Origin of the sequence: Actinophytocola sp., assembly GCF_009379765.1 — a bacterium.
Taxonomy (GTDB): domain Bacteria; phylum Actinomycetota; class Actinomycetes; order Mycobacteriales; family Pseudonocardiaceae; genus Actinophytocola.
In genome coordinates this window covers 55,465-113,135 of sequence record NZ_WHTD01000003.1, presented here as the reverse complement: position 1 = coordinate 113,135, position 57,671 = coordinate 55,465, and the positions used below count along the sequence as shown (strand labels likewise).

Sequence of the window (57,671 nt, the reverse complement as noted above, 5' to 3'; positions counted from 1 at the left end):
TGGCGGATGATCTTCCTCGACTCGCCGAGCGACCCGGCGGTCGCCGAGGCACACCGGCAGCGCCAGGAACGGGCCACCGAGGTGCTCGCCGAGCAGTTCGGCCGGGTCTCCGGACTCCGGCTTTCCGTTGCGCTGGAACGGGATCGCGCGGACCGGTTTCTCGCCGACGCTGCCAAGTGGACGGTCAACGCGATCGCCGCGTGGTGGTGGGCCAACCGCGACCTGTCCCGCGAGCAGGTCGTTGAGCTGACCGCGGACCTGCTGTGGCGGGGCCTCGCCGAGGTCACCGCCGACGAGTGAGAGGAGCGGTCATGGACGCGATCGACCGGTTCCGCGAGGCCGGGGAGACCCACGACATCGACCTCGCGATGACGGTCTGCGCCGACGACGTGGTGGTGCACTCACCGCTCACCGACCGGGCGACGTTCCGCGGGCGAGCCGAGGTGCGCGGGCTGTTCGAGGTCGTTTACGAGCAGCTCAGCGAGCTGCGCTACTCCGACGTCCTCGGGGACGGCCGCCGCTGGGCGCTGTTCGGCTCGGCAACCGTTGGCGGGCAACGGATCGAGGAGACACTGCGGCTGACCCTCGACGACGCCGGGCAGATCGTGGAGGTGACCCTCTACATCAGACCGCTGCCCGGCCTCGCCGCGGTGATGGCCGCGCTCGGCCCACCGCTCGCCCGCCGCTACGGCCGGTCCCGCCTCACCGCGGCGGTGCTGCGCGCGATGGTGGCGCCACTGGTGTTCCTCACCCGAGCCGGCGACCGCGCCGGGATCCCGTTGGCACTGCCCGAAAGCGGCCGCCCGGCGTAGGCGTCAGCCGGCGTGGGTGTCGAGGAAGTCGTCGATGTGGCGCCACGTCGTCGCGCGGGCGCCGCGGCCGGCCAGGACGCCGAGGTGGCCACCCGGGGCGGTCTCGAAGCGGACCTCGGCGGCGTTGTCCAGCACGTCGACGAGCTTGTGGACCGCGCGCTGTGGCGCGATGCCGTCGCCGGTGCCGGCCACCACCAGGACCGGCGCCTTGACCTCACGAAGAGATATCCGCCGGCCGCCGAAGTCGACCTCGCCCTCGGCCAGGTCGTTGGCGCGGAAGAAGCGGTGGTACATCTGGCCGAACGTGCGGCCCGGGTAGGCGACCATGTTGTCGGTGAAGCGATCCACGGCCTCCAGCTGCGCCAGGAAGTCCCGGTCGTCCAGGTGCGACGCGATCGCGTACGGCTTGGTGACCATCTTGTCGAACGCGGACAGCTGGAACGCGCGCTTGACCAGCGCCCGCGGCGCGCCGCCGAGCAGCCGGTAGACCGGGGTGAGAATCCAGCCGTTGGTGAGGTCGGCGAGCGGCTTGATCGGTGCGATGAGCGGGATCGCGGTCATGTCGATGGGCGCGGCGACCGTCGCGATCGAGGCGATCGGCAGGTCCGCCTGGTCCGCGTGGGTGAGCAGGGACAGGATCCCGCCGAGGCACCAGGCGACGACGTGCACCGGCGCGCCGCCCGCGTCCTTGCTGACCGCGCGGACCGTGCGCGGCAGCACCTCGTCGATCCAGTGCTCGAGGCCGAGGCGCCGGTCGGAGAAGCGCACCGTGCCGTAGTCGACGAGGTAGAGCCGGCGGCCGTCGTCGACCAGGTGCTCGGCCAGGCTGCAGCCGCGGCGCAGGTCGAAGCACAGCGCGGGCGCGGCGAGCGGTGGCACCAGCAGCACGGGCTCACCGCGGGGATCACCACCGACGAACCGGTACACCGACCGGTTGGGGCCTTTGTCGATCAACGTGCGCGGCATCGGCCGCAGGTCGGCGACGCCGCCGCGCAGCACCTTGTCCAGCACGTTCCCTGTCGCGTCCGACACCCGACTCACGACATCACCTCGCCAGGCTCGGCGACGCCGCTCGCGGTCGCCCTGTGATGATGACTCGCTCGCAAGCTCGCTCATGGCGAAGTCCCTCCCCCGTTCGGCCGACCATGACATCCTCCGCCGCGCTGGTCCGGTCCTCAACCGCGGGCCACACCACCCGATCGGATGGTTACGATGCCGGACATGGCGTCTACGGAGCGACCCAACTGGGCACCGGAGTCGATCGACCTGGATCGGCCCAACGCCGCTCGCATCTACGACTACCTGCTCGGCGGCGCGGCCAACTTCGCGCAGGACCGGGTGTTCGCCGACAAGCTCCTCGAGGTGATGCCCGAGGCCGGCCCGGCCGCGCGGCTGAACAGGGCGTTTCTGCGCCGGGCGGTGCGGTTCTGCGTCGAGTCGGGGATCCGGCAGTTCATCGACATCGGCTCGGGCATCCCGACCGCGGGCAACGTGCACGAGATCGCGCAGCGGATGGACCCCTCGTGCCGGGTGCTGTACGTCGACAGCGAGCCGGTCGCGGTGACGCACAGCGAGCTGATGCTGCGCGGCAACGACCGGGCCGGGACGCTGCGCGCCGACCTGGTCGAGCCCGACGCCATCCTGCGGTCCGACGAGGCCCTGCGGCTGATCGACTTCGCCGAGCCGGTCGCCGTGCTGATGGTGGCCGTCCTGCACTTCATCCCCGACTCGTCGGCGCCGCATGCCGCGGTGACCGAGTACGTGTCGACCATGGCCCCCGGTTCCTACCTCGTCCTGTCACACGGGGTCGAGCCGCCGTCCTCGGACCGGGCCGAGGAGGTCGAACAGCTCTACCAGCGCAGCGCCAACCCCGGAGTGCGCCGCTCACCGGACGACATCGCCCGGTTCTTCACCGGCCTGGACCTGGTGGAGCCCGGGTTGGTGTGGACGCCGCAGTGGCGACCCGAGCTCCCCGACGACGTCGGCGAGCACCCCGAGGCGTCGTTGGTCTACGCCGGGGTGGCGCGAAAGCTCTGACTCGCGGGTCCTGAGCGTTGGACTCGCGGGTTACCAGGTGGGGCGTAGAGGCATGTGGGACTCGGTGCCCTCCAACCGGACGCCGAGCATCTGGTGCAGCTGCACGCTGTTGCGCTCGAAGCCCAGCCGCGAGCCGGCCATGTAGAGCCGCCACACCCGGGCCCGGTCCATGCCGACCTCCCGGACCGCGTCGTCCCAGTGCTCGTCCAGGTTCGCGCACCAGGTCTCGAGGGTCTTCGCGTAGTGCTCGCGAATGTTCTCCCCGTGCCGGACCTCGAAGCCGTTGTCGTGCATGGCCGACATCAGGACGCCCGGGCTCTCCAGCTCACCGTCCGGGAACACGTACCGGTTGAGGAAGCCGCCCACCGTGGCCGGCTGCGCGTCGTCCGGCCGGGTGATGCAGTGGTTGAGCAGCCTCCCGCCGGGGCGCAGCTTGTCGTGCAGCGACCGGAAGTACTCGCCCAGCTGGGCCTTGCCGATGTGCTCGGTGAGGCCGATCGAGCTGACCGCGTCGAACCCGTTCTCCTCGACGTCGCGGTAGTCCAGGTGGCGGATCTCGGCGAGCTCGGTGAGCCCCGCCTCGGCGATCGCCTTCTGACCCCACTCGGCCTGCTTGCGCGACAGCGTCACGCCCAGCGCCCGCACGCCGTAGTGCCTGGCGGCGTGCATCACCATGCCGCCCCAGCCGCAGCCGACGTCGAGCAGCCGCATGCCGGACTCCAGGCCCAGCTTGCGCGCGACGAGGTCGTGCTTGGTCCACTGCGCCTCCTCGAGCGAGGAGTCGGTGTCCGGGTAGACCGCGCACGTGTAAGCCATCGACGGCCCGAGGATCCACGCGTAGAACCGGTTGGACACGTCGTAGTGGTGCGAGATCGCGTCCCGGTCGCGGGCCCTGGAGTGCTTGCGGCCGTGCAGCCGCGACTCCGCCGCCGGGCGCCTGGTGGGCCACCACAGCCGGTACGCGCCGAGCCGCATGGCCATCTCCAGCCGCAGCTTGGCCGGGATGCCTTCCAAGGTCGCGGCCGACATGCTGGCCAGCGCCGTGTACATGTCGCCGTCGATGTCCAGGGTGCCACTCACATAGGCCCGCGCGAGACCGAGCTCGCCGGGGGCGGACGCGAGGTGCGACATCGCCAGCGGCGAGCGCACCACCACCCGTACCGGCGAGTCCGGGTCGCCCGCCCTGCTTCCGTCGAACACCCGGAACTCAAGTGGAGCGTCGCGCCCGATCGCGCGCTCGAAGATTTCCGCCAGCCGCATGGTCGCTCCTTCCCGTTCTACTGGTTGCCAACGCACTTCGCGTACAGGTCGGGAAGCCGCCCCCGCGGGTCGTAGATCTTCTTCAGCTCCCGGTAGGTCTCCCCGTCGTACCGCGGCCAGAACTCATCCTCGGTGAAGTACGAATCGGAGTACAGCGACTTATGGCCACCCAGTTCGGTGACCTTGCTCTCGATCAGGCGGTTGTGGGTGCCGTCCGGCTGGCCCGGTCGCAACGGGACCGTGGCCCAGAACCCGACGTTGACGAACAACCGCCCGGGCGCCATGGGGTAGAGCGGCCAGCCGGTCGACTCACGCAGCTGGACCGGGCACAACCACACCGGCCGGATGCCGATCTCGCGGTCGAAGAAGTCGAGGAACTCGGCCAGCCGCTCGACCGGCACCTCGATGTCCTGGATGACCGCCTCGCGCGCGGGGTGGCCGAGGAACCGGTCGACCCGCGCGGACAGCCCGCGCCGCCGGTCCATGGCGACGATCCTGCGGTAGACGTCCGAGCGCAGGTACCGGCGCGGCCACAGCCTGCGGACCACCGGGTTCTGCACGCCGAGTGCCTTCGAGCACCAGAACCAGTCGGTGTCCCAGCGCCAGATGTAGTCACGCACGGTGAGAGTGTCCGTCACTCGGTCGCGGATCGACTGGTAGAAGATCCGCTGCCCGGTGTAGTCGGACACCTCGGTCGCGTGGTCGGTGAAGGTGCCGAGCGTCAGGTACATCTCGTCGCCGGAGAACACCGTGCCGTCGACGAACTCCAGCGTCTCGTCGGCGCAGTGCTCCTCGATGCCGGCGGCGCACGCCTTCGCGTCCGGATAGCGGACGTGCCGCAGTGCGACGTACGGCTTGGTCTGCTGGAGCTCGATGCGCAGCCGCAGCGCGTAGCCGAGCGTGCCGTAGGAGTTGGGGAACCCGGCGAACAGGTCGCGGTGCTCGTTGTCGCGGGTGGCCAGCACGACGTCGCCGTCCGGGGTGAGGATCTCCATCTCCAGCACCGACTCGTGCGGCATGCCGTTGCGGAACGAGCTGGACTCGATGCCGAGGCCGGCGACCGCGCCGCCGAGCGTGATGGTCTTGAGCTGCGGGACGACGTGCGGCATCAGGCCGTGCGGCAGGGTGGCGTCGACCAGGTGCTCGTAGGTGGTCATGCCGCCGACGTCGGCGGTGCGCGCCACCGGGTCGACCTCCAGGACGCCGGCGAACGCGCTGACGTCGAGGGCCTGGCGGCCGGGTGGCTCGCGGAAGCGGAAAAGGTTGGAGGTTGGCTTGGCGAGCCGGATGGGCACACCGGGCGGTTGTGCGACGAGCTGGGCCCGTAGCGCGTCCACCGCGCCGTCGTGGGCGATCCGTGCAGGTGAGCGGGTCACCCCACGATGCTAACCCCGATCACCGACAAGTTCGCGTCGCTAACGAGCCTGGTACTCGTCGAACAGCTCTGTGACATAGGCGAGGAAGAGGCCTGCCGCGCCGAGGACGCCCGCGATCGGGTGCAGCTGGGCGAAGCCGTAGGCCATCTCGCAGCCCTTGATCGACGGCGCCGACTCGCGGACGTCGGTGAACCAGTCGTAGAACGGCACCCGCGCCCCGGCGAGGTCCGGATGGATCAGCCAGCCGTACACGGCCAGCAGGTCCAGCGCGAACGGGCGGTTGCGCAGCGCCCACCGGTAGGTCTCGGAGAACTGGTAGAAGCGCTGCTCGACGCCGGTGGCGTACTGCCCGTGGCTCTCCGCGACGGCGACGCCGTGCTCGGTGGAGGCCTGCTCGGCCTCGCTCCAGGCCCGGTCGTGCGCGCCGCGGGTGGCCCAGGTGCCCTCGGCCACCCCGGTGATGTAGGTCGCCCACGTCGCCGAGCCCGGGTTGCCGAACCCGTCGTCGGACCGGCCGAGCGCGATCGCGATGCCCCGCTCGATGCCCTCCACGATGCCCGCGTCCACGTAGGACACCCAGGTGCCGGGCGCGCCGAGCCGGTGGTCGCGGAAGAACGTGATGACGCCCTCGATGTTGCGCCAGCGGTCGGTGACGCCGAGCTGCGCGCCGGGCCCTTCCTGCATGGCCCGCACGAACTCCAGGCGCTCGGCCATGGTCATGAGGTCGATGTCGGCCGCGGTGCAGTCGAGGGTGGCCGCGCACTCGGCCGGGGTGCGGCGCGTGTCGGCACCCGCGGGCGCGGCGAGGACCGACGCGAGGATGCCGAGCAGGGACAGGACCATCAGGGCACGCCGGCGCAGGGACATCGGCACTCCTCCACGTTGGGTGAGCATGATCTTACTGACGGGTAATGCGCTTGCCCATGGGTTCGGGTCGACCGGCTGACCTACGGCTCACCGACAGCACCCGTTACGGCGGCCGTGGCCGTGCTCCCCGAAGGCCCTACCCGGTCGCGACCACCGGCTGGGCGGGGACGAACCGCTGCCCCGCGACGCCGGCGACCACCCTGCTCAGCACGCGCCCGCCGAACCCGGAGACCCATCGCGGCCGGCGCGGGGATGTCTACTGATCAGGCGAGCGGTGTTCGTCGAGGAGACGGAGCTGGGTGATCACCTCGTGCGCGGCGTGGAACACCGGTGACAAGACGCTGCGGTGATAGCCAAGATCGTCCTCGGCGGCTTCGAAGATCATCGGCCCGTCGTAGGTCAGGGCGCGAAGCACAACGCGTCCTTCGGCGGGAAGTGACTCGTCGGTGTCCGGTCGCATGCTGGTCGCGTGAGCCGTCAGCTCCGCGAGGAAGGCTTCGTTCGCGCTGACGACCGCGGCGTGAGCTCCGCCTCCGATGATGCCGCCGCCCGTGCTCGTGTACAGGCTGGTGGTGCCGTTCCGAAGGCAGACCAAGCTGGCCGTGCCGTTCGGGTGGGCCGTTTCCATCATGCCGCCCCAGACCAGAGAGGAGCTCGGTGTTCGAGCCATTCCGTCAGCCGCTGGATCAAGGTGCAGAACCTGTCCGCGGAGGCCGTCGAAGACCCCGCCGCGTGCGGATCTCGCCGGCTGTGGATCTCGTTGCTTGCGCCGCTTGAACACTGCTGGAACCTACCTCCCCTGCGGGAGCTGGCAACGGCGCCAACTCCCGCAGGCAGCTCGACCAACTGTGTGGACCAGTCGGCCCGGCCGGGACGACCGCTACGTGAGGACCCGCGTCCCGCCCACGATGGGCAGGGACACGGTGCTCTTCGCCGGGTTGACGGTCAGCTCCGTGCCCGGCAGCGGGCGCAGGGTGTAGTGCATGTCCGTGGACACGACCACCAGGCCGATCCGGTGGCCCGCCGGGAACATGTAGTCGTCCGGCTCCAGCGGCCAGGTGAACGTGTACTCCTGACCCTGCTGGATGGGCGTGCTCTTCGAGACCGACTTGCGGTTCTGCACGTCCATCCAGCCGCGGGTGACCATCACCGGCGCGTCGGCGCTGCCGACCGGGCCGTAGTCGACCACGACCGCGGTCAGGTTGGCGGCGTACCGGTTGTCCACCGACGCCCGCAGCGACACCGACGGCGTCCCACTGAGGTGCGCGGCCGAGGACAGCGGCGGCGACACGTAGACGAGGCGGTTCGGGTTCGCGGTCTCCGGGTTCGGCAGCAGCGCCACGTCGGTGTCGAGCTCACGGCCGCGGTCCACGAAGGACTGGCGCGGCTTGGGACCCGACGGCGGGCGGACCGACAGCGTGCCCGGCTCGGTCGCCGACGTGGCGCCCAACCGGAGCGTGGTGGCGCGAGCGCCCGGCACCGGCCAGTCGGCGTACTTCTCGTACGTCCCGTCCGGACGCTGCACGTCGGCCGTCGGCTCGGCCATGATGCCGTTGTCCACGCCGAACAGCCAGTAGTCCATCCACCGGTTCAGCGTGCGCTGGTAGTCCGAGGTCCCGCGCGGGCCGCCGTGGCCGTCCTTGTGCAGCCAGATCTTGCGCGGCACGTCGTAGCGCTCCAGCTGCGACCACCAGGACGCGAACGCGCGCGGCATCACGTTGTAGTCCTCGAGCCCGTGCACCACGAACACGCTCGCCTTGACGTTCTTGGCCCGGTGCAGGTAGTCGCGCTGGTCCCAGTAGTCGTTGTAGTCACCGGTGGTCCGGTCCGCGTACTGCAGCAAGGCGTCGGTGAGGAACCGGCACTTCTCCAACCGCGGCCCCTCGATGAAGAACGCCAGCACGTCGAGGTCCTCGCCCTGGAAGCCGTTCTCGCCGACGCCGGACCGGTTCGAGTGCGGCGCGCGCACCATGCCGTTGGCCCGGTAGTAGTCGTACCAGCTGGAGATCGCCGACACCGGCACGATCGTCCGCAGGCCCTCGACGCCGGTGGTGGCCACCTGGTTGGGCAGCGTGCCGTTGTAGGACACGCCGGTCATGCCGACGTCGCCGGTGGTCCAGTCCGCGCTGACCGGCTCGCCGGCCTCGTTCCACGCGGGCGCGCGACCGTTCAGCCAGTCGATGATCGCCTTGGTGCCCAACGTCTCCTTCATGTCGCCGACCGTGGGGCAGCCGTCGGAGAACCCGGTGCCGATGCTCTCGCCGAGCACCACCGCGTAGCCGCGCGGCACCCAGTAGTCGTCCAGCGACCCGGGCAGGTCCGGTGCCGGCCCGCGCGTCGTGGCGGCCGCCGTACGACCCGACGACGAACCGTGGTCGCCGCCACGCGGTTGGATGCCTTCCTGCGGCAGCACGGAGAAGTCGACGTTGTGGTTCTCGGCGTCGCCGAGGTTGTAGCGGTACGGGCTGTGCTCGAAGATCACCGGAACCTTGATGCCCTGCGACTCGGTCTCCCCGGGTCTGGACAGCTGCAGCCGTACGCGGTCCTTCTTGCCGTCCAGGTCGCTGTCGACCTCGGTCTGCACGAACAGCGTCTCCTCGACCGCGTTCGCGAGGTCGAACTGCGGCTGGCTGACGCCGTCCTCGACCTTCAGCCACGACGGCGGCGTCGGCCGGTCGTCACCACGCGGCCCGGCCGCGGCGGGGGCGGCCGTGACCACCGTGACCAGCGGCACAAGGACCGCCATGAGCAGGGCCAACCGACGGGACATCCGCATGTGAGCCTCCGAACGACCGCAGGGCGAAGGATGGTCATCCTACGTCTAGGAAGGCCTTTCCGGGCAGCGTCGATGTCAGTGAGTTTCGACCGGGCTGTTGGTCTCGACGAGGTCGGTGGTCTACCATTGCCATCGCAAACCCTTCTTCGGATGACGTTTGCGACTGGCCTCGGCGGCCGCCACCGCCGGGGCCCTCTTCGTTTGGTTGGATCTCCACGTGACGATCGCCGTCGGCATCTTCGACCTATTCGCCTACTCGGTCCCGGGCGCGCTGTACCTGGGCCTGCTCTCCTACCTCGCCGTGCGGACCGGCGCCGTGGAGCCGGCCACCCTCAACGGGGTCAACAGCTTCGTGGTCGTGGCGGCCGCGGTGCTGCTGGCCTACCTGCTCGGCTTCGTCGCCTACCCGATGGGCGCGCTCATGGAACGCGTCGTGCCGCGGTTCGGGCGACGCGACGCGCGCGAGGAGTTCCTGCGCCGGACCCCGGTGGCACGCGACCGCGCGTACCCGAAGGCGGACACGTTCCTGCTGTTCGCCGGCCTGCAGCTGCACGCCCTGGAGGCGTCGGCGGACGTGTCCCGGCTGCGCGCGTCCGGCCTGATGCTGCGCAACTCCGCGCCGCCACTGCTGTTCGCGGCGGTGGCGGCGGTCGTCGAGATGGTCGCGGGCGACCGCCCGGTGCTCGCCGTGACGTGCGCGGTCGGGCTCGTCGCGACGGCACTGCTGCTGGTCGGCCAGGCCCGCAAGCTGTCCCGCTGGGCGACGATAAAGACCCTCGAGCTCAGCTTCTGGGTTCCCGACGTCGACGAGCGGTTCCGCGGCGAACCGGGCGGGTCAGCGTAGGCCGAGCTCGCGCGCGATCAGCATGCGCTGCACCTCGCTGGTGCCCTCGCCGATCTCCAAGATCTTGGCGTCCCGGTAGAAGCGGCCGACCGGGAACTCGTTCATGAACCCGTAGCCGCCGAAGATCTGCGTCGCGTCCCTGGCGTTGTCCATGGCGGCCTCGGACGCGACCAGCTTGGCGATCGCGGCCTCCTTCTTGAACGGCTCGGACCGCTCCATCTTCGCGAGCGCGGCGTAGTAGGCCAGCCGGGCGGTGTGCGCCCGCGCCTCCATGTCCGCGATCTTGAACTGGATCGCCTGGTACTCCCCGATCTTGTGGCCGAACGCCTCCCGCTCGCCGGCGTAGCGCAGGCTCTCGTCCACGCAACCCTGGGCGAGGCCGACCGACACCGCGGCGATCGCGATCCGGCCCTCGTCCAGGATGGACAGGAACTGGGCGTAGCCGCGGCCCCGGGTGCCGAGCAGGTTCGCCTCCGGCACCCGACAGTCCACAAAGGACAGACCGCGGGTGTCCGACGCGTTCCAGCCGACCTTCGAGTACTTCTTGGAGACGCTGAACCCCGGCGTGCCGGACGGCACGATGATCGCGGAGATCTCCTTGCGACCGTCCTTCATGCCGGTGACGGCGGTGACCGTGACCAGGCCGGTGATGTCGGTGCCGGAGTTGGTGATGAACTCCTTCGAGCCGTTGACGACCCACTGGCCGTTCTCGAGCCGCGCGGTGGTGGCGGTGGCGCCTGCGTCCGAGCCGCCGCCCGGCTCGGTGAGCCCGAACCCGCCGAGCATCTCCCCGGTGCACAGCCGGGGGAGCCACTCCCGCCTCTGCTCCTCGGTGCCGAACCGGAACACCGGCATCGCGCCGAGCGACACACCCGCCTCGAGCGTGATGGCGACCGACGAGTCGACCCTGGCCAGCTCCTCCAGCGTGACGCACAGCGCGGTGAAGTCGCCGCCCATACCGCCGTAGGCCTCCGGGAACGGCAGCCCGAACAACCCCATCCGGCCCATCTTCGCGACGATGTCGTACGGGAACGCCTCGCGCTCGTAGAAGTCGCCGATGACCGGCGCGACCTCCTCGTGCGCGAACTCCTCGACGGTCTTGCGCAATGCGTCGTGCTCGTCGTCCAGCCGAAAGTCGATCATGGCTGCGCCTCCTCCGGTGGGGTCACCACGGCAAGGGGTTGGTTCAGCGCGACCTGTTGGCCCGCCTGCACGTTCAGCTCGGTGAGCACGCCGTCCACCGGTGCGGTGACGGTGTGCTCCATCTTCATCGCCTCGACGACGACCAGCGGTGCGCCGGCCGCGACGTGGTCGCCGACCGCGGCCTTGACGACCAGCACGGTGCCTGGCATGGGGCTCGTGACCGGCCCGCCCGCGGCCGCCGACGCGGACTCGCCCGCCAGGAGCGAGTGCTCGGCCACCGCCCAGGTCGTGCCCCCCGCGGCGAGCCACAGCGTGTCGGCTGCCTCGTCGAGTGCGCGGTGGAACGAGGTGACCCGCCCGCCGAAGCTCACCTCGAGCCGGGCGCCGTCGCGCCGTGCCGCCGCCCGGACCGGCGCGCCGCCGTCGACGGTGACCTCCGCGGCGTCGGGCAGGCCGCGGACCCGCACGGTGACCTGCCGGTCGCCGCAGGCCAGCAGGAACGGGGTGCCGGTCGCGCCGCCGAGCCGCCAGCCGCCCGGCACGTCCCACGGGTCGGTCACGTCGCCGGCCGGCCGCAGGGCGATGAGCTCGTCGAGCGCCGCCGCGGCGAACACCGCGTCGGGCACGTCGGCCTTGGTGAGCCCGTCGAGCTTTCGTTCGACGAGCCCGGTGTCCAGCCGCCCGGCCCGCACGTCGTCGTCGGCGAGCAGCGCCCGCAGGAAGGCCACGTTGGTGCCGACGCCGAGCACCGCGGTCTCGCCGAGCCCGGCGGACAGCTTGCGCAGGGCCGACTCGCGGTCCGGTCCCCACGCGACGACCTTGGCGAGCATCGGGTCGTAGCTCGAGCCGACGACGGTTCCCTCGCGCAGCGCGGAGTCGACGCGCAAGCCCGCCGGCTCGGCCAGCGCGAGCACGGTGCCGCCGGTAGGGAGGAACCCGTGCGCAGGGTCCTCCGCGTAGACCCGGGCCTCGACCGCGTGCCCCCGGATGTCCACATCGGACTGACCGACGGCGAGCGGCCGCCCGGCGGCGACCAGGATCTGCTGCTCCACCAGGTCGATTCCGGTGACCAGCTCGGTGACCGGGTGCTCCACCTGCAGCCGGGTGTTCATCTCCATGAAGAAGAACTCGTCCGGGCGGTCGGTGGAGACGATGAACTCGACCGTGCCCGCGCCCTGGTAGCCGACCGAGCGCGCGGCGTCGGCCGCGGCCTCCCCCATGCGTGCCCGGTCCGCCGGGGACAGCAGCGGCGACGGCGCCTCCTCGACGATCTTCTGGTGCCGCCGCTGCAGGCTGCACTCGCGCTCGCCGAGATGGATGACGGTGCCGTGCGCGTCGGCGAGCACCTGGATCTCGATGTGCCGAGGGTTGGTGACGAACCGCTCGACCAGCAGCGTGTCGTCGCCGAACGCGCCCCGGGCCGCGCGCCGCGCGGACTCCAGCGCCGGGCGCAGGTCCCGCTCCCGGTCGACCCGGCGCATGCCCTTGCCGCCACCCCCCGCGGACGGCTTGACCAGCACCGGGAAGCCGACCTCGGCGGCGGCTCCGACCAGGTCGTCGTCGGACATGCCGGCGAGGTTGCGGCCGGGCACCACGGGCACGCCGGCCGCGCCGACGGTCTGCTTGGCGCGGATCTTGTCGCCCATCGCCTCGATGGCGGCCGGCGGCGGGCCGACGAACACCAGGCCCGCGTCCGCGCAGGCACGCGCGAAGTCGGCGTTCTCGGCGAGGAAGCCGTAGCCGGGGTGCACCGCCTCGGCGCCGGTCTCCCGTGCGGCCGCGACGACCGCCTCGATCGAGAGGTAGCTGTCCACGCGCACCGCCTCGTCGGCATCGCGCACGTGCCGGGCACCGACGTCGGCGTCGGTGTAGACCGCGACCGAGCGGATGCCCATGCGGGAGAGCGTGCGGTGGACGCGCACCGCGATCTCGCCGCGGTTGGCGATCAGAACCGTCGAGAACATCGGGCTCACATCCTGAAGACGCCGTAGCGGACGGGTTCCAGGGCCGCGTTGCCGGCGACCGACAGCGCGAGCCCGAGCACCTGCCGGGTGTCGGCCGGGTCGATCACACCGTCGTCCCACAGCCGCGCGGTGGAGTAGTACGGGTTGCCCTCGTCCTCGTACTGGTGCCGGATCGGGTCCTTGAACGCTTCCTCGTCCTCGACCGCCCACTCGCCGCCGCGTGTCTCGATCTGGTCGCGGCGCACGGTGGCGAGCACCGAGGCCGCCTGCTCGCCGCCCATCACCGAGATCCGCGCGTTGGGCCACATCCACAGGAACCGCGGCGCGTACGCCCGGCCGCACATCGAGTAGTTGCCGGCGCCGAACGAGCCACCGATGATCACGGTGAGCTTGGGCACCCTGGCGCAGGCCACCGCGGTGACCATCTTGGCGCCGTGCTTGGCGATGCCGCTGACCTCGTAGTCGCGGCCGACCATGAACCCGGTGATGTTCTGCAGGAACACGAGCGGGATCGAGCGCTGGTCGCACAGCTCGATGAAGTGCGCGCCCTTGACCGCGGACTCGCCGAACAGTACGCCGTTGTTGGCGACGACGCCGACCGGGTGGCCGTGGATCCGGGCGAACCCGGTGACGAGCGTGGCGCCGTACTCCTTCTTGAACTCGCGGAACCGGCTGCCGTCGACGACCCGGGCGATCACCTCGCGCACGTCGTACGGGGTGCGCGAGTCGGTCGGGACGACGCCGTAGAGCTCGCCGGGGTCGACCCGGGGCTCCTCGGTGGCCGCGGTCTCCCACGGTCGCCGGATCCGCGGTCCCAGCGTGCTGACGATCGAGCGGACGATCCGCAACGCGTGCGCGTCGTCCTCGGCCAGGTGGTCGGTGACACCGGACCGGCGGGCGTGCACGTCGCCGCCGCCCAGGTCCTCCGCGCTGACGACCTCGCCGGTGGCGGCCTTCACGAGCGGCGGGCCGCCGAGGAAGATCGTGCCCTGGTTGCGGACGATGACCGCCTCGTCGCTCATCGCCGGCACGTACGCGCCGCCGGCCGTGCACGACCCGAGCACGGCGGCGATCTGCGGGATGCCGCGGGCGGACATGGTGGCCTGGTTGAAGAAGATGCGCCCGAAGTGCTCGCGGTCGGGGAAGACCTCGTCCTGGCGGGGCAGGAACGCGCCGCCGGAGTCGACGAGGTAGAGGCACGGGAGGTTGTTGTGCAGCGCCACCTCCTGCGCGCGCAGGTGCTTCTTGACCGTCATCGGGTAGTAGGTGCCGCCCTTGACCGTGGCGTCGTTGGCGACGATCACACACTCGCGGCCGGACACCCGGCCGACCCCGGTGATGATGCCGGCGGCGGGCGCCTCGCCGTCGTACATCCCGGTGGCGGCGAGCGGCGAGAGCTCGAGGAACGGCGACCCGGGGTCGACGAGCGACTCGACCCGGTCGCGAGGCAGCAGCTTGCCGCGGTCGACGTGGCGCTGCCGGGCCTTCTCCCCACCGCCGAGCGCGGCCTGGGGGACCGCGCGCGCAGGTCGTCGACCAGGGCGGTGTGCTCCTTGGCGTACCGCTGGAAGGCGGCGTCGCCCGGGTCGGCCTCGCTCCGCAGGACGGGCGCGTCCATCTCGCTCCGCTCAAAAGTTAGTCATCGTTAACCTACGACCGCGATGTTAGCCGTCGCTAACGGGCCCGTCCACTCGGCTACAGGCGAAGGCGAGCGGGCCCCGGCACAGTGCCGAGGCCCGCTCGAGGGTGTTGGGCGAGGGGTCAGCCGGTCACGCCGACCAGCGCCGCGTAGTAGCCGCCGGAGTGGCCGGCCGCGGTCGGGTGGTAGGACTCGTCGATCGGCCAGGTGATGCTGTGCAGCCACCAGTCGTCGCCGGGCGCGCAGATCTCGTGGCCTGCGAAGGCCGAGCGGGCGTCGACGAAGTCGTAGCCGAACGCGCCCGCCCGGCCGGACACGACCTCGGCCAGCACGTCGGCGGACTGGTTGATCGCCGCGCGCTTGGTCTCGGACAGGCCGACCGCGCAGTCGCCGTTCAGGGTGTAGATGTGCGGGTAGCCGAGGACGACCACGCGCGCGCTCGGCGCCCGGTTGCGGATCTCGGTGTACACGCCGTCCAACCGGCCCGGCAGCTCGGTCCTGGCGAAGTTCTGGGCCTCCTGGTTGCGGCTCACGCAGGTCGAGTCCGAGCCGAGGTTGCAGTCGGTCATGACGTCGGCGAACCCGGCGTCGTTGCCACCGATGGAGATCGTGACCAGCTCGGTGTCCGGGGTGATCGCGCCGACCTGGTTGGCGAGCACGTCCGAGGTGACCGCACCCGAGCAGGCGACGAAGGAGAACGCCGCCGGGGCGTGCGAGTTCGCCCAGAGCTGGGCATAGGCGTTGGCGCTGCGTTTGCAGCCACCGCTGTCGCCGTAATCCCCCGCACCCGTTCCGGATGCGTAGGAATCACCGAGAGCGACGTATTTTCCGGCCGCGACGGAGGGATCGGCCGTCGCCGGCGCGGCAATTCCGATGAGGGAAAGGCACGCGAAGGCGGCGATGACGAGAGGGCGGGCAATGGGGCGAGCGAGGCGCATTTCTTTAACCTCCAGGGGAGGGGTTCCCGACGCCCAACATCATTACCGGAACCTAACCCGATGAGGAATCGCTTCGTTAGTCGTTAACCGTTGCCAGTAGTGCGACGAACGGCCCAACGCGCGCGGCGGAAGGGCCCGGCCGCGTGGCCGGGCCCTCCCAGGCGGGTGGCTCAGGCGACGCTCTCCAGCGGGTTGTAGTAGCCACCCCGCTGACCGGAGGAGTTGGGGTGGTAGGACTCGTCGATCGGCCAGGTGATGCTGTTCAGCCAGCGGGTGCCCGAGGCGCAGATCTCGTGGCCCGCGAAGGTGTTCCGCGCGTCGATGTAGGTGAACCCGTACGCGTCCGCGCGGCCGGAGATCACCGACGCGAGCACGTCCGACGACTGGTTGATCGCGGCACGCTTGGTCTCGCTCAGCCCGATCCAGCAGGTCCCGCCGAGCTGGTAGATGTGCGGGTACCCGAGCACCACGACCCGCGCGCTCGGCGCCCGGTTGCGAATCTGGGTGTACACGTTGTCCAGCCGGCCGGGCAGCGTGGTGCGGGCGAAGTTCTGCGCCTCCTGGTTGCGGCTCACGCAGGTCGCGTCCGAGCCGAGGTTGCAGTCGGTCATGACGTCGGCGAACCCGGCGTCGTTGCCGCCGATGGAGATGGTCACCAGCGCGGTGTCGGCGGTGACCGCGCCGACCTGGTTGTTGAGCACGTCGCCGGTCACCGCGCCGGAGCAGGCGACGAACGAGAACGTCGACGGCGCGTTGGCGTTGGCCCAGAGCTGCGGGTAGGAGTTGGCGCTGCGCTTGCAGCTGCCGCTGTCGCCGTAGCTGCCGGCGCCGGTGCCGGAGGAGTAGGAGTCACCGAGCGCGGCGTACTTGCCGGCCGCGGCGGAGGCCGGCGTGGCCAGCCCGACGACGGTCAGGGCCGCGAGGACCGCGGCGGCGAGGGTGTGAGTGATGGGACGGGTGAGGCGCATAGTTACCTCCGGGGCAGGGGTTCCCGATGTGCTCGATGATCGGTCGTGCCGCGCCGGCCGGGAATCGCCTCGTCAGTCCTTACCGTTGCCAGATTCCGAGGCGAACGGCCCAGTCCGGCGCGCCCCGGCACGGGCCTGGTTAGCGCCCGCTAACCGGCCGGTTACGATGACCGGGTGCCGACCCGCAGGGAGCAGATCCTCGCCGCCGCCGCGGAACTCTTTGCCCGGCACGGGTTTCACGGGGTGGGCATCGACGAGATCGGGGCGGCCGTCGGCGTCTCCGGCCCCGCCCTCTACCGGCACTTCCGCAGCAAGGACGCGATGTTGGGCGAGATGCTCACCTCGATCAGCGAGGTCTTGTTGACGGGCGGCCAAGAACGCCGGGACGCGAGCGAGCCGGCCGGGGTGCTGGGCGAGCTGGTCCGCTTCCACGTCGACTTCGCGCTCGACAACCCCTCGCTGATCACCGTGCAGGAGCGCAACCTCGGCAACCTGACCGAGCCGGACCGGCGCAGGGTGCGGGCCCTGCAACGGCGCTACGTCGAGGTGTGGGTACAGGCCATCCGGGACACCGCACCGGCCGTCGGCGAGCCCACCGCACGTGCCGCCGCGCACGCGGTTTTCGGCCTCATCAACTCCACACCGCACAGCCGGCACCTCGGTCGCGACGGAATGGCGACCATGCTGCGCGAAATGGCGCTCGGCGCCTTGGCCAGGACTCAGGTCGGCGAGCCATCCGACCTTTCACCCGCCGGCTGAAACCGCTTACAAATTCGTTCGTCCATCCGGGTGACCCGCCCCCGAGTGGCCCAGTTCGGTTAGTAGTGTTTCGGTCACGGATCCGAAACGGAGAGGTGAACGGTGTCGCAGCAGACCAACTGGGTTCCTACCTCGGTCGACCTCGAGAAACCCAGCGCGGCAAGGGCTTATGACTACCTGCTCGGCGGGAACCACAACTTTGCCGTGGATCGCGAGTTCGTCGACAAGTTGCTGCTCGTGCAACCGGAAGTCAAACGATTCGCGCTGATGAACCGGGCGTTCATGCGCAGGGCCGTCCTGTTCATGATCGAGCGGGGCATCCGGCAGTTCCTCGACCTGGGCTCCGGCATCCCGACGGTGGGCAACGTCCACGAGATCGCGCAGGCCGTCGATCCGGCCTCGCGCGTGGTCTACGTGGACAACGAGCACGTGGCCGTCGCGCACAGCCAGCTGATCCTCGAGAACAACGAGAACGCGGCGATGGTGCACGCGGACATCACCAAGCCCGGCCTCGTGCTCAACGACCAGGTGACCGGCCGGCTGCTCGACCTCACCGAGCCCGTCGGGATCCTCGCCATCACCATCGGCCACTACATCCTCGACGAGCACGACCCGGCCGGGGTGTTCGCGGCCTACCGCGACGCCGTCCCGTCCGGCAGCTACCTCACGCTCACCCACCTCACCGACGACTTCGCCGAGCAGAGCGTCCTGACCGAGGCGATGAAGAGCTCCCAGAACCAGGTCGTCGCCCGGACCAAGGCGCAGGTACTCGGTCTCGTCGGCGAGTACGAGCTGGTCGAGCCCGGGCTGGTGACCACCTCGCAATGGCGTCCCGAACGCGCGGACGAGGCACACCCGGAGTCCGAGGACGGCCTCTACGCCGGCGTTGCCCGGAAGGGCTGACCGGGCGACGGCACACCCGGCGGCTGGCGTCGCTGAGTATCGTCGTGACCACAGAATCATGGACAGGATTCCCGTGCCCGCCACGCCTCCCCCGATAGCCCGTCGGGAGGAGCTGGCGCGCGCATGGACCGCGAGCACCACCTCGTCGGCCTACATCCCGCGCGCCGTCGTGGAGGTCGAGGAGCTGCTGCTCGAGCTCGTCGACCAGCTGCTCGAGTCGCTCGCCGGTGACGATGCCGCGGCGGCCGGCACGCGGATCGGCGCACGGCTGGTGGACGAGGGCCTCGTCGACCCGAACGCGTTGCAGGCCACCATCGACGTGCTCACCGAGGGTCTGCTCGGCGATCTCCGGCAGACGCCGGACACCGAGTTCGCCAAGCGGACGGTGGCCATGCTCGGCGCGCTGTCCGCGGGCTACGCGGACGGGCTGCGCAACTACACCCTCACCCAGCAGGAACAGGTCAAGCAGGCGCTGTTCAACGCCATGGTGCGGGCCGAGCACAACCTGCGCGCCACCGAGAACCGGTTCCGCGAGGTGTTCGAGTCCTCCGCGGTCGGCATCGCGATCACCGACCTCGACGGCATGTGCATCGAGTCGAACCCGTCGCTGAGCCAGATCCTGGCCTGCCCGCCGGGCCGGCTCGCCGGCCGGATGCTGCACGACTTCTTCCTGACCAACGACGAGCTCACTGGTGCGCGTGGCACACCGGGCGACGTGCGGGCAGGCTACCGGCGGGTGCTGGACGGCGAGGCCGAGCGGGTGCACGAGCACCGCAGGCTGCGCAAGGAGGACGGCGACACCGCGTGGGTGTTCCTCGCGATCTCGTTGCTGCACGACGGGGCGGGCGCACCGGCGTACTTCGTGACGATGGTGCAGGACATCAGTGAGCTGCAGCTGCTGCAGGACCGGCTCGGTCACCAGCTGCTCTACGACGCGCTCACCGGCCTGCCCAACCGCCAGCACTTCGAGTCCCAGCTCGAGAGCACGCTCGGCCGGGCCGAGTCGGTGACGCTGTGCTTCGTGAACCTGGACGGGTTCGCCACGATCAACAACAGCCTCGGCCACCCGTTCGGCGACCGTCTACTCAGGACAGTCGCGCAGCGGCTGGGGAACGTCGTGGCGCGCGAGCGGGCACTCGTGGCGCGGATCGGCGCCGACGAGTTCGCCGTGCTCATCGAGGACCGGCCGGACACGCCCGACCTCAACCACGTGATCGACACGATCAACGCCGAGCTGGCCGAGCCGGAGTACATCGACGAGCGCGGTGTCGGGGTCGGCGCCAGCATCGGCGCGGTCCGCTGCCGCGCAGGCGAGATGTCCGCGACGGAGCTCTTCCGGGCGGCGGACACCGCGCTGCGGAAGGCGAAGGCCACCGGCAGGCGGCAGTGGGCCGGCTACCACGCCCGCGACGACGAGGAGGCCCGGCAGCGCGACGCGCTGGCCGCGGAGCTGCCGGCGGCGTGGGAGAACGGCCAGCTGAGCGTGCACTACGAGCCGGTGGTGCGACTCGGTGCCGAGCGCACGGTCGCCGCGCGGCCGGTGCTGCGCTGGGAACGTGCCGAGCCGCTGGCGCACCGGGACTGCCTCGAGCTCGCCGAGCGCACCGGCCTGTCCGTCCAGTTGGGACCGTCGATGCTGCGGGAGGTGTGCGCCCGGCTGTCCGAGCTGCGCACCGTCTTCCCGCAGGAGAGCGGCGCGCTGGTCCGGTTCCAGCTGACCAGGCTGCAGACCGGCGACGCGGACCTGGTGCGGGCCGTGCACCGGGCGATCAAGGACACCGACGCGCCGGCGAACCTGCTGGAGATCGGGCTCGACACCGCCGCGGTGCTGGACGACTACGGCGACGCGCGGGACAACCTGGAGGTCCTGGCCGAGATCGGCGTGTCGACCGGTCTGTGCGGGTTCCAGGGCGGGCCGCGCGAGCTGGACCTGCTGGCCGACACATCCGTCCGGACGGTCACGCTGGCCGCGGACGGCGCGGGCGCGGCGGGTCGGGACACGGCCGGCCCGGTGCTGCGCGAGGAGACAGAGCGGCTCGTGCGGGCCATCGTGGCCGGCGGCCGGGAGTGCTCGGTGCTGGACGTGCGCACCGAGGCCGAGGCCCACTGGTGGGCCGCGGCCGGCGCGACGAGCGCCCAGGGCGGCGTGTTCGGCCTGCCCGTCACGGCGGACAACCTGGCCACTCTTCCGGATCCGACCAGACCGGTCGCCGCCGGTTGAGCCCGGCTCGACCGACACTGATGGAAGATGTGGCCGTGGACCCGCATACCGACCCCGAACGGAACCGACGACTGGTGGACGCCGCGAGCACGGCGCTCGCGGCGATGAACGCCGGCGCCGAGGAGGACGCGACAGAACGGGTCATGGCGACGTTCCGGGCCAACCCGACCAGTGTCGAGGACGCGCAGGAGCTGATGCTGCTGCTGTTCCACGAGTGCAGCGCGATGGTCTCCGCGCTGGGGTCCGGCGGCACCGCGCCGGTGAAGATGCAGGTCTACGACAACGACGGCCAGGAAGTGCCGATCGACGAGGCCGACCCGCCGGTCCGCACCGCCGTGCGCACCCTGCTGGCCGAGGTCCACGGGGACACCGAGGCGGCCAAGACCCACATCGAGATCGCCCTGGCCAACGCAGCGCCGGAGGAGATGGTGACGCTGATGGTCCAGGCGCTGCGCTGGACGATCCGCCTGTCGCACGAGTGCAGCAGCCGGGACCTCCCGGTGGCCGACTGGATCACTCGCGCTCTGTCCTAAGCGTCGGTGCCCCAACGCTGACCGAGGGCGTAGCGGGTGCCGTCCGGGTCCTCGAACATCGACCACCAGCCGAAGAACCGCTTCGACGGCGGCTCCGGGAACGTCACGCCCTTCGCGGACAGCTCGCGGTAGGTGGCCGCCACATCGTCGGCGTAGAAGAACACCGGGGAGTTCGGCACGCCGTCCCGCTCGGCGCCCGAGGACCAGCCCGGCCGGCGCTTGCTCAGCACGAGCTTGGTGTTGCCGCCCGGCGTGCGCACCGCGAGCCAGCGCTCCTCCCCGTACGGCGAGTCCTCGGCCAGGTCGAAGCCCATCGTGTCGACCCAGAACTGCTGGGCCCGCTCCTGGTCGCCGACGTCCTGGTCGAGGAGGTCGCCGGCGCGGGACAGCGACGAGCCGCACGACGCGCGCCGCCGCTACTACCGGCTGACGCCGCTGGGCCGCGAGGCCGCCTCGCGGGAGACCGCGCTGCTGGCCCGCCTGGTCGACGTGGCCGCGGCGGCCGGCCTGCTGGGCAACCGCGAGTCGGCATGAGGAGCCGGGCCCGCGCGCTCACGCCGCACCTGTTCGTCCGGGACGTGACCGCCGCGATCGCCTTCTACCGCACGGCGTTCGGCGCGGTGGAGCTGTTCCGCAACGTGCTGCCGGACGGCACCGTCCTGTCCATCGAGCTCGCGGTCGGCGACGCGCGGCTGCTCGTCAGCGAGGAGGTGCCGCGGCTGAACGCTGGCCCCACCCAGCGTCGGCGGCAGCCCGGTCCTGCTCCTGCTCGAGGTCGACGACGTGGACGAGATCATCCGCCACACCCCACCGACGCCTGACCCTTGACTACCTGACCTACTCGGTCGGTCCCGGGCCGTTCCCCCAGTTCGTGCCGATGTTCGGCAACGTGCAGTACCCCGGCCTGATCGGGTGGTACTGGATGCTCACGATCGTGGTCGGGATGACGCTCACCGGCTGGTGGTACCGGCGCCGCGCGCTGCGGCTCGGCGTGGAGACCGACACACGCATCCCGTTCATCGCGGCCGGCGCGGTGCTCGCCGGGTTCCTGCTCTGGCAGCCGGTTCTGGAGACGATCGCGGCACATGTCGGCCGCGGGATCAACCTGTACTCGGCGCCGTGGCTCAACCTCCCGATCCTGTTCGCCTCCGCGGCGCTCGCCACCGTGGTGCTCGGGTGGACCTTCCATCCGCGGCGAACCGACCGGCAGCGCTCGGTCGGCGTGTTCGTCGGCGTCCTGCTCGGATCGCTGACGTTCGCGACGGTGGGGGTGTACATGATCAAGGGCTACTCGGCGTTGCCGGCCATCGCGGTCGCGCTGCTGGTCCTCGCCCGGTGGGAACGCAGCACGCTGCTCGCGATCGTGGGCACGGTGTTCGCCGTGGCCTCGATCCCGGCCAACCACTGGCTGTGGAGCTGGGACCTGCGCGACGCCTACCTGCGGATGGGCTGGACCGCGGACTGGTACGACGGGCAGACCTCCGCCGTGCAGCACCTGTTGCTCCCCGGCCTGGTCCTGATCGTCGGTGGTTCGGTGGCGGCGCTCACCAAGCACCGGGCGAAGCGGTGACCGCGCACCCGACCAACGGGCTCGACGACGTCGTGCACCAGAAGCACCGGCTGGGGATCCTCACGATCGCGGGTCCAAGCGGGTCGAGTTCGGCTACCTCAAGGAGGCGCTGGAGCTCACCGGCGGGAACCTGTCGCGGCACCTGACCGTGCTGGTCGACGCGGGCCTGCTGGACATGGAGAAGGGCTACGACGGCAAGCGGCCCAAGACGTGGGTGAGCATCACCCGCGCCGGCCGCAAGGCGTTCGCCGACGAGATCGCCGCGTTGCGCGCGCTCGTCGACCGGCATGGTGTTTAGCCTCGGCGGCCCGTTGGGGGCACGATCACCCCAAGCGGACGGAGGTGCGGATGATCACCGTGCAGGGCGTGGTGGACCGGGTCGGTCCCACCCTCCTGCACGTCCGGCTCGGCGGCGCGGCCACGCACGTCAGCGACGTCGTCATCGCGGAGCCGGGACGCAAGGACCAGGTCGGCGACGGCGACCTGGTCCTCGGCGTCTCCGTGCACACCGCCAAGGACGCGGTCGAGCTCATCCGGCACTGCGGGGCGCAGGGCGCGGCCGCGGTCCTCCTCAAGCCGCCGCTGCCCGCCCGCAGCGCCGTGCGGTCCGCGGCGGAGGCCGCCGGGGTCGCGATCGTCGAGGTGCACGGCGCGGCCGCCTGGGCGCAGGTCGTGTGGCTGTTGCGCTCCGTGCTCGACGCGGCGGCCGACGAGCTCGAGGCCGGCCGGATGGGTGACACCCGGGCGAGTGGCCTCGGCGACCTCTTCCGGCTCGCGGACGCGGCCGCGGCGGTCGTCGACGCGCCGGTGACGATCGAGGACGCCAACTCGCGGGTGCTCGCCTACTCCGCGCGGCAGGACCGCACCGACTCCGCCCGCGTGTCGACGATCATGGGCCGCCGGGTGCCCGACGACGTGCTCGCCCGGTTCCGCTCGCGTGGCGTGTTCCGCGAGCTGTCCCGCGGCCGGACGACGATCTTCGTGCCGGCGCAGCAGGACGGCACGCTGCCCCGGCTGATCGTGCCCATCCGGATGGGCGGTGAGCTGCTCGGCTCGATGTGGGCGGTGGTCACCGGGCCGGTGGCCGACGAGCGGGCGGCCGCGTTCGCCGACACCGCGCCGGTGGTCGCGCTGCACCTGTTGCGCAGGCGGGCCACCGAGGACGCCGAGCGCCGCCGGTCGGCCGAGCTCGTGAAGGCCGTGCTCGAGGGCCGGGGCAGCATCCGGCTGGCGGCGGCCGAGCTGAACCTCGACGACGAGCCGCACCGGGTCGTCGCGATCGCGACGCGGGCCGACGACCCGCTCGGCGCCGAGGGCATGCGGCTCGCGCTGTGGGAACGGATCACCGCGGGGGTCGGGCGCGGGCCGGCCGTGGCGGAGCTGCACGACGCGCTCTACGCCGTGGTGCCGGACCGGGACGGCGAGGGCGGCTGGCCGGCACTGCGGGCGGCGTTGACCGGGGACCGCACGCCGCCGCTGGTCGCGGCCGGGCCCGCGGTGCGCCTCGCCGACCTCGCCAACTCGATGGCACTGGCCGAGGAGACGCTGTCGCTGCTGCGGGCCGGGCTCCTCGACGGTCCGGTGACCAGCCACGAGCAGGCCTGGCCGGTGCTGGTGCTGCACCGCGCGGCGGTGGCCGCGGCGAACGCGGGGGTCACCGAGTTCGGGCCGCTGTCGGTGCTGCGCGCGCAGGACGAGAGCTCCGGCACCTCGTACGCGGACACCCTGTACGAGTGGCTGCGGCACCCCGGCGATCCGCGGGCGGCGAGCCGGTCGCTGCGGATCCACCCCAACACCCTGCGGTACCGGATGACGAGGCTCGCCGAGCTGGCCGGCGTCGATCTGGACGATCCGGACGTGCGGTTGGCCCTGCTCATCCAGCTGACGGCGTTGCGGTGGCGTTGAGCCAAGCTCCAGCGTTCTTGTGCCCCGGGCACGAGCGATTGGCGTCATTCTGGTGCCCGGAGGACGATGACTATCACGCATCGTTACTTCACTGTGGTCCATAACACCCATCTGGCCTAGTCGGGAGGAAGTCGTGAAGGTCGCCGTTCCCCGTGAGATCAAGAACCACGAATATCGCGTGGCGCTGACACCCGCGGGGGTGCACGAGCTGACGACGCACGGGCACGACGTGTTCGTGGAGGCTGACGCCGGGGCGGGCTCGTCGATCCCGGACGAGGAGTTCCTCGCGGCCGGCGCGAAGGTGCTGGCCTCGGCGGATGACGTGTGGGCCGAGGGCGACCTCGTGCTCAAGGTGAAGGAGCCGATCGAGGAGGAGTACCCGCGGCTTCGGTCGGACCAGGTGCTGTTCACCTACCTGCACCTGGCGGCGGACGAGGCGCTGACGAAGGCGCTGATGGCGGCCGGCACGACGGCGGTCGCCTACGAGACGGTGCAGACGCCGTCCGGGGCGCTGCCGCTGCTGGCGCCGATGTCGGAGGTGGCCGGCCGGCTCGCGCCGCAGGTCGGGGCGTACTCGCTGATGCGTCCGTCGGGAGGCCGAGGGGTCCTCCCGGGCGGCGTACCGGGTGTCGCGCCGGCGCGGGTCGTGGTCATCGGCGGCGGTGTGGCCGGGCTCAACGCGGCGACGATCGCGCTGGGCATGGGCGCGAGCGTCCAGGTTCTGGATACCAACGTGGACCGGCTGCGCCAGATCGACCACCAGTTCCGCGGCCAGATCCGCACGGTCACGTCGAACAAGTACGCGGTGGAGCAGGCGGCTCGCGATGCCGACCTGGTGATCGGCGCGGTGCTGGTGCCGGGCGCGCGGGCGCCGAAGCTGGTCAGCAACGAGCTGGTGGCCCGGATGAAGCCGGGCTCGGTGCTGGTGGACATCGCGATCGACCAGGGCGGCTGCTTCGCGGACTCGAAGCCCACGACGCATGCCGACCCGACCTACCTGGTCCACGACTCGGTCTTCTACTGCGTTGCCAACATGCCGGGCGCGGTGCCGAGGACGTCGACCTACGCGCTCACGAACGTGACGCTGCCGTATGCGGTGGCGCTGGCGAACCAGGGCTGGCACGACGCCCTGACGGCGGATGCCGCCTTGGCCCTGGGCCTGAACACCCACGCGGGCGCCCTGACGAACGCCCCCGTAGCAGAGGCCCACAACCTCCCCCACACGGCGTTGACCGAATTCCTCAACTAATCAACATCGCCTTAGCGGAGAACAAAGAACGAAAAAGCCGCTGGTCACAACGAAAAGCGACCGGTGGCTTATCGCAAGCCGCCTGCATCGAGTGGTAGAACCCACCGAGCCGGCATGCGCCGACCCGCCACTGACCTAAACGTTTCAACGACACCGGCGCCGGCTCGGCCGGGTCCGCCGGCCCGAGCGTGAGACGCCCGCCCACCCGAACGAGCCGAGGCCCGGACCGGGTGAGCATCCACCCCGAGCCCGGCGATCGAGGCCCGAGCGAAGCAAAGCAGCCCCGGGTCACGAAGCACACCTGGTGGGAGCGAAGCGGACCCGCGAGCGAAGCGAAGAGCAGCCCGGTGAAACGCGGAGCGAGCGCACGCGGTAGGAGCGAAGCGAACCACAAGCTGGTCACCACACCACCCGACCAGCCCCGGCTCACGACAAGCACACGGTGGAAGCGAAGCAAACCACAAGCTGGTCAATGCCCAACCCGACCAGCCCCGGGCCACGACAAGCACACGGTGGGAGCGAAGCGAACCACAAGCTGGTCAATGCCCAACCCGACCAGCGCCGGGTCGAGAGGAGCACGCACCGTGGGGGTCTGGGGGGTCGCCCCCCAGAGACGTGGAAGAGGGAAGGTGCCCGGAGGCCACCGAACAAGGGCTTGCGGCGGCCCGCTCAACCAGCCTGGGGGTCACTGGGAGCGGGCCGCCAACTGAAGGATATGCCGTATGTGTCGACAGCGCTGCAACCGGGGGCCGCGATTTGGCTTTCGTACATAACGACATGGCCTCTTCATTGCCTCTTCGCTACGAAGATCGTCCATAGCACTACTGGCCGCGACCGCTACTCACACCTTCACTCTTCGGGGACCGAAGCCACGATGGAGTGGGATTCCGAGCAATGGAGTGAAGCCCACGATTACCACTTTGGTCGGGCGTTTCGCGGGCCGATGTCGTTACGGTGACTGAACCTCGCTGGTCCGTTCGCTGCAACGATCCGTTCGGCCGGGACCGCGCGTTGATGGTGTTGGTCGAGGACGGGAGAGTCGTCCTGGTCCCCCCGCCCGGAGCCGCCGCGGTGCTGTCCGCGCAGCAGGCCCGGGGGCTGGGGCTCATGCTCGACCAGGCCGCCGTCCGCGCCCAGGACCGAAGGGCGGGTTGAGCGACATGTGGCCTGGAATGGACGACACCGTCCGCCGCGCCGTGCTGCACCGCCTCGACATGCTCGACAGGGCTGCCGGGCAGGCCGACGCGTCCACCCTGCTTCCCTTGGCCCGCACGGAGCTCCACCGCCTGGCCGACGGTTGGCGCCTGCTGCTGAGGACGCACCGCGCCGACCCGGACGGCAGGTGCGCGGCCTGCCAGCACGGGCTCCGCGCCCGCCGCTGGCCGTGCCAGGTGTGGCGGTCGGCCCACGAACAACTGATCGGCGAGGGCCTCCCGCACCGCGAGCGCACCCACCCCCTGCGCAACCCGTTCCGCCTGCCGAACCCGAACCCCACCCACTGACCGGGAGTCCCCCACCCAGCACCCGCGAGTCCCCCACCCAGGATCTGTGCATCCCCACCGGAACCGGGGACTCGCAGGTCCGGAACGGGGACTCGCGCGTCCTGAGCGTTGGACTCGCAGGTCTTTAGCGTTGGACTCGCGCGTCCTGAGCGTTGGACTCGCGCGTCTTTGGGGGTTGGACTCGCGGGTCCTGGGGGTTGGACTCGCGGGTCCTGGTGCTCGGCCCGGCACCGCTGGACGGCGAGTTCCGCGCCGCGTTCCTGGTCACGACCGCCGCCCCGGCCGCGGGAGTGGCGCTCGCGGCCAGGAACGTCAACCGCCGAACCGCCCAACGCGGAGTGAACTCCTCACCAACCGGCGCGGTCCGCCCCATGGGCTGATCGCCATGCGGCAAGATGTCCGGCACAACTCGGCAGGCAGGAGGGCCCCGTGCAGGACGGTAGCGGCCGCATCGTGGTGCAGAACCTCAGTAAGAACTTCGGCCAGGTCGCCGCGGTGCAGAACCTGAGCTTTCAGGTCGAGCCGGGCTCGGTGACCGGCTTCCTCGGACCCAACGGCGCCGGCAAGACCACGACGCTGCGCATGCTGCTCGGCCTCGTCACCCCCACCGCCGGCTTCACCACGGTCAACGGCCAGCCGTACCACCATCTCGGCAACCCGGCACGGGTCGTCGGCGCGGTGCTCGAGGCGCAGGGCTTCCACCCGTCCCGCACCGCGCGCAACCACCTGCGGGTGTACGCCGCCGCGATGGGCGTGCCGGACCAGCGTGCGGACGAGGTGCTCAACCTCGTCGGCCTCGGCTCGGCGGGCGACCGTGGCGCGGGTGGCTTCTCGCTCGGCATGAAGCAGCGGCTGGCCCTGGCCACGGCGCTGCTCGGCGACCCGCAGGTGCTGGTGCTCGACGAGCCCGCCAACGGCCTGGACCCCGAGGGCATCGCGTGGCTGCGCACGTTCCTCAAGGCGTTCGCCAGCAGTGGCCGCACGGTGCTGATCTCCAGCCACCTGCTGGCCGAGGTCGAGCAGACCATCGACCAGGTCGTGATCATCAGCCGCGGCCAGACCATGTACTACGGCATGCTCGACGACCTGCGGAAGTCCCAGCAGAGCCGGGTCATCGTGCAGCCGGCCGACCCGACCGCGCTGGTCGACGCGCTGCGCGCGGCCGAGATCGGCAACGTCCAGCCACTGCCCGACGGCAAGATCGCGGTCGTCGGCGCCACCGTCCAGCAGATCGGCGACGTGGCCGCGAAGGCAGGCGTCGCGCTGTACGGGGTTCAGGAGGAGAGGGCCGACCTCGAGCAGCTGTTCTTCCGGCTCACCAGCGGCCAGTACGCCGCGCCCGGCCAGGTCCCGCACGGCCAGCTGCCGCCGGTCCCGCCCGGCGGCTACGCGCAGCCGGTCCCGCAGCCCGGCCAGTACCAGCAGCAGCCGCAGTACCAGCCGGGCCAGCAGTCCGGGTACCCGACGCCACCACAGCCACCACAGGGCTACCCGCCCCAGCAGCCCGGCTACCAGCAGCAGCCGCAGCCCGGCTACCCGCCGCAGCAGTCCCAACAGCCCCAACAGGGCACCCCGCCCGGCGGCTGGGGGCCGCCACCGAACACTCCACCGGGTGGCTGGGGCCTCCCGGGCGGACCGCAGCAGCAACAGCAGCCCGCCCAGCAACAGCCGACTCCTCCGCCGGGCTACGAGCAGCCCGGCCAGGGCGGCGGACTCGGAGGTAACGCCTGATGGGCCGGCTGATCAAGGCGGAGTTCCGCAAGATCCTCACCACCAAGCTGTGGTGGGCCATGATGATCCCCGCGTTCATCCTCGCGCTCGCGTGGGCGTGGGGCGTGTCGGCGCTGACGACGGACATCGTCGACGACGTCGCCGACGAGGCCATCCTCACCCAGTTCAACATCTCCATCGACCAGCTGTCCTGGTCGGCGATCGCACTGACCCGCAGCATGAACATCGCGACGATCTTCCCGATGATCTTCGGCGCGCTCGCGCTGGCCAGCGAGATCAACCGGAAGACGATCACGACGAGCTTCCTGACCGCGCCCAACCGCGGCTCGCTGCTGTCCGCCAAGGCCGTCACCTACGTCGTGTGGGGCCTGATCTTCGGCGTCCTGATCGCGGTCGGCGCGAGCCTCGGCACGGTCATCGGCTCCGGCTCGGACTACCTGCCCTCGGGCGGCGACTGGCTCATGATCGCGCTGTCCGGCATTCTCGGCTGCCTGCTGTGGACGCTGCTCGGCCTGGGTGTCGGGGCGCTGCTCGGCTCGCCGGTCGGCGCGCTGGTGCTGCTCCTGATCTACTCGCTGATCGTCGGCCCGATCGGCGACCTCGTGATGACCGGCCTGACGGACGGCTCCTACCTGGCCGGGTTCCTACCCAACGGCGCGGCCAACGGGCTCACCGGCTCGACGGCGAGCCAGGTGCTGTTCACCCAGGTGCAGGACCTGATCCTGAACGTGGGCGGCGGCCTCGTGAGCCAGGACGACCAGGAAGGCTTCGAGGAGGTCGTCCGCGCGATCGCCGGCGCGCCCGGCGCGCTCACGCTGTGGATCAGCGGCCTGATCTTCCTGGCCTGGACGGCGATCTTCTTCGCTCTCGGGATCCTCCGGAACCGAACCCGCGACATCACCTGATCTCGCGTATCGAGTGATCCAGGCCACGTCGAGCGGCGCTTTTCGGGCTTTCCCGGCCCGGAAGGCGCCGTTCGCCGCATTCGGGAACCACCGGGGTGTCGGTGGGTCGTCCTAACCTGGATCTCGTGGTCGAAACCTCCCCCGGCTGGGTCCGCCGGCTCTCCGCCGCCTGCTGGCGGCATCGCCGGCTGGTCCTGCTGTCCATCGTCTCGTCGGTGATCGGCGTCGGCTTCCAGGCCGCGGGCCCGATCCTGGTGAAGCTCGTCGTCGACGACGCGGTGGGCGGCACCACGGCCCGGCTGGGGTGGCTCGTCGCCGCGCTCGTGCTGATGGAGCTGTCCACCTTCGTCACCGCGTTCGTGCGCCGCTATCTGGGTGGGCGGCTGGCCCTGGACGTGCAGCACGACCTGCGCCAGCAGGTGTTCGCCGCCGTGCAGCGGCTGGACGGGGCCAAGCAGGACGCGTTGCGCACCGGGCAGGTGGTGTCCCGCTCGATCACCGACCTGCAGCTGGTGCAGGGCCTGCTCATGATGGTGCCGCTGTCGATCGGCACGGTGGTGTTCGCGGTGGCCGCGCTCGGCGCGATGCTGTGGCTCTCCCCGCTGCTCACCGTCATCTCCTTGGTGGTCACCCCGGTGGTGGCCATGGTCGCGGTGCGCACCCGGCTGGTCCTGTTCCCGGCGTCGTGGTCGGCCCAGCAGCGGGCCGCCGACCTGGCCCAGCACGTCGAGGAGACGGTCACCGGCGTGCGGGTCGTCAAGGGCTTCGGCCAGGAGTCTCGGGAGATCCGCCGGCTGGACAAGGCCGCCCGGCAGCTGTTCGGCGAGCGGATGCGCACCGCCGCGCTCACCTCGCGGCCGGCCGCCACGCTGGTCGCCATGCCCAGCATCGGACAGGTCGGGGTGCTGGCGCTGGGCGGGTTCATGGCGTTGAACGGGCAGGTCACGCTGGGCACATTCCTGGCGTTCGCGAGCTACGTGGCCAACCTGGTCGGCCCGACCCGGCTGCTGTCGAGCCTGCTCGTCAACGTGCAGCTGGCACGCGCGGGCGTGGAGCGGGTCTACGAGCTCATCGACTCGCACCCCACGGTCGCCGACGCGCCGGACGCGGTGGACGTGCCGGCCGGCCCGGTCGACGTGCGGCTCGACGGCGTCACGTTCGGCTACACCCGCAGCGAGCCGGTGCTCGACGACATCTCGCTGGCCGTTCGGCCGGGCGAGACGCTGGCACTGGTCGGCACGGCGGGGTCGGGCAAGTCGACGGTGTCGCTGCTGTTACCCCGGTTCTACGACGTGCACGAGGGCGCCATCACGGTGGCCGGGGTCGACATCCGCGACCTGCGGCTGGCGTCGCTGCGCGGCACGGTCGGGGTGGTGTTCGAGGAGGCGTTCCTGTTCTCCGACACCGTGCACGCCAACATCGCCTACGGCCGGCCGGACGCCACCGTCGACGAGGTCCGCGCGGCGGCCAGGGCCGCGCAGGCCGACGGGTTCATCGCCGCGCTGCCCGACGGCTACGACTCGGTCGTGGGAGAGCGCGGGCTCACCTTGTCCGGTGGGCAACGCCAGCGGGTGGCGCTCGCCAGGGCGCTGCTGTCCGACCCGCGGGTGCTGGTGCTCGACGACGCCACGTCGGCGGTGGACACGGCCACCGAGGCGGCCATCCACGACACGCTGCGCGCGGTCACCCGGGACCGCACCACGCTGCTCATCGCGCACCGCCGGTCCACCCTGGCGCTGGCCGACCGGATCGCGGTGCTCGACAAGGGCCGCGTGATCGACACGGGCACGCACGAGGAGCTGGTCGAGCGCTGCGAGCTCTACCGGGCGCTGCTGGCCGGCCCCGGCGAGGCGATCGAGGACCCGACCAGGGTCGCGGCCGACGATCTCGCCCCGGGCCCGCACGGGTGGACCCCCGCGTTGTGGCCGGACGAGGTCGACGAGCCGGTCGCGTCCGCTCGTGCGGTCGCGGCCGCCATCGGCGCGCCGCGCGGTGGTGCCGGCGCGCGGGGCGGCGGCCGCGGCGGCGCGATGACGGGCGCGTTGTCCGGCACACCACCCACGCCGGAGCTGCTCAACCGGGTGGCCGCGCTGCCGCCCGCCGACGAGCAGCCGCGTCTGCGAGGCGAGGACCCGATGGCGCCGGACCCGGGCTTCCGGCTGCGCGGGCTGCTGCGGCCGGTGCGCGGGATGCTGGCGTTGGTCGGCTCGCTGGTGATCTTCGACGCGCTGCTCACGATGGCGCTGCCATCGCTCATCCGCGAGGGCGTCGACTCCGGCGTGGTCACCGGCAACACCACCGCGCTGTGGGTGGTCCCGGCGATCGCCGCGGTGCTGGTCGGCTTCATGTTCGTCGAGACGGCGTTCACGACCGTGCTCACCGCCCGGGTCGGCGAGCGGCTGCTGTACCTGCTGCGGGTGCGGAGCTACGCGCACCTGCAACGGCTCGGCCTGGACTACTTCGAGCGCGAGATGGCCGGCCGGATCATGACCCGGATGACCACGGACGTCGACGCGCTGTCCACGTTCCTGCAGACGGGTCTGGTCGGCGCGCTGGCCTCGGTGCTGACCGTTCTGGGGATCACCGTGGCGCTGCTGGTCACCGACGCCGGGCTGGCGCTGGTGGCGCTCACCGTCCTGCCGGTCGTGATCATCGCGACGGTCATCTTCCAGCGACTGTCCACTGTGGCCTACACGCAGGCACGCGAACAGGTCAGCGCGGTGAACGCGGACATGCAGGAGAACGTCTCCGGGCTGCGCATCGCGCAGGCCTTCACCCGCGAGGACCACTCGGCCCGGGTGTTCGCCGAGCGCAGCGACACCTACCGGCGGACGCGGCTGCGGGCCCAGCGCTACGTGGCCACATACTTCCCGTTCGTCGCGGTGCTGGCCGGCGTGGCCCAGGCCGCGGTGCTGGCGGTGGGCGCGGTCCGGGTGGCGGCGGGTGAGCTGACGCCGGGCATCCTGCTGGCGTTCATGCTGTACCTCAACCTGTTCTTCGCGCCGGTGCAGCAGCTGTCGGGCGTGTTCGACGGCTACCAGCAGGCGCGGGTCGGGCTGCACCGCATCGCCGACCTGCTGCGCACCCCGAGCTCGGTCGAGCCGCCCGCCGACCCGCGCCCGGTGCCCCCGAAGCTGGCCGGCGCGGTGGACCTGGTGGACGTGTCGTTCCGGTACCCGGGCACGGACATCCCGGCGCTCTCGGACATCACGCTGTCGGTGTCCCCCGGCGAGACCGTGGCGTTGGTGGGCCCGACGGGCGCCGGCAAGTCGACGGTGGTGAAGCTGATCGCCCGGTTCTACGACCCGACGGCCGGCGCGGTCCTGGTCGACGGCGTCGACCTGCGGGACTACGACCCGTCGGCGTTCCGCCAGCGGCTGGGCGTCGTCCCGCAGGAGGCCCACCTGTTCACCGGCGACGTGGCCAGCAACGTCGCCTACGGCCACCACAACACCCACCGGCTGACCAACGGCGACGGCGACGCGGAGGCCACCCGGGCGGAGGTCGAGTCGGCGGTGCGGTCGGTGGGCGCACTGCCGATGGTGGCCGAGCTGGCCGACGGGTTCCGGCACCAGGTGGGCGAGCGCGGCCAGGGTCTGTCGGCGGGGCAGCGCCAGCTGCTCGCGCTGGCCAGGGCCGAGCTGGTGCGGCCGGACGTCCTGCTGCTCGACGAGGCCACCGCCGCGCTCGACCCGGCCACCGAGTCGGTCGTCCTCGCCGCCAGCGAGCGGCTCGCCCGGCCGCGCACCACGTTCGTGGTCGCGCACCGCGTGGCCACCGCTGCCCGCGCGGACCGCATCGTCGTCCTGGACGACGGCCGCATAGTCGAGCAGGGCACCCACACCGAGCTCCTGGCCGCCGGCGGCCACTACGCCACGCTCTGGCGGCACGGCACGACGGAGCTGCCGCTCAACCGACCCGCCGAGGACGCCCCGACCCGCGCCTGACCCGCCGACGAACGGGATCCGCCGAGTGAGCCCGTCACCCCGTGTCGATACGGGGTGAGGTCCGGCGGATCAGTTCGGCCCCTGCCTGGGCGCATGGTCTGGACCGGGTGCGGGTACGGTCACCAATGGTGCGAGTATCTGGCGACAGTTCCACCCGGGGGGCCAGCGTCGGTGTCATCGACCCCCCATGTGACCTGCCCGTCACCGGCTGAGTCGACCACACGTGACTCGGTCAGGGGACTAGCCTGAACATGCAGCGTTTCAGTAACAGATCGAGATAGATAGAGGCGAGTGCCTGCCGTGTCCAGCAGCAGCCCTGCGTCGCAGTTCGGCCCCAATGAGTGGCTCGTCGAGGAGATGTACGAGCAGTTCCTCGCTGACCCGTCGTCCGTGGACTCCGCGTGGCACGACTTCTTCGCGGACTACAAGCCGACCCAGCGAGTCGCGACTCAGGCCCAGAAGGCGAAGACCGACACCACCACCGTGACCAAGCCCACAACGGCCAGGACCGGCGCCGAAGGTGTGACGGCCAACGGCCAGCGACCCTCGGCCAAGGCCGCCGCATCGGCGACGCAGGCCAAGCCGGCGACCAAGTCCGATGCCGCCAAGCAGGCCACGAGCAAGCCGGCCGAGCCGAGGATCGCCCAGCAGGCCGAGCCGAAGCCGGCAGCCGCGAAGGGCGAGGAGACCAAGCCGCTGCGCGGCGCCGCCGGCGTCATCGCCAAGAACATGGAGCTGTCGCTCACCATCCCGACCGCGACCAGCGTGCGGGCGGTGCCGGCGAAGCTCCTGTTCGACAACCGCATCGTGATCAACAACCACCTGCGGCGCACCCGTGGTGGCAAGGTCAGCTTCACGCACCTCATCGGCTACGCGCTCATCCGCGCCCTCGCCGACTACCCGAACATGAACCGGCACTACGGCGAGGTCAACAACAAGCCCGTGGTGATCCGGCCGGAGCACATCAACCTCGGTCTCGCGATCGACCTGCCCGGCAAGGACGGCGAGCGCACGCTCGTCGTGGCCTCCATCAAGAACTGCGAGGGCATGACCTTCACGCGGTTCTGGCAGGCCTACGAGGAGATCATCCGCAAGGCCCGCAACGGCGGGCTGACCGCGGACGACTTCGCCGGCACCACGATCTCGCTCACCAACCCCGGCACCATCGGCACCAACCACTCGATGCCTCGGCTCACCAAGGGCCAGGGCGCGATCATCGGCGTCGGCGCGATGGAGTACCCGGCGCAGTACCAGGGCACCAGCGAGCGCGCGCTCGTCGACCTGGGAGTCAGCAAGATCATCACGCTGACCTCCACGTACGACCACCGGATCATCCAGGGCGCCGAGTCTGGCGAGTTCCTCCGCCGCGTGCACCAGCTGCTGCTCGGCGAGGACAACTTCTACGACGACATCTTCACGTCGCTGCGGCTGCCCTACGAGCCGGTGCGCTGGGTGCAGGACATCCCCGAGGGCGCGATCGACAAGACCACCCGCGTCATCGGCCTCGTCGACACCTACCGCACCCGCGGCCACCTGATGTCCGACGTCGACCCGCTGAACTACCGCCAGCGCAAGCACGAGGACCTCGACATCCTGTCCCACGGCCTCACCCTGTGGGACCTGGACCGCGAGTTCCCGGTCGGCGGCTTCGCGGGCAAGGAGCGGATGAAGCTGCGCGACGTCCTGGGCGTCCTGCGCGACTCCTACTGCCGCACGGTCGGCGTCGAGTACACCTACATCCTCGACCCGACCGAGCGCCGCTGGATCCAGGACCGGGTGGAGGTCCGGCACGAGAAGCCGCCGCAGGCCGTGCAGAAGTACATCCTGTCCAAGCTCAACGCGGCCGAGGCGTTCGAGACGTTCCTGCAGACCAAGTACGTCGGCCAGAAGCGGTTCTCGCTCGAGGGCGGCGAGTCGGTCATCGCGCTGCTCGACACGGTGCTGGACAAGGCCGCCGAGTACGAGCTCGACGAGGTCGTCATCGGCATGCCGCACCGCGGCAGGCTCAACGTCCTCGCCAACATCGTCGGCAAGCCGATCTCGCAGATCTTCCAGGAGTTCGAGGGCAACCTCGACCCCGGCCAGGCGCACGGCTCCGGCGACGTGAAGTACCACCTCGGCGCCGAGGGCAAGTACTTCCGGATGTTCGGCGACGGCGAGACGAAGGTCACGCTCACCGCCAACCCGTCGCACCTGGAGACCGTCGACCCGGTGCTCGAGGGCATCGTCCGCGCCAAGCAGGACCTGCTCGACAAGGGCGGCACAGGCTTCTCGGTGCTGCCGGTCGCCATGCACGGCGATGCCGCGTTCGCCGGGCAGGGCGTGGTGGCCGAGACGCTGAACCTGGCGCTGCTGCGCGGCTACCGCACCGGCGGCACCGTGCACGTGATCGTCAACAACCAGGTCGGCTTCACGACCGCGCCGGAGCACTCGCGCTCGTCGCAGTACGCGACCGACGTGGCGAAGATGATCCAGGCGCCGGTGTTCCACGTGAACGGCGACGACCCGGAGGCGTGCTACTGGGTGGCCGCGCTCGCCATGGACTACCGGCAGACGTTCAACAAGGACGTCGTCATCGACATGGTCTGCTACCGGCGCCGCGGGCACAACGAGGGCGACGATCCCTCGATGACCCAGCCGGCGATGTACGACATCATCGACGCCAAGCGCAGCGTGCGGAAGACCTACACCGAGGCGCTCATCGGTCGCGGCGACATCTCCGTCGACGAGGCCGAGAAGGCGCTGCGGGACTTCTCCAGCCAGCTCGAGCACGTCTTCAACGAGGTGCGCGAGCTCGAGAAGCACCCCGCCGCGCCGAGCCCGTCGGTGGAGTCCGAGCAGCAGGTCCCGGCGAAGCTCCCCACCTCCATCACCCAGGAGGTGCTGGAGAAGATCGCCGACGCGCACGTCGACCTGCCGGCCGGCTTCGCGCCGCACCCGCGGGTCAAGCCGGTGCTCGAGCGGCGCGCCAAGATGGCCCGCGAGGGCGGCATCGACTGGGCGTTCGCGGAGCTGCTGGCCCTCGGCTCGCTCACCCTGGAGGGTCACCTGGTCCGGCTCGCCGGCCAGGACACCCGGCGCGGCACGTTCGTCCAGCGGCACGCGGTGATCATCGACCGCAAGACCGGCCGGGAGTACCTCCCGCTGCAGAACCTGTCCGACGACCAGGGCCGGTTCTTGGTCTACGACTCGGCGCTGTCGGAGTACGCGGCGCTGGGCTTCGAGTACGGCTACTCCGTGGCCAACCCCGACGCCCTGGTGCTGTGGGAGGCGCAGTTCGGCGACTTCGTCAACGGCGCGCAGTCGGTCATCGACGAGTACATCTCCTCCAGCGAGGCCAAGTGGGGCCAGCGCTCGGACGTGGTGATGCTGCTGCCGCACGGCCACGAGGGCCAGGGCCCGGACCACACGTCGGGCCGCATCGAGCGCTGGTTGCAGCTGTGCGCCGAGGGCTCGATGACCGTGGTGGTGCCGTCGACGCCGGCGAACTACTTCCACCTGCTGCGCCGGCACGCGCTGGACGGGGTGGCCCGGCCGCTGGTGGTGTTCACGCCGAAGTCGATGCTGCGCAACAAGGCCGCGGTCAGCTCGGTGGCGGACTTCACCGAGGAGTCGCGGTTCAACGCCGTCATCGACGACCGGGTCGGCACCGACCCGGCGGCGGTCCGCAAGCTGCTCATGGTGTCCGGCAAGCTGTTCTACGAGCTGGCGGCCGAGCGCGACAAGCGCGGGCTCACGGACGTGGCGCTGGTGCGCATCGAGCAGCTCTACCCGGTGCCGGTCAGGCGGCTCGGCGCGATCTTCGAGCGCTACGCCAACCTCACCGACGTGCGATGGGTGCAGGAGGAGCCGGCGAACCAGGGCGCGTGGCCGTTCTACGGTCTGCACCTGCCGGAGCTCTTCCCCGATGTCCCGCGCCTCACCCGGGTGTCGCGCCGGGTGATGGCGGCGCCGTCGGCGGGGTCGGGCAAGGTGCACGAGGTCGAGCAGCGGGAGATCATCGAGAAGGCGTTCGCCTGAGGCATGTACTTCACCGACCGAGGCCTCGAGGAGCTCGAGGAAAGACGTGGCGACGACGAGGTCACGCTGTCCTGGCTGGCCGCCAAGATGCGTGCCTTCGTCGACGCCAACCCGGAGTTCGAGACCGCCGTCGAGCGCCTGGCCACCTACCTGGCCCGCGACGACGAGGACTAGTCCGCCTCCCCGGAATTCAATGTGTTGGTTGCGTCCCAGCGAAACGGTGCGGATAGCCGCTTGATTGTGGCTGGGTACCGTCACGGTCCCCTGAGGTTCCGTTCTGAATCTGGACTCGCGGGGTTACCAGGCGTAGGCCTCGGGGGCGGGCTTGTTGCCGTTGGGGCCGGGTGGCGGGAAGAGCTCGTCGAGCTTGGCGAGGGTGTCCGCGTCGAGCTCGATGTCGACCGACCGCAGCGAGCCCTCCAGCTGCTCCATCGTGCGCGGGCCGATGATCGGCGCGGTCACGCCCTCCTGGTGCAGGAGCCACGCGATGCCGAGGTCCGCCGGGTCGACGCCGAGGTCCGCGGCGAGCTTCTCGTACGCCTCGATGGCGTCGCGGTGGTTCTCGATCGAGTCGGCCGAGCGGCCGCTGTTGCTCCGCGACGCCCCGCCCTCGCGCTGCTTGCGCAGCACCCCGCCGAACAGGCCGCCGTGCAGCGGAGACCACGGGATGACCCCGATGCCGTAGTGCCGCGCCGCGGGCAGCACCTCCAGCTCGACCCACCGGGTGAGCAGGTTGTAGATCGACTGCTCGCTCACCAGCCCCAGGAAGTGCCGCGCCCGCGCGGCCTCCTGCGCCTGGGCCAAGTGCCAGCCGGCGAAGTTGGACGACCCGAAGTACAGCACCTTCCCCTGCTGGTGCAGCACCGAGAACGCCTCCCAGACCTCGTCCCACGGCGTGCGCCGGTCGATGTGATGCATCTGGTACAGGTCGATGTAGTCGGTCCGCAGCCGCGTGAGCGACGCGTCCGCCGCGCGCCGGATGTTCAGCGCGGACAGGCGGTGCTCGTTCGGCCAGTCGCCCATCGAGCCGTACAGCTTGGTGGCGAGCACGGTGCGCTCGCGCCGGCCGTCGCCCTGGTCGAACCAGCGGCCGACGATCTGCTCGGTGACGCCCTCGCCCTTGCGCCAGCCGTAGACGTTGGCGGTGTCGAAGAAGTTGATGCCGTGCTCGTGCGCCCGGTCCATGATCGTAAAACTGTCCTCTTCGGACGTTTCGGGACCGAAGTTCATTGTCCCGAGGACAAGTCGGGACACGGACAGGCCGGTGCGGCCAAGCTGGGTGTACTCCATGATGGCCAACCTACGCCCGGAGCTACTCCAGGATGGGACGAGGAATGAAGCGAATGTTCACCCACGATCTCGCCACCGCCGTCTGCGCCCCGGCCGCGGCGCTCTCGGACAAGGACGGCCAGCTGCGCCCGCGCGGCGCCCAGGGCTGGCTGGTGGCCGACGTGCGGCACCTGTCCGAGCTGATCGTGCTGGTCGGCGGCGAGCCGCCGGAGGCCGTCGCACACCTGCGTGACTCGTCGTCCGAGCTGCATTTCGTCGGGGCGGTCCTCGGGCTCGGCGACCCCACCGGCGACCCGACGGTGCGGCTCGAGCGGTTCCGTCGGGTCGAGGCGGACCAGCTGCACGAGACGCTCGAGCTGATCAACGACGCCCGCGAGGAGATCGTCACGACGGTGAGCGCGCGGCTGGGCACCGACCTGGCGCCGATCCTCGCGGTCCGCTGCGGGCGGCCGACCGAGCCGGTCGCGCCGCGCAAGGCCGAGGGCGCGCTGGCCTCGTGGCGCGCGGGCTCGTGCGACACCACGCTCACCGCGGACTCCAAGCCGCAGCGGGTGGTGCTCGCCGACGACCACGTGCTGCTGGAGTGGGACGTGCGGGTGCCGCCGCGCCGCGGCAAGGAGGTCACGCTGACCCTCACCGCCTCGGGCGCGACCGAGGACGCCGTGGTCCAGGCGCCGGAGTGCCGCCTGTTCGGGCTGCTCTCGATCGAGAGCAACGCACCGGAGCTCGACCGGCTGGTGGGCACCGGGCTCGCAGACCTGCGTGCGCTGCTGCTGGCCGACCCGGCCGCGCCGAGGGACCGGTTCGCCGGCGCCGGAACGCCCTGGTACTTCACGCTGTTCGGCCGTGACTCGCTGTGGGCGGCGCGGTTCACCCTCCCGCTCGGCACCGAGCTCGCACTCGGCACGCTGCGTACGCTCGCCCGGCGGCAGGGCACCAAGCACGACCGGGTGACCTCCGAGGCGCCCGGCAAGATGCCGCACGAGGTCCGCCAGCTGCCGGCCGGCCTCCCGCGCCAGCCGGGCCTGCCGCCCTGCTACTACGGCACGATCGACGCGACGCCGCTGTGGGTCAGCCTGCTGCACGACGCGTGGCGCTGGGGCCTGCCGGCCGAGGACGTCGAGCCGCTGCTCGACCCGATGCGCCGGGCGCTGGACTGGATCCTCACGCACGACGACGGTTTCCTCAGCTACGAGGACATGACCGGCGAGGGCCTCGCCAACCAGGGCTGGAAGGACTCCGCCGACGCCATTCAGGACGGCAGGGGCGAGATCGCCGACCCGCCGATCGTGCTGAGCGAGGCGCAGGCCTACGCGCACCGCGCCGCGCTGGACGCGGCGGCGCTGCTCACCGCGTTCGACCGGCCGGGTGCCGAAGACGCCGTGGCGTTCGCGAACGGGATGCGCGGGCGGTTCCGGGACGCGTTCTGGGTCCACGGCTTCCCGGCCATCGCGCTCGACTGCGACGGCCGGCCGGTGGACACGCTCGCGTCGAACATGGGCCACCTGCTCGGCACCGGCCTGCTGGCCACGGTCGAGGAGGCGACCGTCGCCGAACGGCTCGCGGACCCCTCGCTGGACAGCGGTTTCGGCCTGCGCACGATGGACGTGCGGCATCCGTACTTCAACCCGCTCGGCTACCACACGGGCTCGGTGTGGCCGCACGACACGGCCATCGCGATCGACGGCCTCGCGCGCACCGGGTACCCGGAGGTCGCCGCGTCGCTGTCGGCCGGGCTGCTGCGCGCCGGCACCCGGTTCGACCACCGGCTGCCCGAGCTGTACGGCGGTTGGTCGGAGGAGCAGGGCCCGCTGCTGGCCTACCCGGCCGCGTGCCGCCCGCAGGCATGGTCGGCGGCCGCGGGGATGGTGCTGGTCCGCGCCGCGCTCGGGCTCGAGGCCGACGTGCCCGCCGGGCGGCTCACCGTTGCCCCGGTCCAGGAGTTCTCCTCGTGGTTCCCGATGCGGGTGACCGGCCTGCGGGTGGCCGGCCAGGAGACGGTCGTCGAGGTGGACGCCGATGGCCGGCCGACGGTCGAGACGGACGCCGCGGTGGAGGTTACGGTCCGCTGACGAGGGCGCAGGGAGGTGGCCGCGCCTTGCGCTGGTCTGGATGATGAAGGTATGGCCGACTCGAAGAGCAAGACGCCAGACCCGGTGTTGTTCGGCCCGGACCCGTTCTCGCAGCAGCCCGGCTGGGAGCCGCCCGCCGAGGACACGGAGCCCAGCGACCTGCCACGCCCGAAGTGGCCGGTCATCGCGACGATCGTGATCCTCGTGGTCATCCTCGTCGGCGCGATGGGGATCTGGGTCTTCTAGCGCACCCGGACCCCCGCGCGCCACACCGCATGGGTCAGCGGCACGCCCGGCCGGTAGGCCAGGTGCGTCGCCGACGGCGCGTCGAGCACGTGCACGTCCGCCCGCGCGCCCGGGCGGAGCACGCCGACGTCCTCACGCCGCAGCGCGCGGGCGCCGCCCCAGGTGGCCGCCCGGACGGCCTCGGCCACCGACATCCGCATCTGCAGCACCGCGGTCGCCACGCAGAAGGCCACCGACGACGTGTACGACGAGCCCGGGTTGCAGTTGGACGCGAGTGCCACCGTGACCCCGGCGTCGAGCAGCGCGCGGGCGTCCGGGAGCGGCTGGCGGGTGGACAGGTCGGTGGCCGGCAGCAGCGTGGCGACGGTGTCCGACCCGGCGAGCGCGTCGACGTCGGCCCGGTCGAGATAGGTGCAGTGGTCGACGCTGGCCGCGCCGAGCTCGACCGCGAGCCGCACGCCCGGCCCCGGACCGAGCTGGTTGCCGTGCCCCGCAGGCCGAGCCCCTTCGCCGCGGCGGCGGCGAGCACCGCGCGGGACGCGTCCTCGTCGAACGCCCCGGTCTCGCAGAACACGTCGGCCCACCGTACGTGTGGCGCGACGGCGTCGAGCATCTCGCCGCACACCAGGGCCACATAGTCCTCAGTGGACACTCCGGGTGGGACGAGGTGCGCGCCGAGGAAGGTGACCTCGTCGGCCACCCCGCCCGCGAGCTTCGCCGACCGCACCTCGTCGGCGACGGTGAGCCCGTACCCGGTCTTGGTCTCGACGACCGTGGTCCCCTGCGCGACCGCCTCGGCGACGTGCCGGCGCAGCACGGCACCCAGCTCCGCGTCGGAGGCGGCCCGGGTGGCCTCGACGGTGACGGCGATGCCGCCCGCGGTGTAGGGCTTCCCGGCCATCCGCGCGGCGAACTCGGCGGTCCGGTCGCCCGCGAACACCAGGTGGGTGTGGCTGTCGACCCACCCGGGCAGGACCGCCCGGCCGCCGACGTCGACCCGCTCGTCGGCCTCCGGCGCGGCCGCGGCCGGTCCGACCCAGGCCACCCGCTCGCCGTCGAGCACGAGTGCCGCGCCGCCGCGCCGGTCGAACTCGTCGTTGGTGGTCAGCTCCCCAATGCCGGTGATCAGCACACTCACGCGGTGACCCTGTGACATTGGTTCGCTCGCACGCTCGCCCTGTGACACTGATTCGCTCGCAAGCTCGCTCAAGACTCCCCCTCGCAGGCTCGGTCGAGCCGCTCGCGGTCGCCCTGTGACACTGATTCGCTCGCACGCTCGCTCATGCCCACAACTCCTCGATCGCCGACGCCAGCAGGGGGCCCACGGCGCCGAGCCGCTCGTGCCGCCCGTCCCGCGCCACGACCCGCCCACCGGCGACGACCGTGTGCACGTCGGCCGCCGTGGCAGCGAGCACCACCTGGTCCGGCCGGCACCCGGCGGTCCGCACGCTGTCCACACGCACCGCGACCAGGTCCGCGGGCGCGCCGGGCGCGAGCAGGCCGCCGGGCCAACCCAGCGCCGCGTGCCCGGCCGAGGTCAGCGCCTCGACCAGCTCGCGCGGGCCGAACCGACCGCGCTCGCCGGTCCGCAGCCGCTCCCCGTGCTCCAGGGCACGCGCCTCCAGCAGCGGATCCACCACGGCGTGCTGGTCGCTGCCCAGCGACAGCGGCGCGCCGGCGTCGACCAGCTCGCGCGCCGGCCCGATGCCGTCGGCCAGGTCCGCCTCGGTGGTCGGGCAGAAGCACACCCCGGTGTGCGCGCCGCCGAGCAGCTTGATGTCCTGAGTGGACAGATGGGTGGCGTGCACGGCGGTCGTGCGTGGGGTGAGCGCGCCGGCCTCGTGCAGGAGCTCGGTCGGCGTGCGGCCGTACGCGGCGGCGCAGGCCTCGTTCTCGGCCGGTTGTTCGGACAGGTGGACGTGCAGCGGCCGAGCGCCCGCGGCCTCGACGGCGCCGGCGAGGTCCGCGCGCGGCACGGCCCGCACCGAGTGGATCGCCGCGCCGACCCGCGCGTGCGGCGCGTCGCGCTGGCCGGCGATCCGGTCCGCCCACGCCGCCACCGAACCGTCGGAGAACCGGGCCTGCTCGGGCGCGATCGGCGTGTCGATGCCGCCCGCCAGGTAGCAGGTGTCCAGCAGGGTCATCCGGATGCCGGCGTCGGCGGCGGCCTGGCGCAGCGCCTCGCCCATCGCGTTCGGGTCGGCGTAGCGCCCGCCGCCCGCGGGATGGTGCACGTAGTGGAACTCGCCGACGCAGGTCACCCCGGCCACGGCCATCTCCGCGTACACCGCGCGCGCCAGCGTCAGGTAGCGGTCCGGGTCGAGGCGGGCGGCCAGCCGGTACATCGCGGTCCGCCAGGTCCAGAACGTGCCGCCGTCGGCGTGCGTGCGGCCGCGCAGTGCCCGGTGGAACGCGTGCGAGTGCGCGTTGGCGAACCCGGGCAGCACGACCCCGGACAGCCGCTCGGCACCGGCCGGCGCCGCGTCCACAGTGGACACGGCGGTGATCGTGTCCGTGGCGTCGACGAGCACGCCGGCCAGGAGACCGCCGGGCAGCCAGGCGTGCTCGCACCAGTAGGTCGTCATCCGGCCAGCCGTTCCAGCACGGTGGCGAGCGCCACCACGCCCGCCGTGCAGTCGGCCGCCTCCGCGTGCTCGGCCGGTGCGTGGCTCACCCCGGTCGGGTTGCGCACGAACAGCATCGCGGTCGGAACCCGGGCCGCGAGGATCCCGGCGTCGTGCCCGGCGCCGGTCGCCAGCACCGGCACGTCCCCGAGCACACCGGACAGCTCGTCGCGAAGCGCCGCGTCGAAGTGCACGGTGTCGCCGTAGGACTCCTCGGTGACCGCCACGGTGCACCCCTCGTCGGCGGCCGCCGAGACCGCCGCCGCGCTGATCTCCCCCACCACCGCGCGGGTCCCCGCGTCGTCGCCGGCCCGCGCGTCCAGCCAGAGGTCCACTGTGGACGCGATGACGTTGGCGCCGCCGGGGTTGGGCACCAGCCGGCCGACGGTGGCGCGTGCGCCGTCCACACCGGACGCGGCCCGGCGGGCGGCCAGGACCAGCGCGGACGCCGGCAGCATCGGGTCGCGCCGGTCGCCGATGAGCGTGGCACCGGCGTGGTTTCCCTCGCCGGTGAACCGGAAGCGCCACCGCCCGTGCGCGAGGATCGAGCTCGCCAGGCCGACCGGCGCGCCGAGGTCGACCAGCCCGCGGCCCTGCTCGACGTGCAGCTCGACGAACCGGCCGACCAGGCCCAGCGCCTCGTCGTCCCGGCCGAGCCGCGCCGGCTGGAGCCCGGCCTCGGCCACCGCCTCGGCGAGCGACACCCCGTCGGCGTCGGTGAGCCGGCGGGCGGCGTCCGGGTCGATCGCGCCGGTGAGCAGCCGCGAGCCCAGGCACGGCACGCCGAACCGGCCGCCCTCCTCCTCGGCGAACACGACGATCGCCAGCGGTCTGGCAGGGACGAACCAGTTGGCGCGCAACAGGTCCACCGCGGCCAGCGCGGTCGTCACGCCGAGCGGGCCGTCGAACGCGCCGCCGCCGGGCACCGAGTCGAGGTGGCTGCCGGTGACCACCGCGTCCGGCCCCGGCGCGCCCCACCACGCCCACACGTTGCCGTTGCGGTCGGTCCGCACGGCGAGGCCGCGCCGCTCGGCCTCGCCGACGAACCACTCGCGGAGCTCGAGCTCGGCCCGGTCGAAGCCGTGCCGGGAGAAGCCGCCGCGCCTGCGGTCCGCGCCGACGCCGTCGATCGCCGCCAGCAGCCCGTCAGCCGTGCTCATCGCGCTCCCTTCATGCCCTGAACGACGCGCTCGGGGCGTTCGACGTCCTGAACGCGTCGTTCAGGGCATCGGCACTCGGACGCCGCGCTCGGCGGCCACCTCGTCGGCCCGGTCGTAGCCCGCGTCGACGTGCCGGATGACGCCCATGCCGGGGTCGTTGGTGAGCACCCGCTCGATCTTCTGACCGGCGAGCGGCGTGCCGTCGGCGACGGTGACCTGGCCGGCGTGGATGGACCGGCCCATACCGACCCCGCCGCCGTGGTGGATGGACACCCAGCTCGCGCCGGACGCGGTGTTGACCATGGCGTTGAGCAGCGGCCAGTCGGCGATCGCGTCGGAGCCGTCGGCCATCGCCTCGGTCTCCCGGTACGGCGAGGCGACCGAGCCGCAGTCGAGGTGGTCGCGGCCGATCACGACCGGCGCGGACAGCTCGCCGCTCGCGACCAGCTCGTTGAACCGCATGCCGGCGAGGTGCCGCTCGCCGTAGCCGAGCCAGCAGATCCGCGCCGGAAGTCCTTGGAACGCAACGCGTTCACCGGCCAGCCGGATCCAACGAGCCAGGGACTCGTTCTCCGGGAACAGGTCCAGGATCGCGCGGTCGGTCGCGGCGATGTCGGCGGGGTCACCGGACAGCGCGGCCCACCGGAACGGACCCATGCCCTCGCAGAACATCGGCCGGATGTAGGCCGGCACGAAGCCGGGGAAGTCGAACGCCCGCTCGCTGCCGCCGAGCCTGGCCTCGCCGCGGATCGAGTTGCCGTAGTCGAACACCTCGGCGCCGGCGTCGAGGAAGCCGACCATCGCGTCGACGTGCTCGGCCATCGAGTCGCGGGACCGGTCGGTGAACTCGTCGGGCTTCTTGGCCGCGTAGTCGTGCCAGTCGTCCAGCTCAACGCCCTTCGGCAGGTACGCCAACGGGTCGTGCGCGGACGTCTGGTCGGTGACGATGTCGATCTCGACGCCCCGGCGGAGCAGCTCGGGCACGGTCTCGGCGGCGTTCCCGATGACCGCGACGGAGAGCGCGCGGCCTTCCTTCTTGGCCGTCTCGACCCGGCGGACCGCGTCGTCCAGGTCGTCGGCGATCTCGTCGAGGTAGCCGGTCTCGAGCCGGCGCCGAGCGCGGGCGGGGTCGACCTCGACGCACAGCGCGACGCCCTCGTTCATCGTGATGGCAAGGGGTTGCGCGCCGCCCATGCCGCCGAGGCCGGCGGTGAGCGTGAGTGTCCCCCTGAGACTGCCCGCGAACCGTTTGCGGGCCACCGCGGCGAAGGTCTCGTAGGTGCCCTGCAGGATGCCCTGGGTGCCGATGTAGATCCACGATCCCGCGGTCATCTGGCCGTACATGGTCAGCCCCAACGACTCCAGCCTGCGGAACTCGGGCCAGGTCGCCCAGTCGCCGACGAGGTTGGAGTTGGCGATCAGCACCCGCGGCGCCCACTCGTGCGTGCGCATGACGCCGACCGGCTTGCCGGACTGGACGAGCAGCGTCTCGTCCTGTCTCAGGTCGGTCAGCTCGCGGGTGATCGCCTCGAAGCTCGCCCAGTTGCGGGCCGCCTTGCCGGTGCCGCCGTAGACGACGAGGTCGTCGGGCCGCTCGGCCACCTCTGGATCGAGGTTGTTGTGGAACATGCGCAGCGCCGCTTCGGTCTGCCAGTTGCGTGCGGTCAACGTCGTGCCTCTGGCGGCGCGAACGGGACGGGGGCCTGGACTGGTCATGGCTGGCCCGCCTCCCCGGATTCAAAAGTCTTGGTCACCGTGGGTTGATGATGTTCAGTTCGGGACGTACTTGTGGCTGGGTTGCGCTTCGTTCCCCTTGGGTGCGGCTGGCGGCCGCTCGGGTCATGCGATGTCATGGCAGGTTTCCTTCCCGGACAAGGGCTTCGGCGGCGGCGATCTCGGGGGCGAGGTGGCGGTCCTGGCCCGGTCCGCGCACCTTCTTCCGCAACTCGGCGACGACCCGCGCGGTGGCGGGCGCCGGGGTGAGCGGCGCCCGGAGGTCCAGGGCGCGGGCGGCGGTGAGGAGCTCGATCGCGAGCACGGTGGTGAGCCCGTCGACCGCCTTGCGGAGCTTGCGAGCGGCGGACCAGCCCATGGACACGTGGTCCTCCTGCATGGCCGAGCTGGGGATCGAGTCGACCGACGCGGGCACGGCGAGCCGCTTGAGCTCGGAGACGATCGCGGCCTGGGTGTACTGGGCGATCATGTGGCCGGAGTCGACGCCGGGGTCGTCGGCCAGGAACGGCGGCAGGCCGTGGCTGCGGGTCGCGTCGAGCATCCGGTCGGTTCGCCGCTCGGCCATGCTCGCGACGTCGGCGACGGGGATGGCGAGGAAGTCGAGCGGGTAGGCGATGGGCGCGCCGTGGAAGTTGCCGTTGGACTCGACCCGGCCGTCGGGCAGCACGACGGGGTTGTCGATGGCCGCCGCGAGCTCGCGGTCGGCCACGGTCTCCACATAGGACACCGTGTCGCGGGCGGCGCCGTGGACCTGCGGGGCGCAACGCAGCGAGTAGGCGTCCTGGACGCGGTTGCAGTCGGGCCCGCGGTGGCTCTCGACGATGGCCGACCCGCGCAACAAAGCGGTGATGCGTGCGGCGGACGTCGCCTGCCCGGGGTGGGGCCGCAGGGCTGCAGGTCGTCGCTGAACACGCGGTCGGTGCCGAGGAGGGCCTCGACGCTCATTGCCGCGGTGAGGTCGGCGATGTCGAGGAGCTTGGTGAGGTCGGCAAGGGCCATGACCAGCATGCCGAGCATGCCGTCGGTGCCGTTGATGAGCGCGAGGCCTTCCTTCTCGGCCAGCGTGACCGGTTCGATCCCGCTCGCGCGTAGGGCGTCCCCTGCGCTTCGCGTCGCACCGTCCTCGATGACCTCGCCCTCGCCCATGAGTGCGAGCGCGACCGCGGAGAGCGGGGCGAGGTCGCCGGAGCAGCCGAGCGAGCCGTACTCAGCTACAACCGGGACGATGCCGGCGTTGAGGATCTTCGCCAGCGCCTCCACGGTGGACGGCCGGACACCCGTGCGGCCGGTGGCGAGCGTGCGGAGGCGCAGGAGCATGAGCGCGCGGACGACCTCGGGCTCGACCGGCTGGCCGGCGCCCGCCGCGTGCGAGCGGATCAGCGAGCGTTGCAGGGCGGCGCGCCGGTCGGGTGGGATGTGGCGGGTGGCGAGCGCACCGAAGCCGGTGGAGACGCCGTAGGTCGGTGTCTCGGCGCCGGCGAGCCGTTCGATGTGCGCGCGGCTCTTGGTCACCTCGTCGAGCGCGGCCGCGCCGAGGGTGACGCGCGCGCCGCCGCGGGCGACCGCGACGACCTGTTCGCGGGTCAGCGCCCCGCCGTCCACAACCACCTGTCGCATACGTACATCACAACCCGGCGATGGCTCACGCACGAGCCGGGGCGGCCGGAGTTGGTCTGGTATCCCAGACGGGATTACCTCAGCTCCGTGCCGATGCCCCGAACGCGTCGTTCGGGACGCTGAACGTCCTCAGCGCGTCGTTCAGGGCATGCGGCGACTAGATGACCCGGTGTCCGCGGCGCTGGTCTGACATCGCAAACTGTCCACGTGGGAACCAGTAGCGACGTGCCGGCGCTGCGCCGCGGGCTCGCGGTGCTCCAACTCCTTGCGACCCGCGCCGGGCCGGTCACCGCCGGTGCCCTGGCCCGCGAGCTCGGCCTACCACGATCCTCGACCTACCACCTGCTGGCCGAGCTGGTCGCGGCCGGTTTCGTCACCCACCTGCCGGAGGAGCGGCGGTACGGGCTCGGCCTGGCCGCCTTCGAGCTGGGGTCGGCGTACCTACGGCACGACCCACTGGAGCGACTGGCACGCCCGGTGCTGCGCTCGCTCATCGCACGCACCGGGCACACCGCCCACCTGGGGATTCTCCATGGGAGGGAGACCTTGTACCTGCTCCGCGAGCAGGCGCCGCACCCGCACGCCACCGTGGTGACCGACGTCGGGGTGCGGTTGCCGGCGCAGCTGCCGGCGTCCGGCCGGGCCATGCTGGGGTTGCTGCCGGCGGCGCAGGTGCGCGCGCTGTTCCCCAGCCGGGAGAGTTTCGTCAACCGGACCGGGCGTGGGCCCGTCCACCTGCCCGACCTGCGCCGGCTGCTCACCGCCGGCCGGCAGCGGGGCTGGGCGGTCGAGGACGGCTACGTGACGTCCGGCTTCGCGTCGGTGGCGGCGCCGGTGGCGGACCACACCGGCCACCCGATCGCGGCCATCAGCACCACGTTCCGACACGAGTGCGAACCCGAATGCGACGAGACCTGGCCCGACCTGGCCACCGAGACCCTGCGCGCCGCCGCCGAGCTGAGCGCCCGCATCGGCGGCACCGCGAGTCCCCCTCCCAGAACCGGCGAGTCCCCCGTTCCGGATCGTCGGGAACGGGGGACTCGCGGGTCGCGAACGGGGGACTCGCGGGGTTAAGCGCCGATCTCGCCCAGCCATTCCTCGGCGACGTCGGCGTAGTCCGGCTTGTCCGGCGCGTTCAGGCGCGCGTTCAGGTCCAGCAGCGTGTCCGTGTCCAGCTTCGCCGAGATCGCGTTCAACGCCTCCTTCACCGTGTCGCTCGCCTTGTCCTTGTTCACCAGCGGCACGACGTTCTGCGCGGCGAAGTTGTTCTTCGGGTCCTCCAGCACGACCAGGCCGTTCGCCTCGATGGCGGCGTCCGTCGTGAAGATGTCGGCCGCCTGGACGGTCCCGTCGAGCAGTGCCTTCGTCGTGATCGCGCCCGGCTCCAGGGAGCTGAAGCTCTTGAACGTGCAGTTGTAGGTGGCCTCGATGCCGGGGATCCCGTCCGGCCGCGTCTTGAACTCAGGCGCGGCACCGAACACGGACTCCGCGCAGTGCGGCGCCAGGTCCTCGATGGACTTCAGGCTCCACTTGTCGGCGGTCTCCTTGGTGACCACCACAGCGTCCTTGTCCTCGGCCGCCGCCTTGTCCAGCACGGTCAGGTTGGCGGGCAGCACCTTCTGCAGCGCCGCGTACACCTCGTCCGGCGAGGTCTCCTCGGCCTCCTTGTTGATGAACTGCAGCAGCACGCCGGTGTACTCCGGAATGAGGTCGATCGACCCGTCCTTGAGCCCGTCGAAGTACTTCTCCCGGCTACCGAGGTCGAACTCCCGCGACACCGTCACGCCCTTGGCCTCCAGGGCCTGCGCGTAGATCTCCGCGAGCAGCTGGCTCTCGGGGAAGTTGGCCGACCCGACCGAAATCGTCTCGCTGGAACCGCCGCTGCCGGAGTCGGAGTCGTCCTCCGCGAGCGGATCCGAGTTGCCACAAGCCGTCAGCGTCAGCGCCGCCGCCACAGCGGTCGCCACACCGGCGAGTACGCGCTTCATCCCAAGTCTCCTCATGTGATCTCTCTACTTGACCAAATCCGGTGTCGGCCGCCGCCAGATGCGTGCGGCGCGCTTGCGAGTGGCCGCGTTGCGCAGCCCCGGCGACACGGCCATCCGCTGCACGAGCACGAGCACTCCTTCGACGACCAGCGCCAGCACCGCGATCGCGATGGCGCCCGCGGCCATCTGCGGGTAGCCGTCCGGGGAGCCGGCACCCGAGTTGTTGCCGTCGATCACGTACCGGCCGAGCCCGCCCAGCGACACGTACGCGGCGATGGTCGCGGTCGCGATCACCTGCAGGGTCGCCGAGCGGACCCCACCCAGGATCAGCGGGAGCGCGTTGGGCAGCTCGACCTTGAACAACACGTGCGACTCACGCATGCCCATCCCGCGCGCGGCGTCCACGACGGACGCGTCCACGTTGCGCACGCCCGCGTAGGTGCCCGCGACCACCGGCGGGATGGCCAGGATGACCAGCGAGACCACCACCGGCAGCAGGCCGACGTAGGTGAGCAGCACCAGCAGCGTCAGCAGACCGAGCTCCGGCAGCGCACGCAGCCAGTTGGACAGCCCCGCGACGAGGAACGTGCCGCGGCCGGTGTGCCCGACGATCGCCCCGAGCGGGACCGCGATCGCCGCGGCGATCAACACGGCGAGCGCGGTGTACCCGAGATGCTCGAGGGTCCGGGTGGGGAAGCCCTCCGGCCCGCTCCAGTGGTCCGGGTCGAAGAGCCAGCTGAACGCGGAGTTCACGCGGACACCCGCGTCCCGCGCTGGGCCCTGGTCCACGGCGTGAGCACCTTGCCGACCAGCAGCAGGAACGCGTCGATCACGAGCGCGATCACTACGATCAGGGCGATCGCGACGACCATCTCCACCGCGTTGTTGCGCCGGAAGCCCTCGGTGATCAGCCCACCGAGCCCGCCGATGCCGATCAGCGCGCCGACCGACGCGAGGCTCATCGCGGACACCACCGCGACCCGGAGCCCGGCGATGATCACCGGGATGGCCAGCGGCAGCTCGACCGTGAGGAACCTGCGCAGCGGCCGGTACCCGACGGCCGTGGCCGCCGCGGTGACGTCGCCGGGCACCGCGAGCAGCGCGTCGGACACCGAGCGGACCAGCAGCGCGATGGTGTAGATCGCGAGCGGCACCTGCACGTTGAGCGGGTCGATGATCCGGGTGCCGATGAGCAGCGGCACCAACGTGATGAGCGCCAGCGACGGGATCGTGTAGAGCACTCCGGCGAGCGGCACCAGGATCCCGCGCGCGAGCGTCCAGCGCGACGCCGCCCAGCCGAGCGGGATGGCGATCAGCAGGCCCACGAGGACCGGCAGGAGCGCCAGGTAGAGGTGCTCCCCGGTGGCCTCGGCGATCTTGTCCCAGTTGCGATCCAGCCATGGCCACGGCCAGTCGACGTTCACGTGGGCACCTCGCCCGAGCGCCGCGCGGCGGCCAGCGCGGACAGCACGGTGTCCGCGGTGACGCCGCCGACGACCGCGCCCTGCTTGTCGACCGCGATGCCGACCGCGGCCGGCGAGCTGAGCGCGGCGTCCAGCGCGTTGCGCAGCGAGCCGGCCGTGCCACCCGCCCCGGAGTCCACTTCGAACAGTGAGCCGCCGGAGACCAGGTCGTCCGCGGCCACCTCGTCCACTGTGGACAGAAGGTCGGCGGAGGCCCAGCCGAGCGGCTTGTTCTCCGCGTCGACGACGATCGCCCAGCCGTCGGTGAGCGAGCCGCGGGCCTGCGCCGAGGGCTCGCCGACCTGCACCGTGGCGACCGGACCGACGGGAATGCCGTCCGCGGTGAGGAAGCCGAGCGCGCGGTAGCCGCGGTCGCGCCCGACGAACGCGGACACGAAGTCGTCCGACGGCTTGGCGAGCAGCGCCGACGGGGTGTCGTACTGCGCGAGCCGGCCGCCGACCCGGAACACCGCGACCTTGTCGCCGAGCTTGATGGCCTCGTCGATGTCGTGGGTGACGAACACGATCGTCTTGTCCAGTTCGGACTGCAGGCGCAGCAGCTGCTGCTGCAGGTCGTCACGCACGATGGGGTCGACCGCGCTGAACGGCTCGTCCATGAGCAGCACGGCGGGTCGGCCGCGAGCGCTCGCGCGACGCCGACGCGCTGCTGCTGGCCGCCGGAGAGCTGGGCCGGGTAGCGCCTGGTGAGCCCCGTCGGCAGCCCGACCAGCTCGAGCAGCTCGGCCGCCCTGGTGCGGGCCGCGCGCTTGCCGGCGCCGGTGAGCAGCGGGACCGTGGCCACGTTGTCCAGCACGGTGCGGTGCGGGAAAAGTCCCGCGTGCTGGATGACGTACCCGATGCCGCGACGAAGAAGTGGCGGGTCGGACTCGCGAATGTCCTTGCCGTCCAACAGGATCGAGCCACCGGTCGGGTCGATCATCCGGTTGATCATCCGCAGCGAGGTCGTCTTGCCACAGCCGGACGGCCCGACGAACACGGTGATCCGGCCCTCGTCCACCGTGAGGTCGAGGTCGTCCACGGCGACGGTGCCGTCCGGGTACGTCTTGGTCACGGCCTGGAACTCGATCACCCTCGAGACTCCTCAGGTCGAGACGGCCACCTGCCGGCCGCGCGTAGGTCCGCCCGACCTTAGCCCCTGGGACCGACAACGGCAGGGCTTCTCAACATCTGGCGGCGGCCACCCGGCCCATCGGGTTGCGCCGACCGGCCCAGTCGTTGCCAAGTCGAGACGATCTCGAAGCCGGCGAGCGCGCTCAGGAGCCGGTGGGGACGTGCAGCGGACCCAGCTGCAGCAGCTCGTGGAACTCGGCGGCCGGCACCGGCCGGGACAGCAGCCAACCCTGGTAGGCCTCGACCCCGAAGCTGCGCAGCACATGGAACTGCGACTCGTTCTCCACGCCCTCCGCCACGCACGCGCGGCCCATCGCGCGGGCCATGTCGACCAGCGCCCGCACCACGGCGAAATCGGCCGCCTCGGTGGCGACGCCGGACACGAACGCGCGGTCGATCTTGATGATCTGTGCCGGCAGCTCCTTGAGCCGCGCCAGCGACGAGTAGCCCGTGCCGAAGTCGTCCACGGCGAACCGGACGCCCCGGTCGGCGAGCTCGGCCATCGTCGAGCGGGTGCGGGACGGCAGGTCGATCAGGCTGGTCTCCACCAGCTCCAGCACCACCCGGTCCCAGGCGATGCCGGTCTCGGCCACGACCGCGGACACGATCTCGACGAACTCCGGGTCGCCCGGCACGAGCCCGGCCAGGTTGACCGCCACGCCAGGACCGCCACCGAGCACGCCGCCGGCGAGCATCGGCCACTTCGCCGCCTCGCCCAGCGCGGTGCGCAGCACCCACCGGTCCAGCTCGCGCATCAGGTCGCCCTGCTCGGCGACCGGCAGGAACTCGCCGGGGGCGAGCAGCCCGCGCTCCGGGTGCGGCCAGCGCACCAGCGCCTCCGCGGACAGGATCGTGCCGTCCGGCCCGACCACCGGCTGGTAGTGCAGCACCAGGCCGTCACCCGAGATCGCGTCCCGCAGTTGGCCCTCGAGCAGCATCTGGCTGTTCGCGTTCTTGATCAGCTCGGCGTTGGCCAGCGACACCCGCCCGGTGCCCTGCCGCTTGGCGTTGAACATCGCCGCGTCGGCGAAGCGCAGCAGGTCGGCCGCGGACGTGTCCGATCCGCTCGGGACCGCCGCGCCGATCGTGGCCGACACCCGCAGCAGCTGGCCGCGCACCGGCACCGCGGTCCGCAGCAGCCGGGCGACCCGGTTGGCGAGCGCCTCGACGCCGCCGACCTCGTGCACGTCCGAGCAGATGACCACGTACTCGTCGCCGGACATGCGGGCCGGCGTGCAGGACGGCGGCAGCCCACGCTCGAGCCTGCGGGCCAGCGCGATGATCAGCTCGTCGCCGACGTCGTGGCCGAGGGAGTCGTTGACCCGCTTGAAGTTGTCGACGTCGCAGAACAGCAGCGCGACGGCGTCGGCCTCGGGCCCGCCCAGCAGCTGGCCAAGCAGCTCGTTGACCGCGGCGCGCCCCGGCAGGCCGGTGAGCTCGTCGTGGGTGGCCTGGTAGCGCAGCCGCTCCGCGGCCCGGCGCCGGTCGGTGACGTCGGAGAACACCACGAGCCAGAACCGCCGGCCGTCGTCGGCGACCGACTCGGTGACGCCGAGCTCGCAGTACACCGGCTTGCCCGACGCGGTGACGAGCACCCGCTGACCCGCCCGCAGGTCGGCGGCGGTGCGTGCGCGCCGGCTCTCGTCGAGGACGCCGAGCAGCGACTCGGCGCGGTCGGTGGGGTGGGCGAGCTCGGCGGCGGCCTGGCCGCGCAGCCGCTCGAGGTCCATCTCGAGCAGCCGGCACAGTGCCTCGTTGGCGTCGACCAGCCGCTCGGTCTCGTCGAACAGCCCGATGCCGACCGGCGCGATGGCGACGAGGTCGGAGAACCGCTGCGACGAGCGCATCATCCGGGTCTCGGTGTAGCGCTGCTCGGTGACGTCCAGCGCGGTGCCGATCATGATCTGGCCGCCACGGTCGAACGCGGCGCCCCGGCAGTTGAACACCCGGCGCGCGCCGTCCGGCCGCACCACCCGGTGCTCCACCTCGATCGGCCGGCCGTCGGTGGCGAGCTCGCGCCACCGCTCGTCGACCCAGGCGCGGTCGTCGGGGTGCACGAAGCTCAGGTACTCGGTGTAAGTGACCGGGGTGTCGGGGTCGATCCCGAACAGCTCGCAGAGCATCGACGACCACACGCACTCGCCGGTCGCGGTGTTCCACTCCCAGGTGCCCAGGCGGGCCACCCGCTGCGCGTCGCCGAACAGCCGCCGGTCCTGGCTCGCCCGCCGCTCGACCTCGCGGAACCGGGTGACGTCCTGGACGATGCCCCGGACGCGCACCACGCGGCCGGCGGCGTCGAGCTCGGAGCGGGCGCGGAGCTGGAAGGTGCGCCGGCCGGCCGCGTCCCGAACCTCGATCTCGGCGGGCTGCCCGTCCGGCGTGTGGAGGCCGGCCCGGAACTCGGCCAGCAGCGCATGGTCCTCGGCGTGCACCATGCCGATCGCGTCGGTGACCGTGCAGTCGTCGGGTAACCCGCACAGCACCCGCAGGCCCGCGGAGAAGTGGGCGTGACCGGCCTCGATGTCGACGCTCCACAGCCCGAGCTCGGCGAGATCCTCGGCGTCGGTGATCGGGAAGCGCCTGGTCACGTCGTTGGTGACGTGGTTGACCAGCGGTGGTTCGAAGCCGGCGGCGTCGAGCTCGGGCATGCCTAACTCGCCGGCCGGCACCTCATTCGTGGGCAAGCCGGTACGCACGACATGCTCGGCCACCGCGCCATCCTCTCGCCCGCATGCCGGCGGGCCGGGCGTAGCCGCCGATCTTCCCGCCGACGCTCAGGCTACCCCGTCCTCCCTGGCCGCCTGTGCGACTGCCGCCGCGACCTCGGGCGCGACCCGCGGGTCGACGCCGCTGGGCACGATGTAGTCGGCCGAGAGATCCTCCGCCGCGACCGCCGCGATGGCGTCCGAGGCGGCCATCTTCATCCGCTCGGTGATCCGCCGCGCGCCCGCGTCGAGCGCCCCGCGGAACACGCCGGGGAACGCCAGCGAGTTGTTGATCTGGTTGGGGAAGTCGCTTCGGCCGGTCGCCACGATCGCGGCATGCCGGCGTGCCACGTCCGGGTGGATCTCCGGGTCGGGGTTCGACAGCGCGAACACGATCGACTTCGGTGCCATCGTCGCGATCAGGTCCTCCGGCACGGTCGAGCCGGACAGGCCGACGAACACGTCCGCGCCGTCGATCGCCTCGGCCAGCCCGCCGGTGAGGCCGGCGCTGTTCGTGCGGGTGGCGAGCTCGGCCTTCACCGGGTTCAGCCCCTCGCGGCCCTCGTGGATGATGCCCCGCGAGTCGACCACGACGACCTCGCCGGCCCCGGCGGAGAGCAGGAAGTTCGCGCAGGCCACGCCGGACGCGCCGGCGCCCGCGATGACGATCCGCTCGTTCTCGATCGGCCGGTCGAGCACGGTGTTGGCGCCGCGCAGCGCGGCCAGCAGGATGATCGCGGTGCCGTGCTGGTCGTCGTGCATGACCGGGCAGTCCAGCGCCTCGATGAGCCGCTTCTCGATCTCGAAGCACCGCGGCGCGGCGATGTCCTCGAGGTTGACCGCGCCGAAGGACGGGCGCAGCCGCACGACGGTCTCGACGATCTCGTCGACGTCGGTGGTGTCGAGCACCAGCGGGATCGAGTTGAGCCCGCCGAAGGTCTTGAACAGCGCGGACTTGCCCTCCATGACCGGGAGCGCGGCGCGGGCGCCGATGTCGCCGAGGCCCAGCACGGCGGTGCCGTCGCTGACCACGGCGACGAGGCGGTTGGTCCAGGTGTACTTCTTCGCCAGCTCCGCGTCCTCGGCGATCGCCCGGCTGACCTTGGCCACGCCGGGGGTGTAGACGATCGACAGCGCGCGCGGGTCGGCGATCGGGCTGGTCACCGCGACGTCGAGCTTGCCGCCCTCGTGGGCTCGGAAGATCTCGTCGTCGGTGACGGGAGCGTTCAGGTCGGGCTGCACGAGCGGGTCGTTCACGGTGGTCATTGCGTCCCTCCAACGGGCCGAAGCGGGGGGAACAGAAAGTAGCCCCGCGGGGTCGCGGCGTGATGGAGCATCGATCGGGTGTTGTCGACGCATCTCGACTGCCGGCCGGTCGGCCACCCGCGGATTGTTGGCGGGCAACCGCGGACGCTGCGGTGACCACAGTGTGACAGGTCCGCCGACCGGGGTGACCGGCCGGGGCCAGTACTGTGCGTCACATGGATGTGCGGGAACTGGCGGTACCGGGCGCGTTCGAGTTCACCCCCCGGGTGTTCCCCGACGACCGCGGGCTGTTCGTCTGCCCGTATCTCGAGGAGCCGTTCGTCAAGGCCGTCGGGCACCCGTTGCGGATCGCGCAGACCAACCACAGCAAGTCACGCCGCGGCACCATCCGCGGCCTGCACTTCGCCGACGTCCCGCCCAGCCAGGCGAAGTACGTCCACTGCCCGCAGGGCGCCCTCCTCGACATCGTCGTCGACATCCGGGTCGGGTCGCCGACGTTCGGCCGG

General features: G+C 71.6%; 46 protein-coding genes and 4 pseudogenes (2 of these 50 only partly in view). 26 read left to right on the top strand and 24 right to left on the bottom strand.

Annotation, left to right across the window (positions count from 1 at the left end):
* On the top strand, positions 1-300 hold the 3' portion of the coding sequence (locus GEV28_RS01705; RefSeq protein WP_291407812.1) for a TetR/AcrR family transcriptional regulator. Its footprint begins 330 nt before the window's first position; the window shows 300 of its 630 coding nt (coding positions 331-630); the start codon falls outside the window, past its left edge; its stop codon occupies positions 298-300.
* An 11-nt stretch (positions 301-311) separates the two neighbouring features.
* Positions 312-812, top strand: a complete 501-nt coding sequence (locus GEV28_RS01700; protein ID WP_291407810.1) for a nuclear transport factor 2 family protein — start codon at positions 312-314, stop codon at positions 810-812.
* 3 nt (positions 813-815) lie between these two features.
* On the opposite strand, the gene GEV28_RS01695 is transcribed toward GEV28_RS01700, so the two are convergent.
* Positions 816-1,853 carry an alpha/beta fold hydrolase gene (locus GEV28_RS01695; RefSeq protein ID WP_291407808.1) on the bottom strand — a complete coding sequence of 346 codons (1,038 nt, stop codon included), beginning with the start codon at positions 1,851-1,853 and terminating at the stop codon, positions 816-818.
* Between the two features lie 180 nt (positions 1,854-2,033).
* Between GEV28_RS01695 and GEV28_RS01690 the strand changes: the two genes are divergently transcribed.
* On the top strand, positions 2,034-2,849 hold the full coding sequence (locus tag GEV28_RS01690) for an SAM-dependent methyltransferase (RefSeq protein WP_291407806.1): 816 nt from the start codon (positions 2,034-2,036) through the stop codon (positions 2,847-2,849).
* A 30-nt stretch (positions 2,850-2,879) separates the two neighbouring features.
* Here the strand turns inward: GEV28_RS01690 and GEV28_RS01685 are convergent, their stop codons facing one another.
* The 5 genes from GEV28_RS01685 to GEV28_RS01665 all read right to left on the bottom strand — a co-directional run bounded on the left by GEV28_RS01685 (position 2,880) and on the right by GEV28_RS01665 (position 9,128).
* Positions 2,880-4,109, bottom strand: a complete 1,230-nt coding sequence (locus GEV28_RS01685) for a class I SAM-dependent methyltransferase (protein ID WP_291407804.1) — start codon at positions 4,107-4,109, stop codon at positions 2,880-2,882.
* A gap of 17 nt (positions 4,110-4,126) precedes the next feature.
* Positions 4,127-5,446, bottom strand: coding sequence for an FAD-binding oxidoreductase (locus GEV28_RS01680; RefSeq protein WP_291407822.1), 1,320 nt, complete (start codon positions 5,444-5,446; stop codon positions 4,127-4,129).
* 78 nt (positions 5,447-5,524) lie between these two features.
* A complete protein-coding gene (locus tag GEV28_RS01675; RefSeq protein WP_291407802.1) occupies positions 5,525-6,352 on the bottom strand; it encodes a hypothetical protein in 828 nt (275 codons plus the stop codon).
* Positions 6,353-6,608: 256 nt separating this feature from the next.
* Positions 6,609-7,133, bottom strand: coding sequence for a hypothetical protein (locus GEV28_RS01670; protein WP_291407800.1), 525 nt, complete (start codon positions 7,131-7,133; stop codon positions 6,609-6,611).
* Between the two features lie 99 nt (positions 7,134-7,232).
* A complete protein-coding gene (locus tag GEV28_RS01665; RefSeq protein WP_291407798.1) occupies positions 7,233-9,128 on the bottom strand; it encodes a Xaa-Pro dipeptidyl-peptidase in 1,896 nt (631 codons plus the stop codon).
* 217 nt (positions 9,129-9,345) lie between these two features.
* Here GEV28_RS01665 and GEV28_RS01660 point away from each other — a divergent pair, with 217 nt between their 5' ends.
* Positions 9,346-9,972, top strand: a complete 627-nt coding sequence (locus GEV28_RS01660) for a hypothetical protein (RefSeq protein ID WP_291407796.1) — start codon at positions 9,346-9,348, stop codon at positions 9,970-9,972.
* Here GEV28_RS01660 and GEV28_RS01655 read toward each other — a convergent pair.
* From GEV28_RS01655 to GEV28_RS01635, 5 genes and pseudogenes are all read right to left on the bottom strand, one after another.
* Entirely contained in the window at positions 9,964-11,115 is a 1,152-nt protein-coding gene (locus GEV28_RS01655) for an acyl-CoA dehydrogenase family protein (RefSeq protein ID WP_291407794.1), read from the bottom strand. The genes GEV28_RS01660 and GEV28_RS01655 overlap by 9 nt on opposite strands.
* Entirely contained in the window at positions 11,112-13,079 is a 1,968-nt protein-coding gene (locus tag GEV28_RS01650; RefSeq protein WP_291407792.1) for a biotin carboxylase N-terminal domain-containing protein, read from the bottom strand. Before GEV28_RS01650 ends, GEV28_RS01655 begins: the two co-directional genes overlap by 4 nt.
* 5 nt (positions 13,080-13,084) lie before the next feature.
* Positions 13,085-14,697 (bottom strand): annotated as a pseudogene (locus tag GEV28_RS01645) (carboxyl transferase domain-containing protein).
* A 143-nt stretch (positions 14,698-14,840) separates the two neighbouring features.
* Positions 14,841-15,656 carry an SGNH/GDSL hydrolase family protein gene (locus GEV28_RS01640; protein WP_291407790.1) on the bottom strand — a complete coding sequence of 272 codons (816 nt, stop codon included), beginning with the start codon at positions 15,654-15,656 and terminating at the stop codon, positions 14,841-14,843.
* Between the two features lie 170 nt (positions 15,657-15,826).
* Positions 15,827-16,624 carry an SGNH/GDSL hydrolase family protein gene (locus tag GEV28_RS01635; RefSeq protein ID WP_291407788.1) on the bottom strand — a complete coding sequence of 266 codons (798 nt, stop codon included), beginning with the start codon at positions 16,622-16,624 and terminating at the stop codon, positions 15,827-15,829.
* 174 nt (positions 16,625-16,798) lie between these two features.
* Between GEV28_RS01635 and GEV28_RS01630 the strand changes: the two genes are divergently transcribed.
* From GEV28_RS01630 to GEV28_RS01615, 4 genes are all read left to right on the top strand, one after another.
* On the top strand, positions 16,799-17,383 hold the full coding sequence (locus GEV28_RS01630) for a TetR/AcrR family transcriptional regulator (protein ID WP_291407787.1): 585 nt from the start codon (positions 16,799-16,801) through the stop codon (positions 17,381-17,383).
* A 102-nt stretch (positions 17,384-17,485) separates the two neighbouring features.
* Complete coding sequence (locus GEV28_RS01625) at positions 17,486-18,286, top strand: SAM-dependent methyltransferase (protein WP_291407785.1); 801 nt, start codon at positions 17,486-17,488, stop codon at positions 18,284-18,286.
* Between the two features lie 58 nt (positions 18,287-18,344).
* The gene (locus GEV28_RS01620; RefSeq protein WP_291407783.1) at positions 18,345-20,507 is read left to right on the top strand and encodes a diguanylate cyclase; all 2,163 of its coding nucleotides are present in this window, start codon (positions 18,345-18,347) and stop codon (positions 20,505-20,507) included.
* 20 nt (positions 20,508-20,527) lie between these two features.
* Positions 20,528-21,040 (top strand): hypothetical protein, encoded by a 513-nt coding sequence (locus GEV28_RS01615; RefSeq protein WP_291407781.1) that lies wholly within the window; start codon positions 20,528-20,530, stop codon positions 21,038-21,040.
* On the opposite strand, the gene GEV28_RS01610 is transcribed toward GEV28_RS01615, so the two are convergent.
* A complete protein-coding gene (locus GEV28_RS01610; protein WP_291407779.1) occupies positions 21,037-21,354 on the bottom strand; it encodes a VOC family protein in 318 nt (105 codons plus the stop codon). The genes GEV28_RS01615 and GEV28_RS01610 overlap by 4 nt on opposite strands.
* 1 nt (position 21,355) lies before the next feature.
* On the opposite strand from GEV28_RS01610, the gene GEV28_RS01605 reads away from it, so the two are divergent.
* From GEV28_RS01605 to GEV28_RS01540, 14 genes are all read left to right on the top strand, one after another.
* Positions 21,356-21,574 carry a hypothetical protein gene (locus GEV28_RS01605; protein ID WP_291407777.1) on the top strand — a complete coding sequence of 73 codons (219 nt, stop codon included), beginning with the start codon at positions 21,356-21,358 and terminating at the stop codon, positions 21,572-21,574.
* Complete coding sequence (locus GEV28_RS01600; RefSeq protein WP_291407775.1) at positions 21,571-21,861, top strand: hypothetical protein; 291 nt, start codon at positions 21,571-21,573, stop codon at positions 21,859-21,861. Before GEV28_RS01605 ends, GEV28_RS01600 begins: the two co-directional genes overlap by 4 nt.
* A 50-nt stretch (positions 21,862-21,911) precedes the next feature.
* Positions 21,912-22,610, top strand: coding sequence for a hypothetical protein (locus GEV28_RS01595; protein WP_291407773.1), 699 nt, complete (start codon positions 21,912-21,914; stop codon positions 22,608-22,610).
* Positions 22,567-22,908, top strand: a complete 342-nt coding sequence (locus GEV28_RS01590; RefSeq protein ID WP_291407771.1) for a transcriptional regulator — start codon at positions 22,567-22,569, stop codon at positions 22,906-22,908. Before GEV28_RS01595 ends, GEV28_RS01590 begins: the two co-directional genes overlap by 44 nt.
* Before the next feature lie 50 nt (positions 22,909-22,958).
* The gene (locus GEV28_RS01585; protein WP_291407769.1) at positions 22,959-24,515 is read left to right on the top strand and encodes a CdaR family transcriptional regulator; all 1,557 of its coding nucleotides are present in this window, start codon (positions 22,959-22,961) and stop codon (positions 24,513-24,515) included.
* A 133-nt stretch (positions 24,516-24,648) separates the two neighbouring features.
* The gene (gene ald / locus GEV28_RS01580; RefSeq protein WP_291407767.1) at positions 24,649-25,764 is read left to right on the top strand and encodes an alanine dehydrogenase; all 1,116 of its coding nucleotides are present in this window, start codon (positions 24,649-24,651) and stop codon (positions 25,762-25,764) included.
* A 954-nt stretch (positions 25,765-26,718) separates the two neighbouring features.
* On the top strand, positions 26,719-26,919 hold the full coding sequence (locus GEV28_RS01575; RefSeq protein WP_291407765.1) for a hypothetical protein: 201 nt from the start codon (positions 26,719-26,721) through the stop codon (positions 26,917-26,919).
* Positions 26,920-26,936: 17 nt separating this feature from the next.
* Complete coding sequence (locus tag GEV28_RS01570; RefSeq protein WP_291407764.1) at positions 26,937-27,266, top strand: hypothetical protein; 330 nt, start codon at positions 26,937-26,939, stop codon at positions 27,264-27,266.
* 197 nt (positions 27,267-27,463) lie between these two features.
* Positions 27,464-27,646, top strand: a complete 183-nt coding sequence (locus GEV28_RS01565) for a hypothetical protein (RefSeq protein ID WP_291407762.1) — start codon at positions 27,464-27,466, stop codon at positions 27,644-27,646.
* A gap of 49 nt (positions 27,647-27,695) precedes the next feature.
* A complete protein-coding gene (locus GEV28_RS01560) occupies positions 27,696-28,997 on the top strand; it encodes an ABC transporter ATP-binding protein (RefSeq protein ID WP_291407760.1) in 1,302 nt (433 codons plus the stop codon).
* Entirely contained in the window at positions 28,997-29,902 is a 906-nt protein-coding gene (locus GEV28_RS01555) for an ABC transporter permease subunit (protein WP_291407757.1), read from the top strand. The genes GEV28_RS01560 and GEV28_RS01555 overlap by 1 nt, the downstream gene beginning before the upstream one ends.
* 116 nt (positions 29,903-30,018) lie before the next feature.
* A complete protein-coding gene (locus tag GEV28_RS01550) occupies positions 30,019-33,849 on the top strand; it encodes an ABC transporter ATP-binding protein (RefSeq protein WP_291407819.1) in 3,831 nt (1,276 codons plus the stop codon).
* A gap of 300 nt (positions 33,850-34,149) precedes the next feature.
* The gene (locus GEV28_RS01545) at positions 34,150-37,869 is read left to right on the top strand and encodes a multifunctional oxoglutarate decarboxylase/oxoglutarate dehydrogenase thiamine pyrophosphate-binding subunit/dihydrolipoyllysine-residue succinyltransferase subunit (protein ID WP_291407756.1); all 3,720 of its coding nucleotides are present in this window, start codon (positions 34,150-34,152) and stop codon (positions 37,867-37,869) included.
* 3 nt (positions 37,870-37,872) lie between these two features.
* Positions 37,873-38,043, top strand: a complete 171-nt coding sequence (locus tag GEV28_RS01540; RefSeq protein WP_291407754.1) for a DUF6104 family protein — start codon at positions 37,873-37,875, stop codon at positions 38,041-38,043.
* Positions 38,044-38,166: 123 nt separating this feature from the next.
* Here the strand turns inward: GEV28_RS01540 and GEV28_RS01535 are convergent, their stop codons facing one another.
* Entirely contained in the window at positions 38,167-39,159 is a 993-nt protein-coding gene (locus GEV28_RS01535) for an aldo/keto reductase (protein ID WP_291407752.1), read from the bottom strand.
* A gap of 53 nt (positions 39,160-39,212) precedes the next feature.
* On the opposite strand from GEV28_RS01535, the gene GEV28_RS01530 reads away from it, so the two are divergent.
* Together GEV28_RS01530 and GEV28_RS01525 are read left to right on the top strand one after the other, a co-directional pair.
* The gene (locus GEV28_RS01530) at positions 39,213-41,231 is read left to right on the top strand and encodes a glycogen debranching N-terminal domain-containing protein (protein WP_291407751.1); all 2,019 of its coding nucleotides are present in this window, start codon (positions 39,213-39,215) and stop codon (positions 41,229-41,231) included.
* A gap of 51 nt (positions 41,232-41,282) precedes the next feature.
* Complete coding sequence (locus GEV28_RS01525) at positions 41,283-41,477, top strand: hypothetical protein (protein ID WP_291407749.1); 195 nt, start codon at positions 41,283-41,285, stop codon at positions 41,475-41,477.
* On the opposite strand, the pseudogene hutI reads toward GEV28_RS01525, so the two are convergent.
* From hutI to hutH, 5 genes and pseudogenes are all read right to left on the bottom strand, one after another.
* Positions 41,474-42,633: pseudogene (gene hutI, locus GEV28_RS01520) on the bottom strand (imidazolonepropionase). The gene GEV28_RS01525 and the pseudogene hutI sit on opposite strands and share 4 nt — an antisense overlap.
* 124 nt (positions 42,634-42,757) lie before the next feature.
* Positions 42,758-44,062 (bottom strand): formimidoylglutamate deiminase, encoded by a 1,305-nt coding sequence (locus GEV28_RS01515; protein WP_291407747.1) that lies wholly within the window; start codon positions 44,060-44,062, stop codon positions 42,758-42,760.
* A complete protein-coding gene (locus GEV28_RS01510) occupies positions 44,059-45,261 on the bottom strand; it encodes an allantoate amidohydrolase (RefSeq protein ID WP_291407745.1) in 1,203 nt (400 codons plus the stop codon). The genes GEV28_RS01515 and GEV28_RS01510 overlap by 4 nt, the downstream gene beginning before the upstream one ends.
* A 60-nt stretch (positions 45,262-45,321) precedes the next feature.
* Complete coding sequence (gene hutU / locus GEV28_RS01505) at positions 45,322-46,977, bottom strand: urocanate hydratase (protein WP_291407743.1); 1,656 nt, start codon at positions 46,975-46,977, stop codon at positions 45,322-45,324.
* 133 nt (positions 46,978-47,110) lie between these two features.
* Positions 47,111-48,612: pseudogene (gene hutH / locus GEV28_RS01500) on the bottom strand (histidine ammonia-lyase).
* A 207-nt stretch (positions 48,613-48,819) separates the two neighbouring features.
* Here hutH and GEV28_RS01495 point away from each other — a divergent pair.
* The gene (locus GEV28_RS01495) at positions 48,820-49,686 is read left to right on the top strand and encodes an IclR family transcriptional regulator (RefSeq protein ID WP_291407741.1); all 867 of its coding nucleotides are present in this window, start codon (positions 48,820-48,822) and stop codon (positions 49,684-49,686) included.
* On the opposite strand, the gene GEV28_RS01490 is transcribed toward GEV28_RS01495, so the two are convergent.
* From GEV28_RS01490 to GEV28_RS01465, 6 genes and pseudogenes are all read right to left on the bottom strand, one after another.
* Positions 49,683-50,600: an ABC transporter substrate-binding protein gene (locus tag GEV28_RS01490; RefSeq protein WP_291407739.1), complete on the bottom strand. Its 918-nt coding sequence runs from the start codon at positions 50,598-50,600 to the stop codon at positions 49,683-49,685. The genes GEV28_RS01495 and GEV28_RS01490 overlap by 4 nt on opposite strands.
* A gap of 24 nt (positions 50,601-50,624) precedes the next feature.
* The gene (locus GEV28_RS01485) at positions 50,625-51,389 is read right to left on the bottom strand and encodes an ABC transporter permease (RefSeq protein WP_291407737.1); all 765 of its coding nucleotides are present in this window, start codon (positions 51,387-51,389) and stop codon (positions 50,625-50,627) included.
* A complete protein-coding gene (locus tag GEV28_RS01480; RefSeq protein WP_291407735.1) occupies positions 51,350-52,024 on the bottom strand; it encodes an ABC transporter permease in 675 nt (224 codons plus the stop codon). The genes GEV28_RS01485 and GEV28_RS01480 overlap by 40 nt, the downstream gene beginning before the upstream one ends.
* Positions 52,021-53,153 (bottom strand): annotated as a pseudogene (locus GEV28_RS01475) (ABC transporter ATP-binding protein). The gene GEV28_RS01480 and the pseudogene GEV28_RS01475 overlap by 4 nt, the downstream one beginning before the upstream one ends.
* A gap of 184 nt (positions 53,154-53,337) precedes the next feature.
* The gene (locus GEV28_RS01470; RefSeq protein ID WP_291407733.1) at positions 53,338-55,905 is read right to left on the bottom strand and encodes a bifunctional diguanylate cyclase/phosphodiesterase; all 2,568 of its coding nucleotides are present in this window, start codon (positions 55,903-55,905) and stop codon (positions 53,338-53,340) included.
* Positions 55,906-55,968: 63 nt separating this feature from the next.
* Entirely contained in the window at positions 55,969-57,165 is a 1,197-nt protein-coding gene (locus tag GEV28_RS01465; RefSeq protein ID WP_291407731.1) for an NADP-dependent malic enzyme, read from the bottom strand.
* 215 nt (positions 57,166-57,380) lie between these two features.
* On the opposite strand from GEV28_RS01465, the gene GEV28_RS01460 reads away from it, so the two are divergent.
* On the top strand, positions 57,381-57,671 hold the start of the coding sequence (locus GEV28_RS01460; RefSeq protein ID WP_291407728.1) for a dTDP-4-dehydrorhamnose 3,5-epimerase family protein. 312 nt of this gene lie beyond the right edge of the window; 291 of the gene's 603 nt are visible here — the first part of the coding sequence; its start codon is at positions 57,381-57,383; its stop codon lies beyond the right edge, outside the window.

Excerpts from the sequence above, each read along its gene's own strand:
- GEV28_RS01555 (WP_291407757.1), top strand. The coding sequence starts at position 28,997 with ATGGGCCGGCTGATCAAGGCGGAGTTCCGCAAGATCCTCACCACCAAG.
- GEV28_RS01570 (WP_291407764.1), top strand. The coding sequence starts at position 26,937 with ATGGACGACACCGTCCGCCGCGCCGTGCTGCACCGCCTCGACATGCTC.
- GEV28_RS01525 (WP_291407749.1), top strand. The coding sequence starts at position 41,283 with ATGGCCGACTCGAAGAGCAAGACGCCAGACCCGGTGTTGTTCGGCCCG.
- GEV28_RS01610 (WP_291407779.1), bottom strand. The coding sequence starts at position 21,354 with ATGGGCTTCGACCTGGCCGAGGACTCGCCGTACGGGGAGGAGCGCTGG.
- GEV28_RS01620 (WP_291407783.1), top strand. The coding sequence starts at position 18,345 with ATGGACAGGATTCCCGTGCCCGCCACGCCTCCCCCGATAGCCCGTCGG.
- GEV28_RS01665 (WP_291407798.1), bottom strand. The coding sequence starts at position 9,128 with ATGCGGATGTCCCGTCGGTTGGCCCTGCTCATGGCGGTCCTTGTGCCG.
- GEV28_RS01635 (WP_291407788.1), bottom strand. The coding sequence starts at position 16,624 with ATGCGCCTCACCCGTCCCATCACTCACACCCTCGCCGCCGCGGTCCTC.
- GEV28_RS01675 (WP_291407802.1), bottom strand. The coding sequence starts at position 6,352 with ATGTCCCTGCGCCGGCGTGCCCTGATGGTCCTGTCCCTGCTCGGCATC.
- GEV28_RS01530 (WP_291407751.1), top strand. The coding sequence starts at position 39,213 with ATGTTCACCCACGATCTCGCCACCGCCGTCTGCGCCCCGGCCGCGGCG.
- GEV28_RS01465 (WP_291407731.1), bottom strand. The coding sequence starts at position 57,165 with ATGACCACCGTGAACGACCCGCTCGTGCAGCCCGACCTGAACGCTCCC.
- GEV28_RS01515 (WP_291407747.1), bottom strand. The coding sequence starts at position 44,062 with ATGACGACCTACTGGTGCGAGCACGCCTGGCTGCCCGGCGGTCTCCTG.
- GEV28_RS01690 (WP_291407806.1), top strand. The coding sequence starts at position 2,034 with ATGGCGTCTACGGAGCGACCCAACTGGGCACCGGAGTCGATCGACCTG.
- GEV28_RS01585 (WP_291407769.1), top strand. The coding sequence starts at position 22,959 with ATGATCACCGTGCAGGGCGTGGTGGACCGGGTCGGTCCCACCCTCCTG.
- GEV28_RS01600 (WP_291407775.1), top strand. The coding sequence starts at position 21,571 with ATGAGGAGCCGGGCCCGCGCGCTCACGCCGCACCTGTTCGTCCGGGAC.
- GEV28_RS01700 (WP_291407810.1), top strand. The coding sequence starts at position 312 with ATGGACGCGATCGACCGGTTCCGCGAGGCCGGGGAGACCCACGACATC.
- GEV28_RS01640 (WP_291407790.1), bottom strand. The coding sequence starts at position 15,656 with ATGCGCCTCGCTCGCCCCATTGCCCGCCCTCTCGTCATCGCCGCCTTC.
- GEV28_RS01535 (WP_291407752.1), bottom strand. The coding sequence starts at position 39,159 with ATGGAGTACACCCAGCTTGGCCGCACCGGCCTGTCCGTGTCCCGACTT.
- GEV28_RS01685 (WP_291407804.1), bottom strand. The coding sequence starts at position 4,109 with ATGCGGCTGGCGGAAATCTTCGAGCGCGCGATCGGGCGCGACGCTCCA.
- hutU (WP_291407743.1), bottom strand. The coding sequence starts at position 46,977 with ATGACCAGTCCAGGCCCCCGTCCCGTTCGCGCCGCCAGAGGCACGACG.
- GEV28_RS01615 (WP_291407781.1), top strand. The coding sequence starts at position 20,528 with ATGGAAGATGTGGCCGTGGACCCGCATACCGACCCCGAACGGAACCGA.
- GEV28_RS01655 (WP_291407794.1), bottom strand. The coding sequence starts at position 11,115 with ATGATCGACTTTCGGCTGGACGACGAGCACGACGCATTGCGCAAGACC.
- GEV28_RS01490 (WP_291407739.1), bottom strand. The coding sequence starts at position 50,600 with ATGAAGCGCGTACTCGCCGGTGTGGCGACCGCTGTGGCGGCGGCGCTG.
- GEV28_RS01510 (WP_291407745.1), bottom strand. The coding sequence starts at position 45,261 with ATGAGCACGGCTGACGGGCTGCTGGCGGCGATCGACGGCGTCGGCGCG.
- GEV28_RS01540 (WP_291407754.1), top strand. The coding sequence starts at position 37,873 with ATGTACTTCACCGACCGAGGCCTCGAGGAGCTCGAGGAAAGACGTGGC.
- GEV28_RS01650 (WP_291407792.1), bottom strand. The coding sequence starts at position 13,079 with ATGTTCTCGACGGTTCTGATCGCCAACCGCGGCGAGATCGCGGTGCGC.